Source organism: Prevotella sp. TF12-30 (assembly GCF_003436715.1).
In the GTDB taxonomy this organism is placed as follows: domain Bacteria; phylum Bacteroidota; class Bacteroidia; order Bacteroidales; family Bacteroidaceae; genus Prevotella; species Prevotella copri_A.
This window is the reverse complement of sequence record NZ_QSQJ01000025.1, coordinates 1-53,018: the sequence shown is the minus strand read 5'-3', so window position 1 is coordinate 53,018 and position 53,018 is coordinate 1. Positions and strand designations below refer to the sequence as shown.

The following is a 53,018-nucleotide window of genomic DNA, read 5'->3' as shown; positions in this document are numbered from 1 at the left end:
CTTATTCTCCTTTGGCTGCTTTAGAGCTTTATGTTAACAAATCTAACTCATAGTTTTCTCCCCTAAAACTCACCGTTTCTCGGGTCAGAAGTCATAAAAAAAATAACACGGACAAATTGAATTTGTCCGGACAAATTATCCAGCAGCTCATAACATACTGGTTATTACACTGTTACAAGCACCAGGACAAACAAGCCGGACAAATTCAATTTGTCCGTGTTTTATTTTTCAACCGAAAACCGGATATAGGTTCTATCATCGAAGCTCTTATTGCCCTCTACGATACCCTTGGTGGCGATAAAGGAATGGATGTTCTGAGGGTCGTTGGCGATTTGCTCTGCCAATGATGCCTCGCTCGCTGACAGAGTAGGCTTCAGGAAAGGATAGCCATCGCTAGCCAATACTACTTCATTAGGCGATGAAACAGGCTTCGTTTGCTCTTGAAAGTATGTTTCAATGCTACTTGAAACAGGCTTCATTTTTAACGCTACAACCTTCACTCCCTCCCGATAGATAGGAAATCCATCGATAACCGTATAGGTCTGGTTCTGTCCGGAAAGCATCGCCTCGATCAATAATGGCTCTATCTGCTTTCTAGCCTCAGCAGGCGAAAGGCCCTGCTCTATCAGCTCTACCCTCTTTCTGGCAATCTCCTGCTCATAAGGCTTGCCGTTCTCATAAAGCTTTCCATCGATGATGGCCTGGCAATCGCCCACCATCCAGACTTCATTCCTTGTCCGGCTATAAAGGATAGCCGAGGCGGTAAGCCGCTCTTCCGGATGCTCCATCAACCGCTCTTCCACCCCTAGCTTTTCATACACCTTATTATATATATACGCCGAAACGCCCTGGCAGAAATCATCCACCGAGGCATCCGCTTTCAACTCCTCACGAATATACTCCGAGATAAGCATCATGGCATATCTTCCGTTCTTCATATCGGGATTGAGATGCTTCGGCGTCTTGCTCGTACTGCCATCAATCACTGCGATGAAATCATCGGTAATGACCATTCCATCCTCACAACTCTCCTGGCTCTTCTTTCCCACTATCTTGCTTTCTATTATCTTCATATTCAATGTCTTTATTCGTTTAGCCCCCCAAAGATAATGCTTTTTATCGGAATAAAGCACATCCTTTAAGGAAGTTTTTCATAAAAGCCTTGTTATTCCCAAAGATTACCCCTATCTTTGCAACTGAAAAGTTGTACTCGATAAGTATATTCGCTATGTAGTTCATATATAAATAAATATTATCCCTCTCTTCGTACAAATGAGAATGGTAACGAGTAAGGCAACGTAAAACATCGCCGAGAAATAAAGTAATAAATTAAAGTATTTATGGAAAAGTATTTGTTTTTATGGATATTCATATTAGTACTTTGCTTTTTGATAATATCAAATAAAAGGCTAATATCCAAGTTACGAGTTCCACAGAAAGTACCCAAACTCTTCTATGGATTATTGTTTGCGCTAATAGCAGGAGCTTTGGCTCTCCTATGCTTGGCTATTTTATATATGAGATAAAGAATCTTCTTTTGAAGTAAACACAAAATCCAGCTTATAGCGATAAAGCTATAAACTGGATTTTTCCTTTACTATGTTTCGGTATTCATACATTATAGAAAATAACTTTATAGAAAAGCCGTGGACTTTCTCTGTATTTAATATTGAAACTCTATCACTTACATGCGATAATACAATCCATTCAGCTCTTCCAAGCTGGCAACCTCCCTCGTTTGCCCATTCTCCATATACATCAACCTATCAGATATTCGGTCGATGGCTGCAAAATTATGGTCGGAAACGATAATTCCCTTCGTATTCTTGGCCTCTTTCAGCAAGTCGATTACATGCTCCACAGCCACAGGCGACAAACCCGCAAAAGGCTCATCCAATATCACGAAAGGAACTGGCGACTGAAGGAATATAAAAATTTGGAAATACTTCAAGAGTCCACCCGATAGCTCTCCTACCTTGCAGTCGTAGATGTCTTGTATCAAGACATCCTGTATATCATCCTTATGATAACCTTCCATTCGCAAGATGGTAGAGACTCTCAATCTTCTCGGAATATACTCAAACTGCGGTTGCATCCTCAGCATTCCACTACGAAAAGCCTTATCCGTATAAACCTTACCACCTATCCGCACAAAGGAATGGGCACCACGACGGGTGCCAAAGATGATTTCCAGCATCGTTGACTTGCCACAGCCATTGCGCCCCAGCAAGCCCACGACCTCACCTTGCTTACAATTGATGTAAGCACCTTTCAATATCTCATGGCCGTCTATCTCATAATAAATACTATCAGCCTCTAATACCAAAACCATAGCCATTTCAATAAAAAGTGAATACTCAAACTAAGCGTGGCGGAAATGCCAAACGACGCTGCATAAAGCTTAAGGATGGTCCACGAAGCATTATAATAGAAGAAGAACACCGACTTCTTGAACACCAACTTGCCTATAGCATCCAGCAGCAAGCCCCATATCGTATAGAAATACAAGAAGACCTTGACGGCTTCCTCTATTCCCTTTTCCCTAAAGACGATACAACCTGTCACCAAACCAAACGGTATGGTAACCCACAGCGTGCTCTTGTAGAACGCCCATAGGTAACGGAGTCGTAAGAAAAGTCTGTCTAAGTTCATATTTTCACCTTATATTATATATACTACATAGCCTCCTGCATCATCGCCCTCATCTGCTTGCGAGAGGTGAAGAGCTGAGACTCCACGGTGCGCTTAGACACCTGGAGTTCTTCTGCAATGTCGCCAGCCGTCATGTCGTCGAACAGACTCATGCGATAAACCTTGGCACAGGTTGGCGAAAGCTTGTCCACATTCTGGTTCACGATACGGAGAGTATCGTGATACTCGGCAAGGCGCTCTGCATGACTATGCTGAAGTTCCATCTCATACATCTTGCTTTCCTCCATCTGATGACGAAAGATGCGGCGGCGGAGAACATCCTTCACCTTGTTGGCTGTGATGGTATAGGCAAACGACTTGATAGTTGCCTCGTTAATGATACCCTCAAAGGTTATCATCTTGATGAAAGCATCCTGTACCAAATCCTCAGCCTCCTCGCGGTTACCCAAGCGGGAAGTAGCGAAATTGACGAGTTCGTTCTGATGAACGGTGTAGAAAGCGGCAATGATTTGCGCCTGGTTATTTGTTGTCTGTTCCATAATCGTTTGATAGTTGTTTTGATTTCTGCTGCAAAGGTAGCACAAACCTTCTTAAACAGATGTATCAAACGTACCAATGATATATGTGAAACGTACCAATCTTATTTCGCTACTGATTATCAACTATTTACATCACATAACTTCTTAAGAATACTGCGATGGCAACACGCCGAACATCTCCTTGAAATGCTTGGCAAAGTTCTGCGGAGAGGCGAAACCGGTGCGATAACAAGCCTCAGATACCGTGCATTTCTCCTCTTTCAGGAGCTTCGCCGCCGTCTTCAGTCTCACCGTTCGGATGAAGTCGGCAGGTGTCTGACCCGTCAGTGATTTCATCTTTCGATAGAGACTCATTCTCGACATTACCACATCAGTAGAAAGCGAGTCGATGGTGTATTCCGAGTTGTCGATGTTCTTCTCGATGCAGGCGATTACCTCCTTCAGGAAATCCTCGTCTGGCGAAGAATCGGTCACCGTCTTCGGGTCGAGTGAGATACTGTGCGAGAAATCTCGCTGGCGTTTCTCCTGCTTTTCCAGCAGATTGCTGATACGCGCCAGAAGCACCTCCATATCGAATGGCTTGGCGATATAGGCATCGGCTCCCGCCTTGTAGCCGGCAGCTCTGCCCTCGTCTGTACTCCATGCCGTGAGCAGGATGATTGGGATATGCGAGGTTTCGATGTTCTCCTTGATGCGGCGGCACATATCCGTGCCGTTCATCCTTGGCATCATCACATCACTCACGATGATGTCCGGATTTTCAGCTTCAGCCATCATCGCGCCTTCTATTCCATCTTTCGCCGTCAACACCTTATTATATATACGGCCCAATTCCTGGGAGAGGAAGTGAGAGAAGTCTTCATTATCCTCCACCACCAGCACAGTCTTCTCTATCTTCCGGAAAGTCTGTACCCCCACGGCACCATCCACCACATCAGCCATCACTGGCGATGCGATGCGGTTCTCCTCAGAAGCCTCCTGCTGCACTTCACGCTTCAGATCGGCAGGAATATCCACGATAAACCGGGACCCCTTACCCTCTTCGCTTTCCAGCGAAACCTTGCCTTCGTGCAACTGGATGTATTCATATACCATATTCAGTCCGATACCCGAACCTATCTGTTGCGAGCTGGAATCCTGCTCCGTGCGATAGAAACGTTCGAAGACATGCGCCTGGTCTTCCTTCGGAATGCCGCAGCCCGTATCTTCCACTATGATATGGGCGCATCTTCTGCTATCCAGGATGCATTTCTCCAAACTAACACACACACTGCCCCCTGCCTTCGTAAACTTGAAGGCATTGGAGAGAAGATTGGTCAATATCTTGCCCACCTTGTCCTTGTCGAAATACATAAACAGCCCCTCTGTCTTGTCTTCGAAAGCCAGGCGGATGTTCTTCTGTTCTGCCAGAGGCATAAACTTCATCGTGGTATATTGGATAAACTCATTCAGATTTCCACTCGTCAGATTGAGGCGTTCTCCGTTCATCTCCATCTTGCGGAAGTCGAGAAGCTGGTTTACCAACTGCAGCAGGTCGCCCGCATTCCTGCTTACATCGTTCAGCTGATGGCGGGTTTCGCCATCCGTGGTGCGCTTCAGGATGCTTCCTATAGGCGTGATGATGAGCGTGAGCAAGGTGCGGAACTCATGACTGATGTTGGTGAAGAAGCGATACTTCATCTCCTCCAGTTCCTTGTACTTCTCGTTCTCCATACGCTTGCGGTTCTGCTCCATTTTCCAGCGGTATCCCCATGTCAGGATGGCGATAAAGAACAGAAGATAGATGAGCTTCGCCCACCAGGTGGCCCACAGAGGTGGCAGCACTTCTATCTTGAGCGTAGCAGGTTGCTTGCACCAAACCTTGTCGAGACCTGCAGAATACACCTCCAGCTCATAGCTACCCGGAGCCAGATCGGTGAAGTTGGCTCTACCCACTCCATCCTGCGGATTAATCTCTATCCATCTGTCGCTCATACCCTTGAGCCTATATTGATAATAGGTATGCGAAGGCATATCGAAGTTCAAGCCCGAGAAGAGGATGGTGATGAAGTTCTCGTGATGTTTCAATACCAGTTTTTCTGTTGCCGATAAGGCTGAAGTCAGGATGGTTCTGCCATCTACCTCCTTGCCCGGCGATACCTCCTGGTTGTTCACCCAGAGAGAAGTGAAGATAGGGTGACCTGTGTATTTCATTTCCTTCACATCAGCAGGATTCACGATGTAATATCCATCCTGCGTACCGAAGAACAGGTTGCCCCCAGCCAGATGTCCCACCGACATCCAGCCGAAGTTGCTCTTTCCCAATTTGTTCTGGCTATCGAATACCATCAGCTTCTGTTCTCCATCCTGTAGGCGCTGGAACCGGCAAAGCCCGTTAGGTGTTGTAGCCCAAACATCGCCATAGCCGTCTTCTATCAGACCATTGATCATCTCGTTAGGCATTCCCTCCGCCTTTCCGAAGAAGCGAGAGGACTTATCCTTGGGATTGATGACGAAAAGCCCGTTGAGCGTACCTACCCATATCCAGCCCTGACGGTCGATGAGCAATGCCTTGCAAGGTCCGTTAAGCTTCACCTGCGTAGCCTCATCCTTCACCAGGTCCTTGGGGAAGAGAGTACGCCGGGTGGCTGGCGAATATACGAACAAGCCCTGGGTGGCAACCACCCAGATGCGATGCAGCTTATCTTCCTTGAAATCGTTAACCACCTTATATTTCTCCAATGCCTTATTTCCTAAAGGCACGATTCGCCTGTTCTGCTCATCAAAGCATCCGATACCGCCATGGTAATTTACCCAGATGCGATGCGCATGATCTTCCAGGAATCCACGCACAATATCATAGTTGATATCCTTGGTTGGAATACCGCCCTGCATGATATGGTGGATAATACCCTTTTCTCGCAAGAACAAGCCCTGGCGGAAAGTTCCCGCCCAAAGTCTGCCCTTGCTATCCATCATGCTCCGGATATAATCGGAGCCACCCAAAGAGATAGGAGAAGCCTGAAGACTCAGAGCATTCAAGGCAAACAAGCCTTTATCAGAAGATAGCAACGGCAAGCCATTCGGCAAATCGTTGATGCGATAGCCGTTCATCTTCAGACCCATGGCTACAAAAGGGAAATAGGCAAACTGCTGCATGTTGGGATGATGGAGACAGAGTCCCTTGCTCCATAATCCGAGCAGCAGATTACCTCTACTACAGGCGATGCCCTGGATATCATCTATCAAGGTCTCGCCATCCAAGGTATGAATTTCAGAAAGAAGAGAGGTTTTGCCATTGGGAGCGATGGTCAGAAGACCTGCCTGTCGGATGCTGGCATACGCCGTTCCATCTTCTGCAATACTGAGCACAACCAACGCTGCCGCTTCATTCTCATACCGATGCAGCCAATGATGGGTGGCAGTCGAAGAAGGCTGATAGGAAGCCACGCCGTGGTTCCACATCAGCCAAAGCTGATGCTTGTTCTGTGCAAACTGCATGAAGTCGCGTACAGGCACCTCTCCCAGCCAAACCCGCTCGGAAGAAATCGTCTTGGTCATGGATGCATTCATTCCCTTCACCCAGCCATCTGCATAAAGGAACCAGTGGTTTCCATTGAAGTTGCAGACATCACGCAATCCTCCGGTTCTTATCTTTATCTGTCGGCATTGATTTTCAGCTTCTCCCAATTCAGACGCTTTCACCATCAGCATCTTTCCCGATGCAGTGACAAACCAAAGATTCTTCGCCGAATCGATGAAGAAATCACGAACTCTCTCCCTGATGCCCATCGAAGCCAGCAGCCCCTTGACATCCCGCACGTAAGCATCCTTCGTCAAATCAAACACGAGAATCTTTCCCAGTTCCTTGATCCATACCCGCTGTCGGGCATCCACATACGCCGTGGATAACGCCGATACATAATCAGCAGCATACCCCTCATCGCCCATCGGAGGAACCGAATGGAAGGTGCAGCCATCGAAAAAGGAAAGACTGGAGGATGTTCGCACGCCCAACCTTCCGTCAGAAGTCCAGAAAAGTGCCTTCACCTCATCATCCGGCAAGCCTTGGCTCGTATTGATGAGGCGAAAAGAAGATTGGGCGCTAGTCAGGAGATGGCTAACGAAAAATACTATGAATATAATGTATAGACGCAATGCTTTCATCTTGTCGTTATTATTGTTTTTATCTTTAAGATGGCAAAAGGATATACACCCTTTTGCTGAATAGAACGCTGCAAAGATAATGGTTTTCCCAAACTACACCAAAAGTTTTTTAGAAAAAGACACATTTTTTTGCTTTTTACGTAAGTATATTCTGCAGCACATACGTACCAAAGGCAAAATAAAACGAAATTTTAAACATCAAAACCTACAAGAAAGATGAAGAAACAGCTTTTAGTTTTGCCGATGTTGTGCTTGGCAGCAAGCCCATCGCTTCAGGTTTCTGCAGCGGAGACGCTCTGCATGAGCATCCAGCAGCAAAAGGGCAATACCATACAGGGTATTGTAGTTGACCAAAACGGTGAGCCTGTCATCGGCGCATCGGTAAGAGTGAAAGGTAGCAAGAATGGTACCGTCACCGATATCGATGGCAAGTTTACACTCACTAACGCCAATGGAAATGTAGAGATTTCATATATTGGCTACAAGACTCAGACCCTCAAGAATCCTAAGGGTGGCAATCTCAAGATTACACTCTCTGAGGATAACAATGCCTTACAGGATGTTGTGGTAGTAGGTTACGGTCAGCAGAAGAAGGCCTCCCTTACCTCTGCCATCACCCAGATCAAGGGTGAGGAAGTATTCAAGGACCGCTCCGTTTCTTCTACAGCCGTAGCCCTTCAGGGTGAGATTCCCGGTTTGACCGTTACCCGTACCTCTACCCGTCCGGGTGCCGAGGGTGCAGCCTTCAAGATTCGTGGTGATATTTCCATCAACGGCAACTCCTCTCCACTCATCATCATTGATGGTGTTACGGGTTCCATCGACGAGTTGAACTCTATGAACGGCAACGATATTGAGAACATCTCCGTATTGAAGGATGCTTCTGCAGCCATCTACGGTTCACGTGCTGCCAGCGGCGTTATCCTTGTTACCACCAAGCGTGGCAAGGAGGGCAAGGCACAGATTTCCTATCATGGTTCCTTCAGCCGTACCATCGATGGTATCCAGTCGCCATTGACCAACACTAGCGAATGGCTGGATATGTTCTACGAGGCTCAGTATAACGATGCCAAGGTTAATTCCGGCGCTACAGATCCTGAGACTATCCACAAGAACATCAACTGGTGGATATTCAACAGCTTCGGTGGTCCAACACTCGACGAGACCGATATCGACCCAGAGACTGGTAACCCTACCGTCTATAAGGGTGAAAAACTCTTCAATGCGCTCCGTGCAGGAAAGATACTGACTCTGCGCAATGGTAACAAGATAGAGCGCTGGGATACCAACCAGAATATGATGGATGCCCTCTACGGACAAGCTAATTCGCAGAAGCACAATGTCAACATCTCGGGTGCAGACCAGCGATTCGGCTACAACCTCTCCCTGGGATATGAGAGCGCACAATCACAGCTGAAACCAGCTTACGACGGTCAACGCAAGTGGAGTGCCCGACTCAACTCCGACTACAAGGCAACAGAAGACTTGAAGTTTTCTACCAATATCGCCTACGAGAAGCGTCATCGTCAGACTCCTTCACAAGACCTGGGACAGGGATGGATGGACCAGTGGTTCTGGCCTATCTACAATGAGAACGGCGACCCATACGATACCTTCTCTGGAAGCAGAAATCCTATCGGCGGTTTGCTCAATGGTGGTACCTATCACTACTATCTTACCACCTTGCGTGGCAACGTGCAGGGAACTTACGACTTCCACAAGCTGCTCAAGGGACTGACCCTGACTGGTAACGCTGCCTACAAGATGGTAGAAGAGAACAGTCAGCATACCTATTATAAGGTGCAGTATTACGACTGGGTTGGTACTCCTACAGGTAACAAGAAGAGTCCTGGCAGCATGGATCAGGTTAACAAACGTTGGGAGAACATGAACCTCAGCGCCATGCTCAACTATAAGAACACCTTTGCCAACGTACACAACGTGGCAGCCATGCTGGGTATGACCGCAGAACAGGAAACCTACAAAGGTCTCTCCGCATCCAGAAACAAGGGACCTCTCTTCGAGGGTTCAGGTCTGGAAGACTTGGATATGTTCCAGGGTGGCGACAACAATGGCGCAGGCGGTGGAAAGAATTCATGGGGATTGGTATCTTACATTACCCGTCTGAACTACGATTACGACAATCGCTATGCTGTCGAGTTTCTGGGCCGCCGAGATGGTTCATCCAAGCTGGCAACCAACCAGCGCTGGAAAAACTTCTACTCAGTATCAGGCTACTGGCGCATCTCTGGCGAGAAGTGGATGAAGAGCCTTACCTGGCTCAACGACCTGAAGCTGCGCTACAACTATGGTAAGACGGGTAGCGTGGAAGGCATCGGCAACTACGAGCGTTATGCAACACTCTCTACCGGCAGCACCATCCTCGGTATCAATCCTAGCGCACATACCACCATGTGGTTGGGCGGTATGACCAGCGACCAGCGTAGTTGGGAGACCATCGAGAGCCATAACTTCGGTCTCGACTTCACCCTGCTGAATAACCGCTTGAGTGGATCGTTCGATTACTTCATCAAGAACAATACGGGTATGTTTATCAGCGTAGAGTATCCTCAGGTACTCGGAGCCAGCGCCCCTAAGGTAAACGATGGTAAGTTCGGTGCCCGCGGTTGGGAGTTTGCCCTCAACTGGCGCGACAAGATTGGCGAAGTGAAGTACAATGTTGGCTTCAACCTTGCAGATGCCCGCTCTGAGGTGAAGAAACTCACCAACAACGAGAATGTGCCAAACGCAGGTTTGAACTCCAACAGACTGATAGGCAAGCCTCGCAATTCCATCTACGTATATAAGACCGACGGACTGTTCCAGAATCAGGCAGAAGTAGATGCATACTACGATAAATATTATTGGAACGCTGACCACACAGGTCCAAAGGAAGGCAACATCCTCCCAGCTCCCGGTAAGCAGAAGACCAATACCCTCCGTCCTGGAGCCCGCAAGGTGGTTGACCTCGATGGTGATGGTGTCATCACCCGTGATGATATTTACTATGCAGGCGATGCAGGCCCACGTCTCTCCTTCGGTATCAAGGGAGGCTTGGAGTGGAAGGGTATCGACTTCAACATGTTCTTCCAGGGCATCGGCAAGCAGAAGATTCTGCGCACAGGTAATATGTATGCACCATGGGTTGTAAACTATACAAGACAGAATGTATCCTTCATGGGCAAGATGTGGAGCGAGGAAAACCCGAATGCCGAATATGCCATAGCCTCTCGCGACGCGGCCTTCAATAGGTGGAACTATCAGAACAAGGACGTGAGCGTACAGAACAACAAGTACATCCGTCTGAAGTCACTCGTTGTAGGCTATACCCTGCCAAAGGCATGGACCTCAAAGGCTGGCATCAACAAGCTGAGAGTTTACTTCTCTGGCGATGACCTCTGGGAGTGGACCAAGGTAAAGGATGGATACGATCCAGAATATGGTGAGGCATCCAACAATACCTTCCCATTCAGCCGCCAGATTACATTCGGTGTCGACTTGACGTTCTAAAGTGAAGAAAAGAAACAATTATTTTAAAAGGAAACAATTATGAAATCAAATATAACAAAATTGTTGATGGCATCAGCACTCGTAGCAGGCATGACCTCCTGTAGCGACTTCCTCGAAAAGGAACCTCTATCAGCAGCTACCGAAGCCATCGCATTCAAGAATGCAACCCAGTTCCAGCAGGCTGCCGACCGCTTTGTTGACCTGATGGGTGGTTGGGACTACAATAAGTGGGACGGCGGTACCGACATCACAGGTCTCGGTTCCAATGGCGGCGGTTCTGCTCCAGAGAGCAGCGGAAACTGGAACGACAACTACAAGAACATCCGCCAATACAACATCCTGCTGAAAAAGGCAGATGAATACACCGGCGACAAGAAAGCCATCAATGCCTCGGTAGGTACAGCCTACTTCTTCCGTGGCATGGCTTACTTCGAACTGTTGCAGCACTTTGGCGGTGTACCTGTCATCGACCATGTACTCGATGTAAACGACGAGGCACTCTATGGTCCTAGAAAGAGCCGCTACGAGGTATTCAACTTCCTGGTAGCCGACCTCCGCAAAGCCATCGAACTTCTCCCTAAGGAGACTGCCATCGCTGCTGCCGACAAGGGACGCATCAGCAAGGAGGCTGCTCAGGCTTACCTGGGAAGAGTACTTCTCTATGAGGCAACTTGGGAGAAATACGTACCAACCATCAACTACGACCTGGATGGTGACGGCACCGAGAAGGGTGCAGGTACAGCCAAGCCTCAGGGTTATCCATCTGTTACCGACATGCTGACCGAATCAAAGAACATGTCGAAGGCGGTGATGGACGAGGCAAAGAACAATGGCACTTATGCCCTCTGGAACGAGTGCGACTCGCTGAGTTACTACTACCTCTTTAATATAGACGACAAGGGTGGCAACGTATCCAACCCTTGGGGAAAGGGAAAGAGCACCAACAAGGAGTTCATCATCTACAAGAAATATGACTACGACTTGAAGCGCGTGGGCAAGAACATCGGTCATACCGTACAGACCTGGCAGGGCGTGGGCATCAGCACCCAGTTTGGCGAGTCATTCCTCTGCCGCAACGGATTGCCTATCCGCATCAGTTACACAGGCGACATGAAGGACGCCCAGAACAACCCAGAGTTTGAGGGATGGGGAACCTTTGCAGGCGAGTACCACAACCGCGACTACCGATTCGTAGGCAGCACCTGGTGTCCTGACCGTGTAAGCTGGGGCAACCGCCCGGAATACAGCACTCCTCATACTGAGGCTGACGGCAAACCTTATCCAGAGCCATTGATTGTAAAGAACAATGATGAATACGACTCGTCAGATCCTGCTTACTCCAGCGTTCGTGGTGTGTTCCATCCAAGTCTCCGTGGCAATACCACGTTCTATGGATACGGCTGCCGCAAGTACAATCCGGAAGGAACCCGTGCAGACAAGACGGAGTCACCTGATTGGCCTATCCTTCGCCTTGCCGAGGTATATCTAAACTATGCCGAGGCAACCTGCGAGCTGGGCAATGGTCTGATTTCTGATGCCGACCTTGACATCTCCATCAATCTGCTCCGCGACCGTGCCCGTGTAGCTCACCTCACCAATGCCCTCATCAAGGATGTATGGGATGCAGGATGGTGGGATTACAAGACCAACAAGACCGTCTGCCACAAGATGACCATGCTCGATGAGATTCGCCGTGAGCGTGCTTGCGAACTCTTCGGAGAAGGCTTCCGCATGAATGACCTGAAGCGTTGGGGTATCGCACAGATCAACCTCCGCGGACAGAAGCTGGGTCGCCACGTATTGAATACTGCTTACACCAACAACAAGTGTAACGACAACCAGTACTTCGGCGAGCCTTGCTACTACCCTGAGAAGTATCCTACCCAATATGGTTTGTATGATGAGAGTGCCGGCGTAAGCAAGGATGATCCAGACTATGGCCGCACCATCGCAGTACTCGCAGAGAACCTGCATTGGACCCAGCGCGACTATCTCGACGCCATCCCATTGCAGCAGATTCGTCTGAACCCTGCGTTGACACAGAACCCTGGCTGGTAAATTCACAACGCGACGAATGGAAAAATAAAAAAGCCCTAGAGAGAAAAGTCTCTAGGGTTAAGGGAATTCTTCGTTCAAAAGCATTGAACCTATGTTCAAAAGTTCTGAATACACATTCAATACTTATGAACGTACATTCAAAACTTTTGAACGGAGATTTTTATTCATAATAAAAACAAGTATATTATCCAAGAAATACTCTTTCTATATGAAAAAGATAATAACAACACTAATGCTGTGCCTCATCACCCTATCGATGACAGCCAAGGGGCATACGGCGGCGAATAACCGTCTGGTAATAGCCAAGGCTCCAGCCGGCATCGAACTCAAGAAAGACTTTGAGGTAAAAGCCCGCACCACTGGCGGTGAATGGCAAGATATCGACACCTACGCCTTCAAGGTAGATAGAGTGGCGAATGCCAAACACAACGCAGAAATCACCTCGGTGGCAAAGTTTGAATTCGAAGGTAAAGTTGAAATTCAGGTAAAGAGCATTGCTCAGGATATCAAAAGTTATAAGATTCGTCCGAATTCCTACGGAATAGAGGCTAAGCAAGAGGGCAACACGTTGACGTTCACACTCGACCGCCCCCGCTACCTCTCCGTAGAAATCAACGGCAACATCTACCAGAATCTCCAGATCTTCGCAGACAACATCCTGGAAAAGCCAAAGGTAAAGAAGAAGAAAGACCTGATGTATTTCGGACCGGGCGTTCACGATTTCAAGGGCGATTCCATCCACATTGCATCAGGCAAGACTGTTTTCATCGATAACGGAGCCGTCATCAAGGGTTGGTTATCCACCTATGGCTCTAGGGATGTAAAGATTCTCGGTCACGGCATCGTAATGCCGGGCCATCACGAGGGTATCATGGTGAGATACAGCAAGAACGTGTATATCGACGGTCCTCTCACCACCCAGTTGCCTATCGGCGGTAGCGATTCCGTGACCGTGAAGAATGCCAAGGTGATGAGCTGGTATGGCTGGGGCGATGGTTTCAACATCTTTGCCAGCAACAACATCTACCAGGAGCACCTCTTCGCCCGTACCAGCGACGACTGCTCTACCATCTACTGCACCCGCAAGAACTATCATGGCGGTTGCAGGAACATCACCATCAAGGATTTCGTGATGTGGGCAGACGTAGCTCACCCTATCATGATAGGTCTGCACAGCGAGACGCCTGAGAACGAGGAAATCAGCAATGTGCTCTATGATAACATCGACATCCTGGAGCACACCGAAAACCAGATAGACTATCAGGGTTGCATCGGCATCAACAATGGCGACAACATCCTGGTAAAGGGCGTTACCTTCCAGAACTTCCGCATCGAAAACATTCGCAAGGGTATGCTCTTCAACATGCGCGTATGCTTCAACAAGAAATACTGCTCTGCGCCAGGAAGAGGCATCGAGGATATTACCCTGCGCAATATCGCCTACACCGGAGAAGCTCCCAACATGGGCATCATCGCCGGTTACGACGAGAACCGCAAGGTGAAGAACATCCGCTTCGAGAACTTCACGATTAATGGTAAAGTGATTTCGGATGATATGCCGGGAAAGCCAAAGTGGTACAAGACAGCAGATATGGCAAATATCTACGTGAACGACCATGTGGATAACATCACATTCAGCAAATAATTCTACTTACAATCTACGTTGATATATAAAGAAAACGGCTGCCCCTTCAGTGATGAAGGAGCAGCCTTTATTGTATGATGCTATTACTATCTGAAAGACATCAAGCCTTTGCTTTCTTTAATCTGATAATCATCTGTATAAAACTTGGAATCATGATGCAGAGAGAGAAGCCTACGGCATAATATACGGTCTTCTCATCGCCATGGAAGAGGTCGATGAGCTTACCGTCGCTCTGCGGCATGATATTGGCAAGTACATACGCCATCGTATTGTTTACCCAGTGGAGCAGGATGCCCGGAACAAGACTGCCGGTGCGATAATACATCCATCCCAGGAGCAAGCCCATCAGAAGGGCATTGATAAACTGTGCCAGATTGGCATGAACAATTCCGAAGATGGCTGCAGAAATCATGATGGCTACCCAATGGTTCTTCTTGCTCATGATGCCCAGCAGGGTGCGGAGGATGGCTCCACGGAACACGACCTCTTCGGCAAGAGGCGCCAGGATGCCGATTGCTACATAGCCCCAAGGCTCCTTCATCAGCGAGGTGAATATCTGCTGGGTATTCTCATCCATCTCGATGCCCAGCTGTTCATAGAGGAACGACAGGGGGATGATGGTTCCCAGGGAGAACAATGCCACCCAGAGAAGTGTGCCCCAAGGCTTGGAAAGCAGATAACTGCGGGTAAGCGGCGTCCATTTCGTCTTCAGGAAGATGATGAGGGTGATGACACTGCTGAACACCTGAACAAGCGCCGTAAGAATGGCGTTACCGCCCGTACTTACTGCCTGAAGCGTTGCCTGATAACCTTCACCCTTGATGCCTGCCCAGATTCCAACACCGGCATACATCATGATGATTTGTACTACTATAAATATAATAAGGTAGAGGACCACATCCGTCAAACCTCTCTTTAAATTAATCTTTGCCATTGCTTTTATAGTTTATAATTAACTGTTTTATAGTTAATAGCATTCCTGCTATCATTCCACTTCCTTTTCGAAGAGATCCAGCACGGTCTGCTCATCCATCTTTAGTTGCGCCGCCAACTCCTCGGGACCATCAAACTTCCGTTCGCCCCTTATTCGCTTCACGAAGCCTACGAGCAGGAGCTGGTCGTAGATGTCGCCATCGAAATTGAAGATATGCGTCTCCAGCGTTATCTGCTTGCCATTGAAAGTAGGACGGTTGCCCACATTCATCATTCCCCGCTTCCATACCACCGAATTCTCCAGTCTTACCTTTACGGCATAGACGCCAGGAGCAGGAATCAGCTGTCCGAAGTGAGAGATGTCGAGATTGGCTGTAGGGAAACCGAGCTTTCTGCCTTCATGGAATCCGTTCACCACCTTTCCGATGATGGTATAAGGGAAACCGAGGCACTGGGCTGCCATCTCCACTTCTCCCTCTTTCAGGAAAGAGCGGATTACGGAAGAAGAGATATTGATGCCATCTATCTGGAAGGCCTCGTTCCGGATTACCTCGATGCCCATCTCCTTGCCATAGCGCACGTAATCATCGAAAGTCTCCTCGCGGTTGTGACCGAAGCGATGGTCATAACCGATGAAGAGTTTCCTTACGTTGAGATGGTCGTGGAGCACCTGCTGCATAAACTCTCTTGCCGACATGGCAGCCATCGCCTTGTCGAAATGCAGCACCACGGCGTTATCCACTTCCGTCTTCGAAAGCAGCAGCAGTTTGGAATCGAGCGTGCTCAGCATCTCCGGCTGATAATCCGCCTGCAAAACCTTGCGGGGATGCGCATCGAAGGTGATGACGGTGGATTGCAAGCCATCCTTTCGTGCTGTCTCTACGAGATGATGAATCAGGAACTGATGTCCACGATGCACCCCGTCGAAGAAACCGATGGTTGCCACACATGGCGGCAACTGCACGGTATCGTTATAATGTATTGTATTCATTCTATCTTCTCTTTGCTATCATTCTCTTAAAAGCTCTCCACAGCTCGCCCACCCAAAGTACAACGGAGGTTGAGCCGATGATGAGCAGCCACTCGTGGAGCGACAATGGTGTGGTGCGGAACATTTCGCCACCGAAGGTAACGATGATCCACTGACCCACCAATACCAGTACAAGCACCAGAATCATTCCCTTATCCTTCAGGAAATGGCGGAAGGCGGTGTGATGACTCATCAGCGCCTTGGCATTGAAGAGGTTCCAGAACTGGATCATCACGAAGGTGGTGAAGAACATGGTCAGTTCATGCACATCTACTCCACCCTTGCCTCTGCGCTCGCAGTAAACCAGCAGGGCAAACATCACAAGGAAGAAGACGATGCCACAGAACAGGATACCGAAACCGATACTCTTGTTGATGATGAAATCGGATGCCTTGCGTGGTTTCTCCTTCATCACCTCGTGAGATGGAGGCAATGAGGCAAGTGCCAAGGCTGCGAAGGTATCCATGATAAGGTTCACCCAGAGAATCTGGGTTACCGTCAACGGCATTTCAGTTCCGATGACAGATCCGCCAAGCACCAGCAAGAGGGCTGCCACGTTTACTACCAACTGGAAGAAGAGGAAGCGCTGCAGATTGCGATAGAGCGAGCGTCCCCACATCACGGCGTTGGCGATAGACTTGAAGGAATCATCGAGCAGGGTCATATCCGAAGCCTCTTTTGCCACGGAAGTTCCCGAACCCAGCGACAAGCCCACGTGGGCATAGTGAAGCGCCGGAGCATCGTTGGTACCGTCGCCTGTTACGGCAACCACTTCGCCTCGCTTCTGGAGCATCGCCACCAGTCGCTGCTTATCGGTAGGACGGGCACGGCTCATCACTCGGATATCCTTTGCCCGTTCGTAAGCCTCTTCATCAGAAAGAGCCTCCCACTGTTCACCCGTAATCATCTGCTGGTCGAGCGAGGTCAGAGAGCCATCTGCTCCGATATTCTCAGGTTCATCTTCGAAGACACCTATCTGCTTGCCTATCTCCAAGGCGGTGGCAGCCGTATCACCCGTAACCACCTTTACTTCGATACCCGCATGGCGGCACTCCTGCACGGCAGCAGGAACATCCGGACGGATAGGATCGGCAATGGCTGCAATGGCCTGCAACTGAAGGTCATTGGCATCGAGAAGTGCTACCACTTCGGCAGTAGAGGTTCTGGAGGTTCTCATGATAGAAGTTTCTATCTTCTTATAGGCGAACGCCAGGGTTCTCATTGCCTTATGCTGCCACTCGTCGAGTTCTTCGGCAGTCTGTTTCAGCATTCTATCTTCGATGATGCATTTCTTCATCACGATTTCAGGCGCACCCTTCACGAAGAGATAGGTCTCGCCATCAACTTCTGCCAAGGTTGCCATCATCTTTCTCTCGGTAGAGAAAGGCAACTGCTTGAGCACGTTCACCTGCTTGCGGAGTTCTTCATAATCCTTACCATGGGCATCGAGCCAGAGCAGGAGAGCCGACTCGGTAGGGTTTCCGATAGGTTTGCCGTCATTCAACTCGGCTGTAGAGTTGAGGGCGATGGCAGTATCGAGCAGCGCCTCATCGCCCTGCTTGAGTTCCAGGGCGCTCACCTGCATCTTGTTCTGGGTAAGCGTACCGGTTTTATCGGTACAGATCACGGTAACGGCACCCATGGTTTCGCAGGCATGGAGCTTGCGCACCAGATTGTTCGACTTCAGCATCCTTCGCATGTTGAGCGCCAGAGAAAGGGTAATCGCCATCGGCAATCCCTCAGGCACCGCCATCACAATCAGGGTAACAGCCATCATGAAGTATTTCAGCACGATTTCTGCCATATAAAAATAATCCTTGCCGCCCCATGCCGGGTTGGTGAGGATATCGTGAATCAGGAAGATGAAGAAGGCTGCCACAGATACCACGGAGCCTACCTTGGAAATCATTTTTGCCAACTTATCGAGCTGCATGTGAAGCGGTGTCTCCACCGAAGTCTGTTCGGTAGATTTCTTCGCCACCTTACCAATCTCGGTAGCATCGCCCACGGCAGTAACCACGAACTCGCCCCTGCCATTCATCACCATGGTAGAACGGAGGATGACGTTGCGTGGATAGGCTCCATCACCACCGCCTTCCAGAGCTTTCTCGGTAATGGGCTCGCCCGTCAGGGTAGATTCATTCATCTGCAGGTCGTTGCAGACGATGAGTTCGCCATCGGCAGGCACCTCGTCACCCACTTCCACGAGTACCACATCTCCCACCACCACATCGTGGCGCGGAATCTCCATCACCTTACCATTGCGGCGCACCTTTACCGGCTGCTCTTCGCTGAGCGCCGTAAGCAGATTAAACTTCTTAGCCGCATCGCGCTCAAAGTAGAAGCCCACGGTGGTAGCCAGGAAAACAGCCACGAAGATACCGATGGTCTCCATGAAATTCTTTTCGATGAAAGCGAGGATAAGGGAAACGAAAGCCGCCACAAGGAGTATCTGGATAATCGGATCGCGATACTTATCCAAATACAGTTTCCATAATGAGGTACGTTGAGGAGGGGTGAGCACGTTTTTGCCATGCTGTTCCCTACTCTGTTTTACTTGTTCGTCGGTAAGACCGATTCTTTTGTTTTTGTCTATGTCCATTTCTGAATAGAAATACTTTTCTTTTGTACGATTAATAAGTACATACGCACGTGTGCGCACATAATTTGGTGCAAAGATACGCTATTTTTCTGATTCAAGGAAAATTTTTAAGATTTTATTTGGTTATTTGCCTAAAATCTAGTATCTTTGCACTCGAATTTGATAAAAATTCAATGGACTTGTAGCTCAGTTGGTTAGAGCAACAGACTCATAATCTGGAGGTCCTAGGTTCAAGCCCTAGCTGGTCCACTTTGAAAATCAAGCAGTTAAGCTATTTTTGCTTAACTGCTTTTTTCGTTGCTGGTTTGCTTGAATTTGGTCTATTTGTTTTTGCGTAAACAAAAAAAACATTAAGAGGGCAACTGGAGCTTTTGCAACCAAGTTGCAGAAACCTTTTCGTAATTTTGCAACCGAAATAGAAAAAGGAACTGAATGTTCCGGGGTATATAGAACTAAAAGTATTGCAAAATTATGGAAGAAATGAAACTTTCTCACGAACATCATCATGAATGCCATTGTGAAGATTCTCACGAACATCATCATGAGCACAATCATGACTACTCATGCTCCACAGAAGAACATGAGCACCAGGGGTGCGGTTGCCACCACCATCATCATCATGAAGAAGGCGGTTTGAAATCCAAACTCATTCTTATCGGTGTAACTGTTATTCTCCTGATAACAGCCGTTTTAATCGAAAAGGAATACAGTCTGGCTACCTGGCAGTTACTCCTCGTCTATCTCATTCCTTATTTATTAATAGGACACGAGACACTGGGCGAAGCTGCAGAAGGCATTGCCAAGGGCGATATGTTTAACGAAAACTTTCTGATGGCTATTGCAACCATCGGAGCACTTTGCATCGGATTCTTTCCTGGATCAGACACAGAATTTCCGGAGGCAGTCTTCGTGATGCTCTTCTTTCAGGTGGGCGAACTCTTCGAAGGATATGCGGAAGGAAAGAGCCGCGACAGTATTTCGCATCTGATGAATATCCGACCGGATGTAGCGAATGTTGAAAGAAACGGAAAGGTAGAGATCGTTTCTCCTGAAGATGTAAAGATTGGAGAAACGATTGTAATCCGTCCGGGAGAGAAAGTGCCTCTGGATGGCGTTGTCATTGAGGGCAATTCAGCCTTGAATACTGTTGCCCTGACGGGAGAAAGTATGCCACGGGATTTGAACGAAGGCGATACTATCATGTCTGGATGCATCAACCTGTCGGGAGTGGTTCGTGTACGCACCACCAAGAGTTTTGGCGAAAGTACCGTATCCAAGATTATTTCTCTGGTAGAGAGTGCAGACAAGAACAAGTCGAAAAGCGAGGCTTTCATCACCCGTTTCGCCCGAGTCTATACTCCTATCGTTGTTTTCGCAGCCATTGCCCTGGCTTTTATTCCTCCATTCCTGGCAGCAACAGGAATCGTAGGTGAAGGAACCTTTGGCGAGAACTTCCCATTATGGCTCAACCGCGCCCTGATATTCCTGGTGGTTTCCTGCCCATGCGCTCTGGTCATCAGCGTGCCCCTCACCTTCTTTGGCGGCATCGGTGGAGCATCCCGGAATGGTATTCTCATCAAGGGCAGCAACTATATGGATGCTTTAGCCAAGGTGGGAACCGTAGTGTTCGACAAGACGGGTACCTTGACCCACGGAGAGTTTGCCGTAGCAGCTGTTCATGCAGACGCTTCCTGCCCAGACCATTCATCCCATGATGCAGATAATGTACATATTGGCGAATATTCTGACAAGGAGAAAATCCTGCTTCATCTGGCAGCTCATGCTGAACATTTCACTACCCACCCTATCGGAGCAGCCCTGCGTACTGCCTTCCCTCAAGAAGCAACGGATGGCTGCGAGGTGACCGATGTAGAGGAGATTGCAGGACAGGGTATCCGTGCCAAAGTGAACGGCAAGGTGGTTTGCGTGGGCAACAAGAAGATGATGGAAAGCATCGGTGCCCAATGGCACGACTGCAACCAGGTGGGAACCATCATCCACGTCGCCATTGATGGCAAGTACGCGGGACATATTGTGATCAACGACACCCTTAAGGGAGGAAGCGCCCATGCCATCAGAGAGCTGAAAGAACTGGGAGTAGAGAAAACGGTAATGCTGACGGGCGACCGCAGAGAAGTGGGAGAAGATGTTGCCCACAAACTGGGACTGGACGAATGCCGCGCAGAACTGCTGCCAACCGACAAGGTTTCGCATGTAGAACAACTGCTGAAGACAAAACCGGCAGGCAAGACGCTCGCTTACGTAGGCGACGGTATCAACGATGCCCCTGTATTGAAACGTGCCGATGTGGGCATTGCCATGGGTGGACTTGGAAGCGATGCAGCCATCGAAGCTGCCGATGTAGTACTGATGGATGATGACCCTAGAAAGATTGCCCTTGCCGTGAAGATAGCCAGAAGAACCATTCATATCGCTCACGAGAACGTGATATTTGCCATCGGAGTGAAGGTTGCCGTACTGATTCTCGCCACCATTGGTCTCGGCACCATGTGGATGGCTGTCTTTGCCGATGTAGGTGTTACGGTACTGGCTGTATTGAACGCCATGAGAAGTTTGGGTAAAAATCGTCTTTTTTATCGTTAAATACCAAAATAAGTTGTATCTTTGCAACCGAATTGTAATATACAATACTGAATGGTTATGTATAAAAAAGACATTTTGACTATGAATAAGATTATCAACCTCATCTTCGTGCTCTGCTGCTTCTGCGGCATTGCACAGGCTCAGCCTCAACGCCCTAAGCTCGTTGTAGGCATCGTTATCGACCAGATGCGATGGGATTATCTCTATCGCTACTACGCCCGCTACGGCGAAGGCGGATTCAAGAGAATGCTCGGAGAAGGATTCAGCGTAGAGAACTGCAAGATTCCTTATATCCCTTCGGTTACAGCCATCGGCCACTCTTCTATCTGGACCGGTTCCGTGCCTTCTATCCACGGAATCGCTGGCAATAACTTCGTGAAGGATGGAAAGGTTGTGTACTGTACTGCTGATGATACCGTGAACCCTGTGGGTTCAGACAGCAAAGCTGGCAAGATGTCGCCTCGCAATCTGTGGGTAACCACCATCGGCGATGAACTTCGTCTGGCTACCAACAACCGCTCTAAGGTGATTGGTGTAGCCTTGAAAGACAGAGCTTCCATCCTCCCTGCGGGTCATCACGCCAATGGCGCTTTCTGGTTTGATGACAAGTCGGGCAAGTTCATCACCAGTACTTTCTATATGGATAAGTTGCCTGAGTGGGTGAACAAGTTCAACAAGCAGAAACTCCCAAACAAGTATCTTTCCAAGAAATGGGAGACGCTCTACCCTATCGATTCCTACAAGGAGAGCACCAGCGATGACAACAACTACGAGAATGGAATTGTTGAAGGCGAAAAGGCAGTATTGCCACTCGACCTGCCTACCTTATATAAAAAGCATGGTTACAAGATTCTCCGCAACACTCCATTCGGCTGCAACCTGACCTTCGATATTGCCAAGGCTGCCATCGCGGGCGAGAACCTGGGTAGAAACACAGATACTGACCTGCTGACCATCAGCTGTTCAAGCACCGATTACATCGGTCATCAGGTGGGCGTAAACGCTATCGAAACAGAGGATTGCTATCTTAGATTAGATAAGGCTTTGGCAGATTTCTTCGCTTATCTCGACCAGACCGTGGGCAAGGGAAATTATCTCACTGTCCTCACCGCCGACCATGGAGGCGTGAACAACGCCACCTTCCTACAGGACCAGCGAATCCCTGCCGGCATCTGGAACAAAAAGGGATTGGTAGAAGAGCTGAATCAGATTCTGAAGGCTAAGTTCAATACCGACAAGGACCTCGTGAAAACCATCATGAACTACCAGGTGTTCTTCAACACAGATATCATCGAAGAACTTGGTTTGGATTACGCAGCCATCAAGCAGGCAGTGGTAGATAGATTGAAGAAAGACAAGGATGTGCACTATGCCTTCGACATGGAGAAAACCTCTATCGAGAGCATCCCTGAAGAGCTGAAGTTCCGTGCCATCAACGGTTACAACCGTGAGCGCAGCGGAGGTGTTCAGATTGTACTGAAACCAGGTCACTACGAATATTACAGCAGCAAGGGAACTACCCACGGAGCATGGAATCCATACGATATCCATATTCCTTGCCTGTTTATGGGTTGGGGCATTCAGCACGGCGAGAGCGCCCAGCCTCACTATATGACGGATATTGCCGCTACCGTATGTGCCCTGCTACATATTCAGGCACCTAACGGCTGCATCGGCACACCGATATTTTGAAAAAAGTAAATGCTAAAAAATAAAGGCTAGGTTTTCCTGTTTCGGGAACCTAGCCTTTATTATTTTTTCACCAAAAGAAGAAAGTCGTCTTTTTACAATAGAGACGCTACTCGCTTTCAGCAGGAATTATTCTTCATTCATGATTTCCATATATTCCTCGTAGGAAATATATCTGCCACCCATCGACTTGAGATGCGGGGTTTCCAACTGGCAATCTATCATCTTGCCTCCATGCTCCTGCAGATAACGGGCCAGGAAGATGAGGGCTATCTTAGAGCCTGACGGAACCTTGGAGAACATGCTCTCGCCAATGAAGACCTTGCCGATGGTGACGCCATAAAGTCCGCCCACCAGTTCACCGGTTTCATTATCCCATACCTCCACGCTTGCCGCAAAGCCCTGCTCATGAAGGGCGGTGAATGCCTGGATGATGTTTTCATCCAACCAGGCACCATCTTCCTCGTAACGGCCATTGGTCTTGCTACAGGCACGAATCACAGCATCGAAATCCTCGTTGATTCCCACGCTGTACCTGTTCTTTCTCAGCAAGGTTCTCATGGAATGGCTGATGTGGATTTCATCCGGGAAGATGACGAAGCGCTTCATCGGACAGAACCAGAGTATCTCCGGCTGGTCGCGAAAGCTATACCAGGGAAAGATGCCGTTGCTGTAAGCCAGCAGCAGGCGGTCGATGCTCAAGTCGCCACCTATCGCAAAACATCCGTCTTCATCGCCGTAATGCGGATCGGGAAAATAAATCTCTTCCGCATTTTCATCTATCTGTAATATCATCGCTTTCTAACAATTAATCACCAATTCCTTACCATCGAAATCTACGCAGCCCTTGCCTGCCTTCTTGAGCTTGCCGAAGAGCAGAGCCTTCATCAGGATAGGCTTCAGGCGGTTGCCGATGACACGATCCATCTCGCGGGCACCATATTCCTTGGTGAAGCCCCACTCCAAAATCTTCTCTCTTGCCGCATCGGTAAGCGTAATAGAAACTCCCTTTGCTGCCAACTTTGCATCGAGCTGACGAAGCTTCTTGGCTAGAATCAGTTCTGCCATGTGCTTATCCATATCGTTGAACACCACAGTGTCGGAAAGTCGGTTGATGAACTCTGGCTTGAAGGTCTTCTTCACCTGTGCCAGCATCGCCTCGCCACGGGTTACATTACCGCCGAAACCTACACTTGCCTGGGATGCATACTGCGCTCCGGCATTGGAAGTCATCACGAGGATTACGTTGCGGAAGTCTGCCTTCTGACCCTTGTTATCGGTTAATCGGGCATAGTCCATCACCTGCAGCAGGATGTTGTAGATGTCGCTATGCGCCTTCTCAATCTCATCGAGCAGGAGCACGCAGTTTGGTGTCTTGCGGATGGCATCGGTCAGAAGACCGCCATCTTCATAACCCACGTATCCGGCAGGCGAACCGATGAGTTTAGCCACGGTATGCTTCTCGGTGTATTCACTCATATCGAAACGCACCAACTCGATGCCGAGTTCCTTTGCCAGGACACGAACCACCTCGGTTTTACCTACGCCCGTAGGACCCACGAAGAGCAGCGAAGCCATCGGCTTGTCATCATCCACCAGTCCAGCCTTCGCCATCATCACAGCCTCAACCACCTTATCCACAGCCTTGTCCTGACCATAGATCTTGTCGAGTATGCGCTGGCGGAGCGTAGCCAGAGAATCATTGTTCTCATCCTTGATGGCAGCCGCATCTATCTTGCAGACCTTGGTGAGAATCTGCTGGATAATCGCCTTGGTAACGTAAGAACGCTGGCGATATTCCACAGGATGCACCTCCAGATAAGCACCCGCCTCATCCATCAGGTCGATGGCCTTATCAGGCAGACAGCGGTTGCTGATATATTTGGCACTGGCACGAACGGCATACTCCAGGGCGTCCTTGCGATAAGTTACGTTGTGGAACTTATTGTATTTATACTGCAAGCCCTCCAGGATTCTGATAGCCTCCTCCTCGGTAGGTTCCTTGATATCTATCTGCTGGAACCGGCGCACGATGCCCTTGCTCTGAGCCATGTAGCGGTTGAATTCCTCATAGGTGGTGGAACCAATGAATCGGATGTCGCCAGCCTCCAGATATTGCTTCAGCATATTGGAAGCATCCGGTCCGCCATCAGAGCCACGACCGGCACCTATCATATTATGAATCTCATCAATGTAGATGATGGTGTTGCCTTCCTTCACGGCTCCTTCCATCACCATCTTGATGCGCTTTTCAAAGTCGCCACGATACTGGGCACCGGCAAGCATCTGTCCCATATCCATACCGTAAATGCGTGCGCCCTTGAGGCGCTCGGGTACCTGATTCTCGTTGATGAGCTTGGCGAGACCATAAACCAGGGCGGTCTTACCTACGCCCGGTTCACCGATATGAAGCGGATTGTTCTTCTCTGCACGGCAGAGCACCTGGATGGTTCTATCCAGTTCCTGCTCTCTGCCGATGAGCGGATTGTGCTCCTCTACCTGATCAGAGATGCAGGTAACCAACTGATGCCAATCCTGAGGCTGTCGGCTTCTGCCATCCTCCTCGTCTTCATCATAATCGTTATCATAGTCATCCTCATCGTAGCCATCACCCATCATCAGGGTTTCATCACCTGGTTCATTTTCCAGCGGATAATAGCTATCCACACTCGCCAGGAATTCGCCCTGTCGGTCTCCTACGTTCTTACACAACAGGAAAGCGGCTTCTGAGTTCTGCAAGCCAAACATCGCCTGCACGAAATGAGGCACATTCACGAGTTTTCTATCTGCGGCTGCAGCCAGGGCGCACGCCGTTCCAAACATAGTCTTGAAGAGTGATGATGGTTCTGGCAGGAACTTGATGTTTTCAGGCACACGTTCCTGCTTGGCGAGCCATCCCACCAAGTCCTCATGCATCTTGATGCTATCCACACCTTCCTCCTGCAAAGCCTGGCAGAAGGCATATTGGCGGAGCAATGACAGAAGCATGTGCTCGGGCATCACGAACTCGTGGTCGAAAAACCGGGCCTGCTTCATGGCATCGTCCATCAAGACACTCATATATCGGGTTAATCCCATACTATCCATTCTATATTTTCCTTTCTTTATTCTGGCATATAAGTGAGCTTCAGCGGATACTTCTGCGTACGGGCTTTCTCCATCGCTTTCTCCACCTTGCTCTTGGCGATGTCATAGCTGTAGGTTCCCACCACGGCTTTCTCCTCATGGTGAACCTTGAGCATGATTGCTTCAGCCTCAGCCTGCGACTTGAAGAAGATGGATTCGAGGATTTCTACCACGAAGTCCATCGGTGTAAAGTCATCATTAAACATCACCACCACGTAACGCCCCGGCTCCTTGAGCCTGGTTTTCTGGCGTTCACGAATTGCTGTCTGTTCTTGAGCCATATCTTAATTATTACTTTGTATAAGCATTGGTAATCTCCACTACGTAAACATCGTGGAATCCACCCTTGGCACCATACCACTGCAGAAGATCCTTATCGAGAAACTTCTCGGCAGTCATACTGTCCTTATAAAGTTTGCGACATTCCAGTGTGAGTCGTGACTGCTCGAAGCCGATGCAACCATTATCGGTCTCTACAGGAGTCAATCCTGTTTCCTTTACCTTATCGAAATCACGTCCGCTCTTGGATCCGCAGAAGTTATATATCTTTCGAGCCTCCTCGCTATTGCCGAGGAAAGAGAGGGTCATGAATTCATTCTCCTCAATGATGCCGTGGGTGTAGCGTTCCGGACGGATAAATACCACAGCCACCGGCTTGTTCCAGAGCCATCCCAGGCAACCCCAAGAGGCAGTCATCATATTGAACTTATCCTTGTTGCCGGCGCAAACCAGCATCCACTCCTTACCAATAGTCTCGAAGACATTATCATTCAGTTCTTTTACGTTGATTTTCTCCATTTTATCTTTTCCTTTCTCTGTATATTTTAATTAATGAAATAATGCAGCATTCAACAAAAGCCATGCCAATTCATCGCCTAACACCGCATATCACCTGCAAAGATACAAGAATAATCTGAAAAACACCCGAAAAACAGACTAAACAATCGGTATAATTGGCGGAAAATACATTTTTTAACCCACATTCCGCCAAGTATACGCTTATAATTGGCGAAAAACGCCTTTTTTACCCCTTTTCCGCCAAGTATAGCAAGCCAACCACTCTTGATTTAAATTAAAATCTTTACATGCAGGATAAAAATAAATCACATTTTGCTTTGTCATTTCGAGGAAAGACCGTACCTTTGCACCCCGAATGCCGAAAACCGAGCAGGCTTGCGGCTTCGATTTATTATTCATTTATAAACATTTTATTTAATGTACAAAACAATTTTCAACAAGCGCAACAGCTTGAAGTTCAACCGATTCTCTAACAAGAATTACTCACTCTTCGCAGTTTTGGGAAGAGAGGTACTTGTTGGTGCACTCAGCGTTGCTACCCTGAGCCATGCTAAGGCTGCAGGCGTTAGCACAGAGGGAGCCAAGGTTGATTCTACCCTCTACAAGGGCGGAAAGGCTTACGAGCTAGATGCGGTGAGCGTTACCGGATCTCGTGCGCCGATGACTGTAGAGCAGTCACCTAAGATTGTGTCTGTCATTACCCGCGACGATATTCATCGTGCGGCTGCGCAGACTATCAACGATGTATTGAAATTAGCTACCGGCGTGGATGTCCGTCAGCGTGGTGGCTTTGGTGTTCAGACGGATATCTCCATCAATGGTGGAACCTTCGACCAGATTACCATTCTCTTGAATGGTGTCAACATTTCCAATCCACAGACTGGTCACAATGCTTCTGATTTTCCTGTAGCTCTTGCCGACATCGACCACATCGAAGTGCTCGAGGGGGCAGCATCGCGCGTATTCGGAACTTCAGCCTTTAATGGTGCCATCAATATCGTGACCAAAAAGGCAAAGAATGATGGAGTATCTGCAAATGTAGAAGGCGGAAGCTTTGGAAGTTTCGGAGCACAGGGACGTGTGCAGACGGCTTTTGAAACGGGCAAGTGGACTCAGGCTTATTCCGTAAGCGGAGGCTACAAGCGCTCGGATGGCGGCACGGAGAACAGCGACTTCGAGAAGGGACAGGGCTACGGCAATCTCTCGCTCTCTTACGACCAGCGTTTCGACATCATCGCCCAGCTGGGTATTGCTACCCAGAGCTATGGTGCCAACACTTTCTACAGTGCCAAATACAACAACCAATATGAGAAGACAGACCACGGTATGGCTTCTCTCAACCTGAGTCTGCACAACCAGGAGAAGACCTGGGAGATTGCGCCTCAATTCTATTATAACAAATTCAAGGATCACTATCAGTTGATTCGCGGTATGGCTGGAGCCAAGGCAGGCGAGAACTATCACGACCTAGATGTTTATGGTGGTGGGCTGAATGCCAACGTGGCTTGGGCTTTGGGTAAGACCGCAGTGGGTTTTGATATCAGCAAGGAGTGCATCTACTCTACTGCATTGGGCGAGGAACTCGCAGAGAAAGACTATAAGGACATCTCTGGTTCCGACCGTCAATATACCCGAAAGGGTGAGCGCACCAACACCAACATCATGCTGGAGCACAACTTCATCTTCGGCGGTTTCACCTTGTCGGCTGGTGTCTTGGCTAACAAGAACACCGGTTTGGACAACGACTTCCGCTTCTATCCTGGTGTGGATATGAGTTATCGTCCTAACGACAACTGGAAGTTCTACGCATCCTGGAACAAGGCTCTGAGAATGCCTACCTACACCGACTTATATATAAGTAATGTGGTGCAGCAGGGCGACATCACCCTGAACCCGGAGAAGAACTCAACCTTCAAGGTAGGAACCCAGTATCGCCAGACTGGTTTTGCCGCAACCGTAAGCGGATTCTACGCACACGGCACCAACATGATTGACTGGGTTCAGACTTCCGTGACCGAGCAGAATGACAGCAAGTATCACGTGATGAACATCGGAAAGCTCAACAACATGGGCTACAACGTAGATGCTACTATCTACATGAGAGAATTGGTACCAAACAGTTTCATCACCCGCATCAAGTTGGGTTATGCTTACATCTATCAGGATCATAAGACCGAGACCAACATCCTGAAATCACTCTATGCATTGGAGTATCTGAAGCACAAGGCAGTATTCGGCCTGGATCATCAGATCTGGAACAAGCTTTCAGCTTCCTGGAGTGTAAGATGGCAGCAGAGAATGAATGGCTATCATCCATACACCAAGGTGGATTGCAAGCTGATGTGGGATGAGAAGAAATACAATATCTTCGTGAAAGCAGATAATATCACTTGCCACCGCTACTACGACCTCACTGCTGTTAAGCAGCCTGGTTTGTGGATTATGGCAGGAGCCAGCGTAAATCTCGGCTGGTAATATAAAACAAAAAAGTCTTCAAGCCAAAATGGCTTGAAGACTTTTTCCGTTTATTCCGGTTTCTGATATTTTCCATTCACCTTAATCGGTTCGAGATGGATTCCCACATGGGTATCTGCACCGAAGTGCTGCTTCAGTTTTGTTTCTATATGAGTAGCATGCTCATGCGCCTCATAAAGCGAAAGAGAGCCCGGCATGCGGATGTGCATCTCTACCGCAATCTTGTTTCCGATGCGACGGGTACGCAGGTTATGAATCTCTCCTACTCCCTGCTCTTCATTTGCAATCTTCAGGATTTCATCTTCCTCCGTTTCCGGAAGACTGGCATCCGTCAGTTCTTTCACAGACTGCATCACCAGTCCCCAGGCAGCCTTGATGATGAAGGCACTCACGATGATGGCAGCCAGCGGATCGAGCACCGCCCATTTTTCTCCCAGGATGATGGCACCACCAATACCGAACATTGTTCCGATACTCGATAAAGCATCGCTGCGATGATGCCAAGCATTTGCCACTACAGCCTCGGAATGATATTTTCTTCCGGCTTTAACCGTAAACTGATAAGCCCACTCCTTCATCACGATACTTACGATGGCTGCAATCAAGGCTACAACGCCCGGCTGCTGGAGTGTCTCGCCGCAGATGGCACGATAAGTCTTGGTTACGCCCGAATAGCAGATCATCACACCCACCACGAAGAGCGAAATACCGATGATGGCTGTGGCAAGCGTCTCGTATTTGCCATGCCCATAATCATGGTCCTTATCCTTCGGCTTATTGCCCAGTTTTACGAAAACCAGTACCACCACATCTGTGGCGAAATCGGTAAGCGAGTGGATGGCATCCGCTATCATTGCTGCAGAATGTCCGAGGATACCTGCCGCAAACTTCAATACGAGCAGCACCACATTGATGATGCTTCCCGCTATTGTCACCTTATATACTTCCTTTACTCTATCCACATCAGCGGAATGATCCTTATTCGCTTCAGCGGGCATCTCTTGCTCGCTATTTATTCTCTCATTCTTGCCCATACTATAAAATATAACAGAAGTCCTTTGCTTCCTCAATAATGTTTTTGTATAACCAAATTTCTGTCTTTCATGAATTGAGCGGCAAAAGTACATCTTTTTTCTGAAATCGGATAAAAAGAGAGATTAAAAAAGTATAACGAATAGGGAATAATGTGATAGCGAAGAGATAAAAGCATGGAATTTTGTGATAAAACGCCTTAAAACAATAGGAATTTTGTGATTTTCAGTCCGAATTCCTTTGGAATTTTGTGATAAAGTTGTATCTTTGCACTCGGATAAGAACTATAAATATATTGATTATGAAGCTTTTGCGCAGAAAGATTGATAATTATCTCAAGGAATGGAAAAGCGATAAGGAGAGAATGCCCCTCATCGTGAAGGGAGCACGACAAGTGGGAAAGACCGCTTCCATCCTACAATTCGCCCATGACAACTATCAAAATGTGGTTGCCATCAACTTCGTATTGCAACAAAAATACAAGGCAATCTTCGAAGAAGGTTACGAGGTGGATAGCATCATCCAGAACCTCACCCTCATCAATCCTTCTCTCAAGATAGAAGCAGGTAACACTCTCATTTTCTTCGATGAGATGCAGGATTGTCCTGCCTGCGCCACCAGTCTGAAAGCCTTCAAGATAGATGGCAGGTACGATGTTATCTGCTCCGGTTCGCTCATGGGGATCAATTATCGCGAGATAGAATCGAACAGCGTAGGATATAAGGAAGACTACACGATGCACTCAATGGATTTCGAGGAATTCCTATGGGCAAAGGGCTATGATTTTGCCTTTATAGAACGCCTTTACGAAAAGATGGCCTCCATCACACCACTTTCTAATATAGAAATGAATGTGTTGGAGAGGCTATTCCGTGAATACATGACCATCGGAGGGATGCCTGCCGTAGTCAATATGTTCGTGAGTAACGGAAACTTCAGCGGCACGCTCAAGATGCAGCACCAGCTCCTTCTTGACTATGAGGAAGACATTACGAAATATGCACAAGGGCTCGACAAAGGAAAAATCAAGAACGTGTACGATCATATTTCTGTCTTCCTGGGACAAGACAACAAGAAATTCCAGATAAGCAAGATTGCCCATGGAGCTAGAAACAGAGAATACGTAGGCACCATCGAATGGCTTCGTGATGGAGGTATCATCAACGTCTGCTATTGTCTCGCTCAAGTATCCTTACCTCTGAAAGGCAACTACGATCCGAAATCATACAAACTCTATTATAAGGACACGGGCTTGCTGGTTGCTTCGCTAGATGAGGAATCGCAAGAAGACATCAGAGTGAACAAGAACTATGGTACCTACAAGGGCGCCATCTACGAAAACATCGTTGGCGATATGCTGGTAAAGCAAGGCTATAATCTTTACTTCTATCGCAACGAGAAATCTACCCTAGAAATGGATTTCTTCATTCGTGACGCCCAGTCGCTCATCCCTGTTGAAGTAAAAGCCACGGATAATGCCACCAGGTCGCTCGCCAAGCTAACAGCACAAGACGGCAAATATCCCGACATCAAATACGGCATCAAACTCTGCAATAAGAACATCGGTTTCAATGGCAAGTTTTACACCTTCCCCTACTTCCTCACCTTCCTGCTCAAACGATTTGTGAGAAGAGAAAGATAGAAATGCAGAAAAATCCCTCAGAGAGGGATGATTTTTCTGCATTTAACTGCGCTATGCGAAATTTTTATTGTACTTTTGCACCCGATTATCAGGTATTATATTTTTCAAAGACAAGAACATTATCACAATAAAAGCGGTTGATAAAACCGCAAGATGAAACAATATGGTTTTAAATTACATTTGGATAGCATTTTTCGTGATTGCGTTCATCTTCGCACTCATCGGATTGGCAATGGGAGATACGACTATCTTCCAGAAGATTGTGGATTCCACCTTCGACTCATCCAAGAATGCCTTCGAGATTTCTCTCGGACTGACGGGCGTACTCGCCCTCTGGCTTGGCATCATGAAGATTGGAGAGAAGGCGGGAGTAGTGAATGTGTTGGCCCGAGCACTCAGCCCGGTCTTCACCCGTCTCTTCCCTGATATTCCGAAGAACCATCCGGTGATGGGAAGCATCTTCATGAATATCGCTTCGAATATGCTGGGACTCGATAATGCGGCGACGCCTACAGGATTGAAGGCGATGCAGCAGATGCAGGAACTCAACACGAAGAAGGATACGGCGACGAACCCGATGATTATGTTCCTGGTTCTGAACACCTCAGGACTCACCATCATCCCTACCACCATCCTTGCCTTCCGTGCCTCCTATGGTGCAGCCCAGCCTACGGATGTATTCATCCCTATCCTGATGGCTACGCTCGTGGCTACGCTTGCCGGAATCATCATCACTTCGCTCTGGCAGCGCATCAACATCCTGCAGCCGGTATTGCTCGCTACTCTGTTGGGAATGTGCGCCTTCGTAGGCATCATCATCTGGGGATTCGGACAGATGGATAAGGATACGATGAACACGGTTACCACCTTGGCTTCCAATATGATTCTTCTGGGCATCATCCTCTGCTTCATCCTGGCTGGTTTCTGGAAGAAGGTGAATGTTTATGATGCATTTATCGAGGGAGCGAAGGAAGGTTTTACTACTGCGGTGAAGATTATCCCTTATCTCGTAGCTATCCTTGTGGGCATCGGCGTGTTCCGTGCTTCGGGAGCGATGGATATGGTGATTCAAGGCATTTCGTGGTCGGTTGAACAATGCGGCTTGAATGCCGATTTCGTAGGCGCCCTGCCTACCGCCATCATGAAACCGCTGTCGGGAAGTGGTGCACGAGGCATGATGCTGGAGGCGATGAAGAACTATGGTCCTGATTCGTTTGTGGGCAGATTGAGCTGCATCTTCCAGGGTTCCACCGACACCACCTTCTATATATTGGCTGTATATTTCGGAAGCGTAAGCATCAGGAATACCCGTCACGCCGTGGCTTGCGGCTTGCTCGCCGATTTGGCAGGAGTCATCGCAGCAATCGCTATAGCATATTTATTCTTCGGATAAGAGTCTCCCACAGATTTCACAGATTTACACAGATAATCTTTGAATGACGGCGCAAGTCCAATTTAACATTTAACATTCAACATTAAGAAAAATAATGGCAAGTTTAAAATCACTCGCAAAAGATACCGCCATCTATGGTTTGAGCAGTATCATCGGCAGATTCCTCAACTATCTGCTTGTGCCACTCTACACGGCTTCCATCAGTGCAGCCAGTGGTGGTTATGGTGTCATCACCAACATGTATGCCTATACGGCTTTGATTCTCGTCATCCTGACTTACGGTATGGAGACCACCTTCTTCCGCTTTGTCAACAAGGAGGGAGAAGATGCTCACAAAGTATATACCACAGTCTTGAGCATGGTGGGCTGCACCTCCTTGCTCTTCGTGGCCTTGGTATTCATCTTCTTGCATCCATTGAGCAGTGCCATGGGATATGCCGACCATCCGGCATACGTCTGGACCATGTTTGTCACCGTGGCTATCGATGCCTTCCAGTGCATACCATTTGCCTATCTGAGATACCAGAAGCGCCCATTGAAGTTTGCAGCCTTGAAGATGCTCTTCATCATCGGCAATATGGCGATGAACATCGCTTACTTCGGCTTCATGGGTGGAAGTGATGTGGAATATGCTTTTTACATCAACATCATCTGCACCTCTACCATGACTATCTTCTTCTATAAGGAATTGAAGGAAGGTTTTTCTGGTCCTTACGCCTCTTGGGCTGAGACCAAGGTGCTCATCAAAAAAATGCTTAGCTACAGCTGGCCAATCCTCGTGCTCGGTATTGCCGGTATTCTGAACCAGACAGCCGACAAGATTCTCTTCCCTTACATCTATGAGAAGGGCGATGCGCATACGCAGCTCGGAATCTACGGAGCAGCCAGCAAGATTGCGATGATCATGGCAATGATAACCCAGGCTTTCCGCTATGCTTACGAACCGTTTGTATTCGGCAAGGCGAAGGATAAGGACAACCGACAGACTTACGCTTCGGCGATGAAATATTTCGTCATCTTCACCCTGCTTGCCTTCCTCGTAGTGGTAGGCTATCTGGATGTATTGCGCCACATCATCGGTCGCGACTACTGGGATGGATTGAAGGTAGTGCCTATCGTAATGGCTGCCGAAATCATGATGGGAGTATATTTCAACCTCAGTTTCTGGTACAAGCTCATCGACAAGACCATCTGGGGTGCTTACTTCTCAGGCATCGGTTGTGCGGTATTGATTGCCATCAACGTTATCTTCGTACCTATCTATGGTTACATCGCCTGTGCCTGGGCTGGTTTCGCTGGATATGGAACAGCCATGATTCTCTCCTACTTCGTGGGGCAGAAGAAGTATCCTATCAACTATCCGGTGAAAGAGATTATGATTTATGTGGTTCTCTCCCTCATCCTCTTCGCAGGAATGACCGAGGCTAACAGATACTTCTCTACCGCCATCGCCTGCCTCATCAACACGGTACTCATCCTCATCTTCGCCGCTTATCTCGTGAAGAAGGATTTCCCATTGAAGAGTCTGCCGGTGGTGGGAAAGTACTTTAGGAAATAGAGCATCTTATGATGTTATGAGAACAGAATAAGAAGTTATAAGAACTGAAATGATGAGGAATCAACTCATAAACAGATTAGGTGTAAACGATATTTATTCTCTTTGCCTTCAGACGCAAGGCAAAGAGAATAATTGTTTAAAGGAAGAGCTTTACCAACTCACCTTCGATGAAAACGACCGCGTATCGTTCAATGCACTTTGGGCTTTAAGCCATTTTGATAAAGCCAACAACCCGTGGCTCTTTCAGAAGCATGATGACTTGATAGATAGGGTTCTCGTAGAGAAGAATGAGACCAAGCGCCGCCTGATGCTCCAACTCCTTCTCCGTCAGCCTTTCGAAGAAGAATCACTCCGTTCCGATTTCATCGATTTCTGCATCGCCAAGATTACCGCCTGTTCACAGCCCTACGCCATCCGTTGCTACTGCATGAAGCTCGCCTACGAGCAGATGAAGTACTATCCCGAACTCCTTGAAGAGTTAAAAATGGCATTGGATATGCTGGAACAGGAGGTTCTATCACCAGGAATGTTATCGGCAAAAAGGCAAATTATGAAGAAAATCAAGCGAAGCCTTGGAAAATTCGGGAAATAGTCGTAACTTTGCAAACGTAATATTCTAACAATATAATACATAAATGGATGGAGATACAACTGAACGATTATCACAAGAAAGTCAATGCCCAGAAGATGGCTTCCATGGCTTATTGGCGAGAGCATCCGCTTTCGCTGGAGGAGTGCTTAGCTCAATTCAAGCGCTTGCGGGAACAACGACTTGCAAGGGAGTCCAAATTGCAAGGCTAAAAGACTGGGCTAAGGAGAATGATTGCTGGATTGAAAATCCGGAATCATTAGGTGTGTTCTCTGACCGAGGTTCAGAGAACGAGGTTTATATGGCCTATGATGGAATACACGTCTATAAACTTAACGACTTCCGTTATTCAGACGACAACCTTACTCCTTTCTTTGAACGCATTCCTGCCCATAACCAATACTTTCCTGATTGCGCCTACAATTTCATCGGTTTCTCACAGAATCGAGATGGAAAAGTTTGTGCTGTCCTTCGCCAACAACTTGTTGTAAATGCGAGGGAAGCTACTCCCGAAGAAATCAAGGCAGAGTTTGAGCGTATCGGTTTTTACGCAGAAGACAATGGAGAATATTTCACCAATGGCATTCACGACATCTTCGATGCCGTGCCTAATAATGTATTGGTTGGAGATGACGGCAACTACTATTTCATAGACACCATCATCTTCAAATCGGATACAGATGGATTAGATACTTACAAGAAATACTCTCCGAACTATTCAAAAAAAGAGTGAAGCTTATGCCTCACTCATTGTCTCTTCTACGTAAGTAAAACTTTGCTCAACTAGTTGCAGAGCAAGTTATTCGGGAATTAATGCAGATGTTGGAATTATCATATTAAAAGCTTCACCCTCTATATGAACAACAGCATTTCCCTGTATAATTTTAATAAATCTTGCCCGACGTCCAGCAGGTATCATTTTTGCCCTACCATCAAGTAACATCTGGGTAACGCCCATATCATTCTGATCCACAGAATATTGTGTTAAAAGCGCATTGCTTTCCTTATCATAAGTAGCTATTGTATTCTGTTGTATGATATATTCTTTGTTGGGAATTAATTCTTCCATACTACCTATTGCATCAAGACTCGGTTTACTTGAAAACTTTATCAACAGTCCCAAGACAATACATAGTAAAACTATCACATAAAACTTTTTATTGTTACTTTTGCTTTTAACTTTTGTTGAGTTTTCGTTATCAACTATAGGCTTTATTAATTCTCCTTTTTCTCTATCATTTAACACAAAATCATCCGACGCAGGAGTCTTAACCAGATTTGCTTCCACCAATATAGCTAGTGCTGGAGATTGCACACCACCAACATAAGGCTTGAGAGTCGTTGTATTGATAATAGGTAAATCTATATAGGCATTATATAGTTTTGCCAATTTAATTTGAAAAGAGGTTCCGATTCCTCTTTTGCCGCATATCAAATTATCAATGATATGAATATCATAATATTTCTGACCAGTCACACTTGTCGCACTAGTAACCTTAGATAATGTGCAGACAAATTCGTTATAAGATAAATACATTATTACCAACTATTTTGCCAACTGTTTCCCAGAAGTATAGCGGTTAATAAATAGGAAAAGCGTGGGAACTATTGCTTATTACTTCATTGAGGCTCTGGACTGCCCACTCCCTAGTAATGAAGCAATAGCCCACGCCTATACGATATATTACGCCCTTCAGAAAAGGGTACAATAATCCTAAGCGTGAGCAGTATTGCCATTATCTCAGGGAATGAAATTGTCCAGATTTCAATGAGAGATAATATCAAAACGCTCTATATTAAATTGAGTCTTCATCACGGCAAGTCTTTTCATGCCGCTCCAACTCGAATGCAAAGGTAGTGATTATTTCTGAAAGTCGTATCATTTTAAATAAGTTTTTTCTAAGAAATTTAATGTTTAGGCACACAAGTAAGCTATAAATGGGCTATTCATTAATATTTTACCCTAAATCATTGGTATTTTCAGAAAATAGTCGTAACGTTTGCAAACGTAACATTCTAACAATATAATACATAAATGGATGGAGATACAACTGAACGATTATCACAAGAAAGTCAATGCCCAAAAGATGGCTTCCATGGCTTATTGGCGAGAGCATCCGTCTTTGCAATCCGCCGGAATAGTACGCCACTTTCAAAAACACTCTTCACTCTTCACCGGAAGGACATAAATATCTGTAACTTAGAAACTTGCACGGATGAAGAGCTTACGTCACTCTTCACCACTCTTCACCCACTCTTCACCCGGAGCCGCTTACCGGAAAATCTGTGTAAATCTGTGTAAATCTGTGGGACATAAAAAAGAGGTTTTCAGCCCCCCAACCAAACAGGGCGAGCTTCCGATTCAATTCCGTGCGCAATACGAAGGTGAAGAGTGGTGAAGAGTGGTACGTAACTCTTCACCTCTCGCAACCCCAGTGTTTATCGGGGTTTCAGCCGATTTGGTGAAGAGTGAAGAGTAAAAAGAAGAGTGGCGCTTTTATAAAAAAACTCCCGACGTATCGTTTTGTGCCTGGCAATGGCAGATTATTGCCCTGGTAAGGGGCAATGTTGTGCCATAGTAAGGCAATAAGCGATACAAGCCGCTTTACGCCTCGTCAGTACTATTATGGCGACCTCTCAATAACGTCTTTGCACCTTGTAAGTATTATCGCTGTCGCTTGTAAGTACTATCATCGTGCCTTGTAAGTGCTATCTTTGTTGCATCGGTTTTACGTAAAAAGTCTTCGGAGTAACCTTTACTTGTTGCCGGAAGAATTAATATTATAAGCCGGAGAAGCCTATATCTTCAGCCGCACAACAGCTGTTGTGCGCTTGCATATCAGCTGTTATGCGCTCGTCCAACACCTGTTGTGCAAGCGGATATCAGCTGGTGGGCGATGAGTTGTAGGATATAAGTTCTGTGTATGTATATGAACGAGCCGTAAACGGCTTGGATACTTACAAGAAGTATTCGCCAAATTACTCGAAAACTTAATGATGAAAAGTATAATTCTTTAATATTTTGCCCTAAATCATTGGTAATTTCGGGAAATAGTTGTAACTTTGCAAAGTCAAATATCAAGCATTACATCTATGAATAAAGATAATATCAACGAGTTCGCATCCTTCGATGAATATCTTCGACAAGGAGAGCCTTCGCAGAAGGAAAGTGCCGAGAACTGGAAGACGGCTATCGGATTGCAGGCTGTAGATGGGCTGCAACCATCGGCGTATCTCATAGATGTGGCTAAGCGAAACATCGAAGGGGAAATCTCTCTGGATGAAACCAGAAAACTGATTGACTCTTACTATCAGAGCAAGACGGTTCGCACCCCTAAGGATGAAGACGAAGAGGAGGCAGATAAGGTTTCAGCCAACATCGCGAAGATTCTCGCCAGCAAGACCTTTGCCTTCAATACCAACGGATATGTTTCCCTGCATCGAAGAATATTCGAGGGAGTATTCAAGCACGCAGGAGAAATCCGCCAATACGATATTTCCAAGAAAGAATGGGTGCTCGAAGGAGATTCCGTAAACTACCTGAATTGGGAAGACTTGCGAAGAGCCTTGGATTGGGATATTGAGCAGGAAAAGAACTTCTCATATAAAGGTCTGACGGATGATGAAAAGATTGAGCATATTGCCAAATTCATTTCAGGCATCTGGCAAATCCACGCTTTCAGAGAGGGAAACACCCGAACCACGGCAATTTTCACCATTCAATATCTCCGCTCGTTAGGATATGAAGTGAACAACGAAATGTTTGCCAAACACTCCTGGTATTTCCGTAATGCCTTGGTTCGTGCCAACTATCGCAATATTCAGAAAGGCATAGATTACTCTCCTATCTACCTGGTTCGTTTCTTCAGAAACTTACTCCTAAAAGATAGCTGGGTGCTCAAAAACAGATACTTGCATATTCGGCCGACTGATGATTGGAAAGAGCAGCCGAACTTAAATTCTCAAACAGGAAGTGGACAGAAAAACAACTTCATAAATAAAGAAGGAGAAGAAAATGTCCCAAGTTCGTCCCAAGCTTGTCCCAAGTTCGTCCCAAGTTCGTCCCAAGTAGAAGAACTCATTATACGTATAAATAAAGATTATCTATCCATCGGTGATATAATGAACCTGTTTGGATTAAAAAACAGAACCAGATTCAGAAAAGAATACATTACCCCTGCCCTAGCCGAAGGAGCCTTGGAGATGAAATACCCAAACACCCCAAGACATCCACGCCAGCAATATCGAATGACAGAACAGGCAAAGACTTGGAAAGAAGGATATGAGAAAAAGAATAAATAACATCATAATAAAAATAGAAAACAAAAACAAGTAATGAAGAAAAAAGCAACGGTCCTTATCGCCTCTATCATGGCGTTCTGCGGAATCAACACCGCGCACGCTGACGAGGGAATGTGGACGATTTACAACTTGCCTAACGCTGTGTATGAGATGATGCAGCGCGAAGGCTTCAGTATGACTTACGACCAGCTCTACAACGGCGAGAACGCCTTGAAGAATGCTGTGGTTAACTTCTCTGGCTATTGCTCAGGCGTAGTCGTTTCTCCAGACGGATTGGTTTTTACCAACCACCATTGCGGTTTCGAGGCTATCAGAAGCCACTCTACCGTGGAACACGATTACATGCTCAACGGTTTCTTTGCAAAATCATACGCAGAGGAATTGCCTAACGAGAATATGTTCGTCAGCTTTATGGTTGAACAGAAGGATGTAACCGATAAGGTGATGAGCCTCGGATACGAGAAACTCGACAACAAGAAGCGCGATGAACTCATCGATTCTCTGGAGAACGAGATGACTAAAGAGGCTAAGAAGAACGATTCTACCCTTCATATCACCGTTCAGCCATTCTACGAGGGCAACAAGTGGTACGCTACTACCTATCGCGACTTCACCGACCTGCGTCTGGTTTTCACCGTGCCAAAGTCTATGGGTAAGTTTGGTGGCGATACAGACAACTGGATGTGGCCTCGCCAGACCTGCGACTTCTCTGTATTCCGTATCTATGCCGACCCTAAGACCAATGGTCCTGCTGCCTACAGCAAGGACAATGTGCCTTATCATCCAAAGCGTTGGGCACAGGTTTCTCTCCAGGGTTACAAGGATGGCGACTATGCGATGACCATGGGTTACCCAGGCAGCACAGAGCGTTATCTTTCAAGCTACGGAATCCAGACCATGCGCGATGCTGAGAATGCACCTCGTGCCCAGGTTCGTGGCGTAAAGCAGGAGGTAATGCAGAAGCACATGCGTGCCGACGAGGCAGTACGCATCAAGTACGACAGCAAGTACGCCAGCTCTTCCAACTACTGGAAGAATGCCATCGGTATGAACAAGTGTATCGATTCTATCGGCATCGTGAATCTGAAGCGTGAGTACGAAACCCGTCTCCGTGCTTGGCAGGATACAGCCAAGGCAGCCAACGATCTTGCCCACAAGGTAGATTTCGACAAGCTCGCCAAGCTCTACAAGGAGAGCGCTGACGTGAAGTACGCTTGGACCAACTTCTCTGAATCTTTCACAAGAAGAAGCAACATCGAGTTCTCTACCCGTGCCATCAAGCTCCAGACCAATATGGAGGTGAAGGGTCCTGAGAAGAACAAGAAGAAGCAGTATCATGAGTTTGAAGATAACTCTGCAGAATGGGATATGGCACTCGATAAGGAGGTGCTCGCTACCCTCTTGAAGAACTACAAGGAGCACGTAGATGCAAAATGGTTGCCTAAGTTCTACAAGACCATCGACGCTGAGTTTGGCGGCAACTACGCCAAGTATGTGGATTATCTCTGGGAGAAGTCGCTCATCATGAAGAAGGGTGCCAAGCTCTACTTCAACAAGAAGGGATATGAGAAGGATCCAGGCGTAAGCTTCGGTATGGATCTGAACGATGTATTTGCAGATTTCGCTGCTCAGATGGGCAGCATCAACGACAGCATCGCCGAGCAGGAGAAGTATCTCTGCGCTGCCAAGCTCCGTATGGAGGAAGACATGCCTCACTACAGCGACGCCAACTTCACCATGCGATTGAGCTACGGTCAGGTAGGCGGTTTCGACCTCGGCGGCAAGCCATCTGGCTATTACACCACAGCCGAGAGCATCGTTGAGAAGATGAAGAAGGGCGATAAGGTCATAGATTACTACGCTGAGCCTATCATGCACGAGCTTCTCTCTGAGAAGGATTTCGGCAAGTATCAGGATAAGACTACCGGCAAGATGCAGCTCTGCTTCCTCACCAACAACGATATTACCGGCGGTAACTCTGGTAGCCCTATGTTCAATGGTAAGGGTGAGTTGATTGGTCTTGCCTTCGATGGCAACTGGGACAGCCTCAGTTCTGACATCAACTTCGACAAGCGCCTGGCTCGCTGCATCGGTGTAGACATCCGCTACGTGCTCTACCTGATGGATAAGTGGGGACACGCAGACCGCCTCTTGAAGGAGATCAATGCGAAGTAAAAACTATCTCTGAATCAATAGAGATGATATAAAGGTTTTTCCTGGAATAAAAGTTTATCCTGGAATAAAGATTAATCTCAGGACAAAGATTAGTCTCAGGATAATATAAAAAAAGAGCGGAAAATCAGCTGTTAACTGTTAACCTGTTAACTCCTGGCTTTCCGCTCTTGTTTTATTTAGTCTTTCTATTCTTGTTATCTTTCTGATTTTCAGCTTATTTTATCTTACAGATTCGCAACTTACAGAATTCCTATTAATATTGCGAGATATTATTCAGCTCCTTCAATGAAACCTGATGAGGCTTTTCGGCAAGTTTCTTCTTCAATTCATCCACCGTTATTTCTACAGATGGATTGAAATCGGCAGAGCGCATATAATCAATTACACTCTGATAGAAAGCCTTGCCTTCCGGATATTTGGCAGCCTTTTCCAAATCGCTCATGCAGACGAGGAGTTTTCCGGCTCCCACCTTCCATTCCATCACCAAGCCAAGTTTATGGTTCCGCTCAATATTATCTATCACCTGAACAATCGGGCGATAATCCTTGGCGAAGTTGTCAAGCACCAGCGGATGCGATTCCGTGATAACCGGGAACCATTGCCAGTTGGTGTGCATTTCCGTAGGGAATCCCTTGAATATCGGATGTTCCGGATTCGTAAGAATGCCCAGGGTTCCTGGAGAAACCTTCTTCTTGTTGTTCTCGCAGATGGTCTTGAACATGCGATAATTCCAGTAATCGGTCTGGAAGAGTCCGCCAACAGTATAAGGAGTAGCATTATCTGCCTGCGAAAGCGTATCATCGGCAGCCACAAAATGGCTGGAAGCCGTAGGCATCCAAAGCACCTTTCCGCCCTTTTCCAAGACTTTCACTACTTCCTGATTCAAATCTCTGGCAATGATGACGCCCTTCTTTTCCATCGCCTTCTTCGGATAAACCCAAAGTTCGTAGGAGTTTCTCGCCTCTGTTCCTTCAATGTTTAATGTAAGAAGCAGCTTGGTAGGTTTCTGCACGTGGAAAACACCATTCAGTTCACCCACATCCACCAAACCTTCATCGTATGAAAAGATGTTCAATACTCCCTCATCCTCAGCCATCAAGTCGCCCACATTCTTTCTCACTTCACCATCCTTGGTGCTGAAAGTTCCATCATCCATACAGAACAATCCGTTCTCGGCAGCCAGATGCCATTTCAGTTTCTTGCCCTTCAGCGAAGAACCACCATAATTGGCTACCTTTACCTTAGCCTGAATCTTCTCGCCATCCACGAAGCAGAACTTCTTCATTTCCAGCAGAGGAACCACAGGCGAACACCACTGGCGCCATTCCTCGGGTGTAGTGATTCCCTTACTCTCCATAAACGCATCCAGGATGCCTACAAAAGCACTTCCCTGACCGGGATAATCCTGAATATCGAGCAATTGGAAGCCCGCCATATTCCGGGTTCTCAAATCCATCTCTATATCGGCTTTATAGAGTTTCACGCTCCATAAGCCCGAAGCCTTGTGGAAATCATCTGCCTGCGAGAGCATTCCGGCTGCAGCCAGGCGACGGCGGAACACTTCGAAGTTATAAGGATGAAGCACTCCAGTGTATTTCTTTATTTCCCGATAGTCAGGATAGGTCTGAAACTGCCCTGTTTCGTGAGAGATGATAGGGATTCCTGCCTTATCGCAAGCCTCATCAAAGTTCATCGTAGAATTAGGATGGAAATGATTGATCATTCCTCCATCGTAGGCGTCGGCAAACGAGAAAGAACCACGGGTATGGGTATTGTATTTACCCCATTCCTCGCCTCCGATGCGGCAAGTGGTGAAGTAATCCATTCCTTCTTTTATTCCCTGATAACCGAGATAGTAATTGCTTCCGAAAGTATAGTATTTATCGGGCGCAATCTTGCGGAAATCATCCACAAACTCCTTCATCTTATCGATGTCGCCCCAGAGTTCATTACCGAGCGCCATCATTCTGAAAGAAGGATGATGACCGTATTCTCTAAGAATGTTCTCGCCTTCCTGATGCAGGAACGCCATCAGCCTTTCATCCTTCTTGTCGAAAGAACCCCAGAAAGGAAGTTCCGGCTGGAGATAGATTTCCAGACTATCAGCAGCCACAAAAGCCGCTTCCGGTGGGCACCAGGAATGAAAGCGCACATGGTTGATTCCATACTCCTTGCAGGTTCCGAGATACTTCATCCAGCCCTCCACGCTCATCTCCACATGTCCCGTCAGCGGCCATACAGCCGCATCGTGCTTGCCACGGAGAAATATCCTATGACCATTGGCGTAGAAGTGAGCGCCCTCAATATGGAAATCCTTGGCGAAATCAGGCATCTGAAGGGCGGAAGGAGAAGCTACAGAACGGCTAGGGATTGCTCCAGCCAGAGGAATTACAGAACGGCTTGAGATTGCTCCTGCCAGCGTTTCTGTCGATTTGCAATCGGTAAAAGAGGCAAGCTGGAGTTCTATCCTTCCGATAATTCCATTCCAGTTGGTCTGCGTATCTTCTGTATAAGCATGGCTGGAGCCGTAAACCTGATCAGGCACACCTCTTCCATTATCCACCACAATTTCCAGGAGATGCTTGCCCGGCTTCACCTTCTTTGGCAGAAGATAGCGCTGGGGAGTAGAGATGAAGTTGCAAGAATCCACCAGTTCTCCATCCACATACACCCATGTCGGTCGGGTACGCTCCAGGAAGAGTTCTACCGGCTTCTTCTTCCAGTCCTTCTGGATATTGATTGTTCTCGAATATCTTGCAGCTCCTTTATAGGCATAGAGTCTCGTAAGATGCGTTGTCTCCATCGTATCTTTCGGAGCGAATCCCAGACGGTTCGTATCGATAGTACCGGGAAGGATGGCACGCTTCACCTCACCCTGCGAGGCACGCTTACTCTTGGCAAAAGCACTACCGCTCTTTCCCAACTCTACATTCCATTCACCAGCGAGCGAAATGCTCTGTGCTTGCAAGCCCAGACTTGCCAGTCCCAGACAAGCGATAAGAATAGATTTCTTCATTTGTTTATTACAGAATATCTTTTAGGGGTTAAAATGCATATAAAGATACAATAAATTTGATGTTTACGGCTGCAAATATACAAAAATTGCGGTAAAAACACCGCAATTTACCAAAGAAATTGCTGTATTTTTACCGCAAAATATGATTTATGGAAAAAAGCCACTATGCTTTACTTCTTCTTAGGTCTGCGACGAGCCCAACCTTCTTCCTCGAAGTTTGGCTCCTCGCCCTTGAACTTCACGTTGTCGTTGTTCTGGAAGAACTGGCGCCAATCGCCTGTATCCTCCTGAGGGCGAGACTTTCTTCCGCCACGAGATTCGCCACGGCTTCCACGTCCTCCCTTTCCACGAGAATCTCTTGCATCATCAGAAGAACCTCTGCGACCACGACCTTCCGAGCTACGACCTCCTCTTTCTGAAGAACGACCGCCTCTACCCTCAGAACTGCGTCCGCCACGGGCTGCTCTGCCATGACCTTCCTCATCAGCATCATTACATCTCACGGTTCTGCCCTTGTACTCAGTACCGTTCAATGCCTTCATCACGCGCTTAGCATCCTCCTCAGGCACCTCGATGTAGGCAAACTTACTCAGCAGGTCGATGTGACCCACCTCCTGACGACCCTTCACGTGCTTGTTCAGATACTGCATGATTTCGCCCGGATAGAAACCATCAGCCTTACCCAGGTTGATGAACAGTCTCTTGAAACCAGCCTCTGTCTCATGCTTTCTGCGACCATTGGAAACCTTGCCACGGCCTTCGCCACGATTTCCACGACCCTCACCGCCACGGGAACCCTTGCCGGTTTCTGGCTTGATAATCTCAGGAGCGTTCTTATAGTAATCGAGGAACTTACCGAAGGTGATGGTTACCATCTTCTTGATGATGTCCTCCTTGTCGATGTACTCAAACTGGCGGTTGATTTCAGCCATGTATGGTTCAATCTGATCCTCATCCACATCGGTCTTCATGATGTCGTCCATGGTCTTGAAGAGCTGCTTCTTGCAGATTTCCTCTGGGGTTGGCAATACGCCGTCCACGAAGTCCTTGCCAATCTGCTTCTCAATCTGGCGAACCTTGAACTTCTCTCTGGTATGGATGATAGAGATGGATGTTCCCTTCTTTCCGGCACGACCCGTACGGCCGCTTCGGTGGGTGTAACTTGCCACATCATCAGGCAAACCATAGTTGATAACGTGAGTCAGATCATCTACGTCCAGACCACGGGCAGCCACATCGGTAGCCACCAGGAACTGAACGGTATGGTTGCGGAACTTCTGCATGGTGAGGTCACGCTGCTGCTGACTCAAGTCGCCGTGCAGCGCCTCTGCATTATAACCATCCTTGATGAGCTTATCCGCAATATCCTGAGTCTCCAGCTTGGTGCGGCAGAAGATAATCGCAAAGATGCGTGGATAGAAATCCACCACGCGTTTCAGGGCGAGATACTTGTCCTTGGCATTTACCAGATAGTAGATGTGGTTTACATGCTCAGCACCCTCGTTGCGCGAACCCACTACGATTTCCTTGTGGTCGTGCAGGTAGTTGAGGGCAATCTTCTCGATGTCCTTGCTCATGGTAGCCGAGAAAAGCAGGGTATTTCTATCTTCCGGAACGTTCTCGAAGATGGCATTGATGCTCTCAGAGAAACCCATGTTCAGCATCTCATCAGCCTCATCAAGCACCACGTTGTTCACGTGCTCCAACTGAGCCACGCCACGATTAATCAAATCGAGCAGACGGCCAGGGGTAGCCACGATAATCTGCACACCATGCTTCAGGGTGCGAATCTGGCTTCCGATGTCGGTACCGCCATAAACTGCGGCAATATGCAAACCGTCGATGTACTTGGCAAAACTGTTCAAATCGTCTGCTATCTGGAGGCAGAGCTCACGTGTAGGACTGAGGATGATAGCCTGTGTCTGCTTGCTGCTGGCATCAGTTTTCTGAATTACCGGAATACCGTAAGATGCAGTCTTACCCGTACCGGTCTGCGCCAACGCAATCACGTCGTTCTTATTACCAAGCAAATATGGGATTACTTCTTCCTGAACTGGCATTGGATTCTCAAATCCAAGCTCTTCGATGGCACGGCGAATCTCCTCGCTCACGCCCAATTCTTCAAATGTCTTCAAATCTTTTTAACCTTAATTCATTATAATCTAAATGGAAGGCCGAATTCACCCTCCCAGCCATGAATTAGGGTGCAAAATCCTTCCGAAACGCTTGCGGCAATCCCACGCATTTATTAAGATTGCCTAAATTCGGGTGCAAAGATACGAAAAAACTGCGAATTTCTTGCATTTTTTGCGCAGAATTCATTATCTTTGCATTATCTTTACAGATAAATCGGGCAATATTGCTCCGAACTGGCTAACAAGAATCATAAACATCAACCGAGAAGAACGAATATCGCGTCACAACGACATCGCTTAACCTCGAATAACAAAGAATCGAAAAAAATGAAAAAGGTAATTTTCACCCAGGATTGGATGGCAATGCATCCATACGAGAAACCAAACGAAGTAGATCAGTACTATACAGAACTGGCTAACGAAATATACCACGCCCTCGACGAGGCGTGCTTCACCCATCAGTTTAAGAATGTGGAGGATGCCAAGCAGCTTGCACTCAGCATTGCGGGCTACTTTGAGGATGTGATTTCCGGTGCAGGAATCTGGAAGACGTTTACTGCGGAATGCAAGAAGCGCTACGGTTCCTACATTCCTTTCTATGAGAACGAGGATGATTTCGTTCCGAATACCCTGAACGAAGATGTTCCAGCCTACGATCCGGAAGAAATCAACTTCGCCGACATCAAGTTCCTGTGCTGGCACCATTACCAGCAGAGCACCTACATTCAGGAAGCCGTTCCTTTCCTCTTCAGTACGATGACGCTGGCTGCCAAGCTTGCCTATAATCTGCTCGACAAGGAATATGAGTCTGCGCCTGAGAATGAGCGCCTGATTACCTATCTGAGCGAAATGCCTGTACTGGAGAATCAGAATGAAGAAGAAGAGAAGCAGCTCGACGAAATCCACCGCCGCGACACATTGGCTTGGTTCCACTATGGCTGCTACTTCAATGTGGGCAACCGCCAACGCCTGCAGTTTGCTCTCCAGCAGATGGCAAATTCTCCTCAGGGACTTACAGAGCCTATGGCCTACTCCATACAGATGGAGATGACCATTGCCAGCAGAAGCAATCTCCTGGCGCTTACTTCCCTAGAGTGGCTTGAGAAGATTACGGCTGAAATGCCTACCCACAAGCTCTGGGAGGATAAGGAATTCAAGGAGAAGATCGAGAAGATGGAGGCTAGCGTAGATCGCGAGAAGGCTATCCACGATTACAACCTGCTGAAGGCAAAGGATTATGGCGACAAGTTCATCTTCCTGGAGGATGTGAAGACCCTGAAGGAGTTCCTCAATGAGATTGAATTCGAATTGCCTAAGGATATCCGATTCCCACAGAAATACGAAAAGGGCATCATCGTGAGCGCAAGTCCTTATACGGGTATCAATATCAGTTTCGGCTTCGCCCACTGCATCGCTTCGCCTGAGAATCCTTACTACAACGCTGAGCGCGCTGAGGAAGACTGCTTCAGCATCATCAGCGGCAACGGCCGCCCACTTCCTTACGAGATTGTGTGCAAGCTGATAGACAACAATATGTTGCCTGATGCCAACCTCTTCACCAGCCGATACGTGAAGGAGGAAGGCTTGAAGATTACCCAGGCAAACCTCCAGTTCCTTGCCGATTACTATCTGATGGGCAGAAAGGACAAGGATCTGTCGCCAGCAGATTTGTGGTAAATTCATACAGAATATTCAAATAGTTTAGAAAAGAAAGAGCGGAAAAACAACTGTTAACTGTTAACTCTGTTAACCCCCGGTTGTTCTTCCGCTCTTTTTTATTTTTAGTAATTTCTCAGTTAGTTATTCTAAAATCACTAATTTAAAATTTGCTTGCACTTGATTAACCAAGCCGCATAATCGGGAGTAAATGACTGTAAACTCAGTTAACCCCTATTTCAGATTCTTATCCAGAAACTCCAGCATTTTCTCCTGCGCTTTCAATCCGCAGGAATGAGGAATGTTCCAAAGTTCCGTATCCAGCAGATTATCTGCTCCCTGACTCTTCCAAACCTTGTGCATTTCGGCGAAAGCATCTTTTACACCAGGCACAGGGAAGAGCTTATCTTTTGTGCCATTGATGAAGAGCATCGGCTTCGGACAGGCGAGGGAGGCGATGTGAGGATAGTCGAGATATTGGCGAAGACCGGGGATACAATTCGCAAAACCGCCATTCTCCTTTCTTCCGAATCTCCGGGTAAGCTGAGCATCGGTGGTAATCATCCAGCAGATGGAAGCACCCGCCTTGATTCTATCCGATAATGCAGAGAGCATCCACGAACGATAGGCTCCCATCGAACAGCCCACGCATCCGATACGCTTCGCATCTACCATCGGCAGCGAAGCCAGGAACTCGGTGCTGGCGATATCATCGTAAGTCATGAAGGCAGAGAGGTCTCGTCCCAGCATCATCATGTTGCCGGCTATGAGATCGTATTTGTTTCTATCCACGCCCTCCTTCCGGCCTCGTTCTCCCCACATCGGCGCATCAATCGAAAGCACCACGTAGCCATGTTTCGCCAGGTAATCGCCCACGTACTGACCCTCGTAAAGCTGGTTTACCCACGCATCAGCATCGTCCAGAACCTCCTGGTTGGCAGCCTTCTTCTTTTCAGAAATCTTCCCATCCGCATCCTGCTCTTCAGATGCGATGAAGAAAGGGCGAATCATCTTCTCCTTTCCTATAAAGAGATGGGCACCATGGTCGTGGAGCGCCACTACGGCTGGGAATTTTCCATCTCCTCCATCCGGAATCAGAAGATAAGCCGTAATTCGGGAATAGGCGTTGATATTAAAGGCGATTTTCTGCGCCTTATATCCGTCTCTCTGCTCCTCGCCCAATACCTCCATATCCCAAGCCGCAGCCGCTTTCGGAGGCGTCATCATACACTCGAAAACCTTTGCCCTTGCCGCCTTCTTCCACTTCTTGAAGTTCTTAATCGGGCTGTTGCCCCAAGCCATCGGATAGGTCAATTCCTTCTTCAGCGTTTCAACGTAAGTAGGAATCTCTCCCTGCCATTCATACTTCTCCCGCTTCTGAAGCTTCGGCTTCGAAGGGGGCTGCGCAAGCGACACAGAGGTCTGCGCAAGCGCCACAGACGCCTGCAACAATGCGATGATACTATATGTGATAATCCTTTTCATTCTCTTGTCTTGTTTTGTTAGAAATCTTTCTTCCTGTTTATAAGATTAGTTATTGTTTGCAAAATTAAGAAATTATCCGCAAAAAGAGCCCAATAATCTCGAAATTTTTGCGTACCTTTGCCTAAACATCTATAAATAACGGATAAAACATTCATAAACAACAGATAAAACATCATCAAATAGAAAATAAAGACATGAAAATAGCAGTTTTTTGTTCAGCAAATAAGAATATCGACCCCGACTTCTTCACGATGACTGAAGAGATGGGAAAGTGGATGGCAGAGAACGGCCACGACCTGGTTTTCGGCGGCTGCAACTCCGGCCTGATGGATTGCATCGGCAAGGCAGTGAAGGCGAATGGCGGCAGAACCATCGGTGTGGTTCCTACGCTTGTAGAGCGAGGAGGCAGAACCTTCCCTGACCTCGACATCGAGATTCCGTGTGATAATCTCAGCGACCGCAAGGACCTGATGCTTGGCCAGAGCGACCTCTTCGTAGCCCTTCCTGGCGGCATCGGCACCCTGGATGAAATCTTCACCATCGCCGCTGCCCACACCATCGGCTACCATCACAAGATGGTGATTCTCTACAACATGAAAGGCTTCTGGAACTCCACCATCGCCCTTTTGGACGATATGGCAGAGAAAAGCATGATTCGTGGCGATTGGCGAGATGTGATAGCAGTGGCAGATAACCTGGAAGAGCTGGCAAAAATGTGCATTTAAGGAGAAAGAGCGGAAAAACAACTGTTAACTGTTAACTCCGTTAACCCCCAGTTGTTCTTCCGCTCTTGACATTTTCTTCAAGACAATCTAGCTCTTCCCCAAGAGAAAATCGGAGAGGCTCATCATCAGAATGCCTTCTTCATTATAACCCGAATGATACCTATCCCCTACGATTATCAGTTTGCGAAAGCCATCGTTTACATTCAAAAGAGAAGCCTGCTCCTGATCTACCTTCTCCTTATCTGGCAAGGCGTAAGCAGACTGGATATAGAGGCGTTCATCATGACGGTTCACCACGAAATCAATCTCAAGATTCCTACGCTGCAGCTTGCCATTCTCATCCCGCTTGAAGCTCTCCACTGATCCCACATCCACAGTATAACCCTGCTTCCGCAATTCGTTATAAACCACGTTCTCCATAATATGAGTGTATTCTATCTGCCGGAAATCTACCACGGCATTTCTGATACCGATGTCCTCGAAGTAATACTTGGTACCAGTACCAATATATTTGCGTCCTTTCACATCATAGCGCAAAGCCTCGCTGATGATGAAAGAATCCTGCAGGTTCTCCAGATACCTGCCAATAGTTTTAGTACCGATTTCCACTCCTCCAACAGATTTGAACGTATTAGAAATTCTCTGCACATTCGTACAGGAACCAATCGTAGAAGCCAGAAGGCGCACCAACTCGCGCATCCCATCAGAATTCTTCAGCCGATTACGCTCCAAAACATCCTTCAGATAAACCGTCTCGTAAATCTCACGAAGATAATTCTGTTTCGCTTCAGGAGTTTCTATCTGCGCCACGGCAGGCAATCCACCATAAAGATAATAGTTTTCCAGGGCTTGACGCTCCTCTCCTCCTACCACTTCATAATATTCGGCAAAACTCAGTGGATGGATTCGGATTTCCCAACCTCGACCACGAAACTCAGTTATCACATCCTTCGATAAAAATCGGGCATTGGAACCAGTAACATACACTTCGACATTTTCCACATGGAGATAAGAGTTGAGCACATCCTCAAACTCCTTCACCATCTGAACCTCATCCAAGAGAATATAATACCTATCCTTATCTTTCATCAAAGCATCGATATGCTCCAGCAAAGCATCAGGGTCACGAAGTTTCTTGTTTCTACGGTCTTCAAGATTTACTTGTATGATATGATCTTCCGCAACACCTCTTTCAAGCAAATGCTTGCGGAAGATGTTGAAGAGAAGGAAGGATTTACCACAACGGCGAATGCCGGTGATAATCTTTATCATCCCATTGCCTTCTGCCGAGATGAGTTCTTTCAAGTATGCTTTACGTTCAAAATACATAATTCCATGACGTTTTTTTGTGTCAAGACACGGTTTTCAGTCGCAAATATACGTTTTTTACACAACTTCACCAAGTTTTATCGTAATTTACACGAAATATTTAAGGTATTTAAACAAAGAAAGAGCGGAAAACAGGGGGTGTAATTTAAACTGTGTCAAGGCTTGTTCTTAACT

33 protein-coding genes and 1 tRNA gene are annotated in these 53,018 nt (G+C 47.4%); 16 read left to right on the top strand and 18 right to left on the bottom strand.

What is annotated here, in order from left to right; genetic code table 11:
• Window positions 1-221: 221 nt before the first annotated feature.
• The 5 genes from DXD25_RS10380 to DXD25_RS10360 all read right to left on the bottom strand — a co-directional run bounded on the left by DXD25_RS10380 (window position 222) and on the right by DXD25_RS10360 (window position 7,337).
• Window positions 222-1,073, bottom strand: a complete 852-nt coding sequence (locus tag DXD25_RS10380) for a hypothetical protein (RefSeq protein ID WP_117663440.1) — start codon at window positions 1,071-1,073, stop codon at window positions 222-224.
• Between the two features lie 611 nt (window positions 1,074-1,684).
• Window positions 1,685-2,332, bottom strand: a complete 648-nt coding sequence (locus DXD25_RS10375; RefSeq protein WP_158556328.1) for an ATP-binding cassette domain-containing protein — start codon at window positions 2,330-2,332, stop codon at window positions 1,685-1,687.
• A complete protein-coding gene (locus DXD25_RS10370; protein WP_117663436.1) occupies window positions 2,317-2,652 on the bottom strand; it encodes a hypothetical protein in 336 nt (111 codons plus the stop codon). Before DXD25_RS10370 ends, DXD25_RS10375 begins: the two co-directional genes overlap by 16 nt.
• A gap of 23 nt (window positions 2,653-2,675) precedes the next feature.
• Entirely contained in the window at window positions 2,676-3,191 is a 516-nt protein-coding gene (locus DXD25_RS10365) for an RNA polymerase sigma factor (protein WP_117663435.1), read from the bottom strand.
• A gap of 144 nt (window positions 3,192-3,335) precedes the next feature.
• Window positions 3,336-7,337: an ATP-binding protein gene (locus DXD25_RS10360; protein ID WP_117663434.1), complete on the bottom strand. Its 4,002-nt coding sequence runs from the start codon at window positions 7,335-7,337 to the stop codon at window positions 3,336-3,338.
• Window positions 7,338-7,553: 216 nt separating this feature from the next.
• Here DXD25_RS10360 and DXD25_RS10355 point away from each other — a divergent pair, with 216 nt between their 5' ends.
• The 3 genes from DXD25_RS10355 to DXD25_RS10345 all read left to right on the top strand — a co-directional run bounded on the left by DXD25_RS10355 (window position 7,554) and on the right by DXD25_RS10345 (window position 14,550).
• Entirely contained in the window at window positions 7,554-10,847 is a 3,294-nt protein-coding gene (locus DXD25_RS10355) for a TonB-dependent receptor (RefSeq protein ID WP_117663433.1), read from the top strand.
• Window positions 10,848-10,886: 39 nt separating this feature from the next.
• Window positions 10,887-12,905: a RagB/SusD family nutrient uptake outer membrane protein gene (locus DXD25_RS10350; RefSeq protein ID WP_117663432.1), complete on the top strand. Its 2,019-nt coding sequence runs from the start codon at window positions 10,887-10,889 to the stop codon at window positions 12,903-12,905.
• A 208-nt stretch (window positions 12,906-13,113) separates the two neighbouring features.
• A complete protein-coding gene (locus DXD25_RS10345; protein WP_117663431.1) occupies window positions 13,114-14,550 on the top strand; it encodes a glycosyl hydrolase family 28 protein in 1,437 nt (478 codons plus the stop codon).
• Window positions 14,551-14,650: 100 nt separating this feature from the next.
• On the opposite strand, the gene DXD25_RS10340 is transcribed toward DXD25_RS10345, so the two are convergent.
• The 3 genes from DXD25_RS10340 to DXD25_RS10330 are packed head-to-tail and all read right to left on the bottom strand — an operon-like array spanning window position 14,651 to window position 19,115.
• Window positions 14,651-15,484 carry a CPBP family intramembrane glutamic endopeptidase gene (locus tag DXD25_RS10340; RefSeq protein WP_117663430.1) on the bottom strand — a complete coding sequence of 278 codons (834 nt, stop codon included), beginning with the start codon at window positions 15,482-15,484 and terminating at the stop codon, window positions 14,651-14,653.
• Between the two features lie 51 nt (window positions 15,485-15,535).
• The gene (locus DXD25_RS10335) at window positions 15,536-16,474 is read right to left on the bottom strand and encodes a bifunctional riboflavin kinase/FAD synthetase (protein ID WP_117663429.1); all 939 of its coding nucleotides are present in this window, start codon (window positions 16,472-16,474) and stop codon (window positions 15,536-15,538) included.
• Between the two features lies 1 nt (window position 16,475).
• A complete protein-coding gene (locus DXD25_RS10330) occupies window positions 16,476-19,115 on the bottom strand; it encodes a calcium-translocating P-type ATPase, PMCA-type (protein WP_117663428.1) in 2,640 nt (879 codons plus the stop codon).
• Between the two features lie 175 nt (window positions 19,116-19,290).
• Here DXD25_RS10330 and DXD25_RS10325 point away from each other — a divergent pair.
• The 3 genes from DXD25_RS10325 (at window position 19,291) to pafA (ending at window position 23,411) form a co-directional block, all read left to right on the top strand.
• A tRNA-Ile gene (locus DXD25_RS10325) sits at window positions 19,291-19,364 on the top strand.
• Between the two features lie 384 nt (window positions 19,365-19,748).
• Window positions 19,749-21,719, top strand: coding sequence for a heavy metal translocating P-type ATPase (locus tag DXD25_RS10315; RefSeq protein WP_117663426.1), 1,971 nt, complete (start codon window positions 19,749-19,751; stop codon window positions 21,717-21,719).
• Between the two features lie 81 nt (window positions 21,720-21,800).
• The gene (pafA, locus tag DXD25_RS10310; protein ID WP_117663425.1) at window positions 21,801-23,411 is read left to right on the top strand and encodes an alkaline phosphatase PafA; all 1,611 of its coding nucleotides are present in this window, start codon (window positions 21,801-21,803) and stop codon (window positions 23,409-23,411) included.
• 126 nt (window positions 23,412-23,537) lie between these two features.
• Here the strand turns inward: pafA and aat are convergent, their stop codons facing one another.
• The 4 genes from aat to DXD25_RS10290 form a co-directional block, all read right to left on the bottom strand.
• On the bottom strand, window positions 23,538-24,203 hold the full coding sequence (aat, locus tag DXD25_RS10305) for a leucyl/phenylalanyl-tRNA--protein transferase (RefSeq protein ID WP_117663424.1): 666 nt from the start codon (window positions 24,201-24,203) through the stop codon (window positions 23,538-23,540).
• Window positions 24,204-24,209: 6 nt separating this feature from the next.
• Entirely contained in the window at window positions 24,210-26,444 is a 2,235-nt protein-coding gene (locus DXD25_RS10300) for an AAA family ATPase (protein WP_370453416.1), read from the bottom strand.
• A gap of 68 nt (window positions 26,445-26,512) precedes the next feature.
• Window positions 26,513-26,815, bottom strand: coding sequence for an ATP-dependent Clp protease adaptor ClpS (locus tag DXD25_RS10295; RefSeq protein WP_117663422.1), 303 nt, complete (start codon window positions 26,813-26,815; stop codon window positions 26,513-26,515).
• Between the two features lie 10 nt (window positions 26,816-26,825).
• Window positions 26,826-27,332: a flavin reductase family protein gene (locus tag DXD25_RS10290; RefSeq protein ID WP_117663421.1), complete on the bottom strand. Its 507-nt coding sequence runs from the start codon at window positions 27,330-27,332 to the stop codon at window positions 26,826-26,828.
• Window positions 27,333-27,749: 417 nt separating this feature from the next.
• Here DXD25_RS10290 and DXD25_RS10285 point away from each other — a divergent pair, with 417 nt between their 5' ends.
• Window positions 27,750-29,807, top strand: coding sequence for a TonB-dependent siderophore receptor (locus DXD25_RS10285; RefSeq protein WP_117663420.1), 2,058 nt, complete (start codon window positions 27,750-27,752; stop codon window positions 29,805-29,807).
• A gap of 50 nt (window positions 29,808-29,857) precedes the next feature.
• Here DXD25_RS10285 and DXD25_RS10280 read toward each other — a convergent pair whose 3' ends face one another.
• Entirely contained in the window at window positions 29,858-30,805 is a 948-nt protein-coding gene (locus DXD25_RS10280) for a cation diffusion facilitator family transporter (protein WP_117663439.1), read from the bottom strand.
• Window positions 30,806-31,149: 344 nt separating this feature from the next.
• Between DXD25_RS10280 and DXD25_RS10275 the strand changes: the two genes are divergently transcribed.
• The 5 genes from DXD25_RS10275 (at window position 31,150) to DXD25_RS10255 (ending at window position 36,754) form a co-directional block, all read left to right on the top strand.
• Window positions 31,150-32,481, top strand: coding sequence for an ATP-binding protein (locus tag DXD25_RS10275; RefSeq protein WP_199540958.1), 1,332 nt, complete (start codon window positions 31,150-31,152; stop codon window positions 32,479-32,481).
• A gap of 163 nt (window positions 32,482-32,644) precedes the next feature.
• Window positions 32,645-33,874 carry a nucleoside recognition domain-containing protein gene (locus DXD25_RS10270; RefSeq protein WP_089545119.1) on the top strand — a complete coding sequence of 410 codons (1,230 nt, stop codon included), beginning with the start codon at window positions 32,645-32,647 and terminating at the stop codon, window positions 33,872-33,874.
• A 94-nt stretch (window positions 33,875-33,968) separates the two neighbouring features.
• The gene (locus tag DXD25_RS10265) at window positions 33,969-35,432 is read left to right on the top strand and encodes a lipopolysaccharide biosynthesis protein (RefSeq protein WP_117663418.1); all 1,464 of its coding nucleotides are present in this window, start codon (window positions 33,969-33,971) and stop codon (window positions 35,430-35,432) included.
• A gap of 49 nt (window positions 35,433-35,481) precedes the next feature.
• Window positions 35,482-36,024, top strand: coding sequence for a hypothetical protein (locus tag DXD25_RS10260; RefSeq protein WP_233522269.1), 543 nt, complete (start codon window positions 35,482-35,484; stop codon window positions 36,022-36,024).
• Window positions 36,025-36,067: 43 nt separating this feature from the next.
• Window positions 36,068-36,754, top strand: a complete 687-nt coding sequence (locus DXD25_RS10255) for a hypothetical protein (RefSeq protein WP_117663417.1) — start codon at window positions 36,068-36,070, stop codon at window positions 36,752-36,754.
• 66 nt (window positions 36,755-36,820) lie between these two features.
• Here DXD25_RS10255 and DXD25_RS16955 read toward each other — a convergent pair whose 3' ends face one another.
• The gene (locus DXD25_RS16955; protein ID WP_222847547.1) at window positions 36,821-37,498 is read right to left on the bottom strand and encodes a hypothetical protein; all 678 of its coding nucleotides are present in this window, start codon (window positions 37,496-37,498) and stop codon (window positions 36,821-36,823) included.
• Between the two features lie 1,616 nt (window positions 37,499-39,114).
• Between DXD25_RS16955 and DXD25_RS10245 the strand changes: the two genes are divergently transcribed.
• Window positions 39,115-40,323 carry a Fic family protein gene (locus DXD25_RS10245; protein ID WP_117663416.1) on the top strand — a complete coding sequence of 403 codons (1,209 nt, stop codon included), beginning with the start codon at window positions 39,115-39,117 and terminating at the stop codon, window positions 40,321-40,323.
• A gap of 33 nt (window positions 40,324-40,356) precedes the next feature.
• On the top strand, window positions 40,357-42,498 hold the full coding sequence (locus tag DXD25_RS10240) for a S46 family peptidase (protein ID WP_117663415.1): 2,142 nt from the start codon (window positions 40,357-40,359) through the stop codon (window positions 42,496-42,498).
• Between the two features lie 253 nt (window positions 42,499-42,751).
• On the opposite strand, the gene DXD25_RS10235 is transcribed toward DXD25_RS10240, so the two are convergent.
• Together DXD25_RS10235 and DXD25_RS10230 are read right to left on the bottom strand one after the other, a co-directional pair.
• Window positions 42,752-45,514: a beta-glycosidase gene (locus DXD25_RS10235; protein WP_117663414.1), complete on the bottom strand. Its 2,763-nt coding sequence runs from the start codon at window positions 45,512-45,514 to the stop codon at window positions 42,752-42,754.
• 170 nt (window positions 45,515-45,684) lie between these two features.
• Window positions 45,685-47,649 (bottom strand): DEAD/DEAH box helicase, encoded by a 1,965-nt coding sequence (locus tag DXD25_RS10230; protein ID WP_117663413.1) that lies wholly within the window; start codon window positions 47,647-47,649, stop codon window positions 45,685-45,687.
• A gap of 327 nt (window positions 47,650-47,976) precedes the next feature.
• Between DXD25_RS10230 and DXD25_RS10225 the strand changes: the two genes are divergently transcribed.
• Window positions 47,977-49,326 (top strand): DUF3843 family protein, encoded by a 1,350-nt coding sequence (locus tag DXD25_RS10225; RefSeq protein ID WP_117663412.1) that lies wholly within the window; start codon window positions 47,977-47,979, stop codon window positions 49,324-49,326.
• Window positions 49,327-49,539: 213 nt separating this feature from the next.
• Here DXD25_RS10225 and DXD25_RS10220 read toward each other — a convergent pair whose 3' ends face one another.
• On the bottom strand, window positions 49,540-50,790 hold the full coding sequence (locus tag DXD25_RS10220; protein ID WP_117663411.1) for a S9 family peptidase: 1,251 nt from the start codon (window positions 50,788-50,790) through the stop codon (window positions 49,540-49,542).
• Window positions 50,791-50,984: 194 nt separating this feature from the next.
• Between DXD25_RS10220 and DXD25_RS10215 the strand changes: the two genes are divergently transcribed.
• Complete coding sequence (locus DXD25_RS10215; protein WP_117663410.1) at window positions 50,985-51,515, top strand: TIGR00730 family Rossman fold protein; 531 nt, start codon at window positions 50,985-50,987, stop codon at window positions 51,513-51,515.
• An 87-nt stretch (window positions 51,516-51,602) separates the two neighbouring features.
• Here the strand turns inward: DXD25_RS10215 and DXD25_RS10210 are convergent, their stop codons facing one another.
• On the bottom strand, window positions 51,603-52,844 hold the full coding sequence (locus DXD25_RS10210) for an ATP-binding protein (RefSeq protein WP_117663409.1): 1,242 nt from the start codon (window positions 52,842-52,844) through the stop codon (window positions 51,603-51,605).
• Window positions 52,845-53,018 lie beyond the last annotated feature (174 nt).

Excerpts from the sequence above, each read along its gene's own strand:
- DXD25_RS10380 (WP_117663440.1), bottom strand. The coding sequence starts at position 1,073 with ATGAAGATAATAGAAAGCAAGATAGTGGGAAAGAAGAGCCAGGAGAGT.
- DXD25_RS10375 (WP_158556328.1), bottom strand. The coding sequence starts at position 2,332 with ATGGTTTTGGTATTAGAGGCTGATAGTATTTATTATGAGATAGACGGC.
- DXD25_RS10370 (WP_117663436.1), bottom strand. The coding sequence starts at position 2,652 with ATGAACTTAGACAGACTTTTCTTACGACTCCGTTACCTATGGGCGTTC.
- DXD25_RS10365 (WP_117663435.1), bottom strand. The coding sequence starts at position 3,191 with ATGGAACAGACAACAAATAACCAGGCGCAAATCATTGCCGCTTTCTAC.
- DXD25_RS10360 (WP_117663434.1), bottom strand. The coding sequence starts at position 7,337 with ATGAAAGCATTGCGTCTATACATTATATTCATAGTATTTTTCGTTAGC.
- DXD25_RS10355 (WP_117663433.1), top strand. The coding sequence starts at position 7,554 with ATGAAGAAACAGCTTTTAGTTTTGCCGATGTTGTGCTTGGCAGCAAGC.
- DXD25_RS10350 (WP_117663432.1), top strand. The coding sequence starts at position 10,887 with ATGAAATCAAATATAACAAAATTGTTGATGGCATCAGCACTCGTAGCA.
- DXD25_RS10345 (WP_117663431.1), top strand. The coding sequence starts at position 13,114 with ATGAAAAAGATAATAACAACACTAATGCTGTGCCTCATCACCCTATCG.
- DXD25_RS10340 (WP_117663430.1), bottom strand. The coding sequence starts at position 15,484 with ATGGCAAAGATTAATTTAAAGAGAGGTTTGACGGATGTGGTCCTCTAC.
- DXD25_RS10335 (WP_117663429.1), bottom strand. The coding sequence starts at position 16,474 with ATGAATACAATACATTATAACGATACCGTGCAGTTGCCGCCATGTGTG.
- DXD25_RS10330 (WP_117663428.1), bottom strand. The coding sequence starts at position 19,115 with ATGGACATAGACAAAAACAAAAGAATCGGTCTTACCGACGAACAAGTA.
- pafA (WP_117663425.1), top strand. The coding sequence starts at position 21,801 with ATGAATAAGATTATCAACCTCATCTTCGTGCTCTGCTGCTTCTGCGGC.
- aat (WP_117663424.1), bottom strand. The coding sequence starts at position 24,203 with ATGATATTACAGATAGATGAAAATGCGGAAGAGATTTATTTTCCCGAT.
- DXD25_RS10300 (WP_370453416.1), bottom strand. The coding sequence starts at position 26,444 with ATGAAGCAGGCCCGGTTTTTCGACCACGAGTTCGTGATGCCCGAGCAC.
- DXD25_RS10295 (WP_117663422.1), bottom strand. The coding sequence starts at position 26,815 with ATGGCTCAAGAACAGACAGCAATTCGTGAACGCCAGAAAACCAGGCTC.
- DXD25_RS10290 (WP_117663421.1), bottom strand. The coding sequence starts at position 27,332 with ATGGAGAAAATCAACGTAAAAGAACTGAATGATAATGTCTTCGAGACT.
- DXD25_RS10285 (WP_117663420.1), top strand. The coding sequence starts at position 27,750 with ATGTACAAAACAATTTTCAACAAGCGCAACAGCTTGAAGTTCAACCGA.
- DXD25_RS10280 (WP_117663439.1), bottom strand. The coding sequence starts at position 30,805 with ATGCCCGCTGAAGCGAATAAGGATCATTCCGCTGATGTGGATAGAGTA.
- DXD25_RS10270 (WP_089545119.1), top strand. The coding sequence starts at position 32,645 with ATGGTTTTAAATTACATTTGGATAGCATTTTTCGTGATTGCGTTCATC.
- DXD25_RS10265 (WP_117663418.1), top strand. The coding sequence starts at position 33,969 with ATGGCAAGTTTAAAATCACTCGCAAAAGATACCGCCATCTATGGTTTG.
- DXD25_RS10260 (WP_233522269.1), top strand. The coding sequence starts at position 35,482 with ATGATGAGGAATCAACTCATAAACAGATTAGGTGTAAACGATATTTAT.
- DXD25_RS10255 (WP_117663417.1), top strand. The coding sequence starts at position 36,068 with ATGGATGGAGATACAACTGAACGATTATCACAAGAAAGTCAATGCCCA.
- DXD25_RS10245 (WP_117663416.1), top strand. The coding sequence starts at position 39,115 with ATGAATAAAGATAATATCAACGAGTTCGCATCCTTCGATGAATATCTT.
- DXD25_RS10240 (WP_117663415.1), top strand. The coding sequence starts at position 40,357 with ATGAAGAAAAAAGCAACGGTCCTTATCGCCTCTATCATGGCGTTCTGC.
- DXD25_RS10235 (WP_117663414.1), bottom strand. The coding sequence starts at position 45,514 with ATGAAGAAATCTATTCTTATCGCTTGTCTGGGACTGGCAAGTCTGGGC.
- DXD25_RS10225 (WP_117663412.1), top strand. The coding sequence starts at position 47,977 with ATGAAAAAGGTAATTTTCACCCAGGATTGGATGGCAATGCATCCATAC.
- DXD25_RS10220 (WP_117663411.1), bottom strand. The coding sequence starts at position 50,790 with ATGAAAAGGATTATCACATATAGTATCATCGCATTGTTGCAGGCGTCT.
- DXD25_RS10215 (WP_117663410.1), top strand. The coding sequence starts at position 50,985 with ATGAAAATAGCAGTTTTTTGTTCAGCAAATAAGAATATCGACCCCGAC.
- DXD25_RS10210 (WP_117663409.1), bottom strand. The coding sequence starts at position 52,844 with ATGTATTTTGAACGTAAAGCATACTTGAAAGAACTCATCTCGGCAGAA.